57 protein-coding genes (1 of these 57 running past the window's edge) are annotated in these 57,083 nt (G+C 68.6%); 23 read left to right on the top strand and 34 right to left on the bottom strand.

All coding sequences use genetic code 11. From position 1 onward, the window contains the following. The 12 genes from ACIPJI_RS34955 to ACIPJI_RS34900 all read right to left on the bottom strand — a co-directional run. Positions 1-146, bottom strand: the 5' end (the start) of a protein-coding gene (locus ACIPJI_RS34955) for a hypothetical protein (protein WP_402250955.1). The gene continues 949 nt to the left of window position 1, outside the view; only the first 146 of its 1,095 coding nucleotides appear in the window; its start codon is at positions 144-146; its stop codon lies beyond the left edge, outside the window. 86 nt (positions 147-232) lie between these two features. Further along, complete coding sequence (locus ACIPJI_RS34950; protein ID WP_402250953.1) at positions 233-1,528, bottom strand: hypothetical protein; 1,296 nt, start codon at positions 1,526-1,528, stop codon at positions 233-235. A gap of 5 nt (positions 1,529-1,533) precedes the next feature. Continuing rightward, complete coding sequence (locus ACIPJI_RS34945) at positions 1,534-1,821, bottom strand: hypothetical protein (protein ID WP_402250951.1); 288 nt, start codon at positions 1,819-1,821, stop codon at positions 1,534-1,536. A gap of 3 nt (positions 1,822-1,824) precedes the next feature. Next, the gene (locus ACIPJI_RS34940) at positions 1,825-2,757 is read right to left on the bottom strand and encodes a bifunctional lytic transglycosylase/C40 family peptidase (RefSeq protein ID WP_356625102.1); all 933 of its coding nucleotides are present in this window, start codon (positions 2,755-2,757) and stop codon (positions 1,825-1,827) included. Between the two features lie 220 nt (positions 2,758-2,977). After that, positions 2,978-4,492, bottom strand: coding sequence for an FtsK/SpoIIIE domain-containing protein (locus ACIPJI_RS34935; RefSeq protein ID WP_402250949.1), 1,515 nt, complete (start codon positions 4,490-4,492; stop codon positions 2,978-2,980). 356 nt (positions 4,493-4,848) lie between these two features. Beyond that, the gene (locus ACIPJI_RS34930; protein WP_402250947.1) at positions 4,849-5,976 is read right to left on the bottom strand and encodes a hypothetical protein; all 1,128 of its coding nucleotides are present in this window, start codon (positions 5,974-5,976) and stop codon (positions 4,849-4,851) included. Positions 5,977-5,990: 14 nt separating this feature from the next. Further along, positions 5,991-6,179, bottom strand: a complete 189-nt coding sequence (locus ACIPJI_RS34925) for a hypothetical protein (protein ID WP_402250946.1) — start codon at positions 6,177-6,179, stop codon at positions 5,991-5,993. 4 nt (positions 6,180-6,183) lie between these two features. Beyond that, positions 6,184-6,435, bottom strand: coding sequence for a hypothetical protein (locus ACIPJI_RS34920; RefSeq protein ID WP_402250944.1), 252 nt, complete (start codon positions 6,433-6,435; stop codon positions 6,184-6,186). A 19-nt stretch (positions 6,436-6,454) separates the two neighbouring features. Beyond that, a complete protein-coding gene (locus ACIPJI_RS34915) occupies positions 6,455-6,631 on the bottom strand; it encodes a hypothetical protein (RefSeq protein ID WP_402250942.1) in 177 nt (58 codons plus the stop codon). A 128-nt stretch (positions 6,632-6,759) separates the two neighbouring features. Further along, positions 6,760-7,056 carry a hypothetical protein gene (locus ACIPJI_RS34910; protein ID WP_402250941.1) on the bottom strand — a complete coding sequence of 99 codons (297 nt, stop codon included), beginning with the start codon at positions 7,054-7,056 and terminating at the stop codon, positions 6,760-6,762. Beyond that, entirely contained in the window at positions 7,053-7,589 is a 537-nt protein-coding gene (locus ACIPJI_RS34905; protein WP_402250939.1) for a WhiB family transcriptional regulator, read from the bottom strand. Before ACIPJI_RS34905 ends, ACIPJI_RS34910 begins: the two co-directional genes overlap by 4 nt. Before the next feature lie 181 nt (positions 7,590-7,770). Continuing rightward, positions 7,771-8,628, bottom strand: coding sequence for a hypothetical protein (locus ACIPJI_RS34900; RefSeq protein WP_402250937.1), 858 nt, complete (start codon positions 8,626-8,628; stop codon positions 7,771-7,773). Between the two features lie 271 nt (positions 8,629-8,899). On the opposite strand from ACIPJI_RS34900, the gene ACIPJI_RS34895 reads away from it, so the two are divergent. The 6 genes from ACIPJI_RS34895 to ACIPJI_RS34870 all read left to right on the top strand — a co-directional run bounded on the left by ACIPJI_RS34895 (position 8,900) and on the right by ACIPJI_RS34870 (position 15,577). After that, on the top strand, positions 8,900-9,490 hold the full coding sequence (locus ACIPJI_RS34895) for a GntR family transcriptional regulator (RefSeq protein WP_356625113.1): 591 nt from the start codon (positions 8,900-8,902) through the stop codon (positions 9,488-9,490). A 26-nt stretch (positions 9,491-9,516) separates the two neighbouring features. Next, positions 9,517-10,353 (top strand): DUF5919 domain-containing protein, encoded by an 837-nt coding sequence (locus ACIPJI_RS34890; RefSeq protein WP_356625114.1) that lies wholly within the window; start codon positions 9,517-9,519, stop codon positions 10,351-10,353. After that, positions 10,350-11,153: an inositol monophosphatase family protein gene (locus ACIPJI_RS34885; protein ID WP_402250935.1), complete on the top strand. Its 804-nt coding sequence runs from the start codon at positions 10,350-10,352 to the stop codon at positions 11,151-11,153. Before ACIPJI_RS34890 ends, ACIPJI_RS34885 begins: the two co-directional genes overlap by 4 nt. A 619-nt stretch (positions 11,154-11,772) precedes the next feature. Next, positions 11,773-13,065, top strand: coding sequence for a hypothetical protein (locus ACIPJI_RS34880; RefSeq protein ID WP_402250933.1), 1,293 nt, complete (start codon positions 11,773-11,775; stop codon positions 13,063-13,065). A 72-nt stretch (positions 13,066-13,137) separates the two neighbouring features. Beyond that, positions 13,138-14,508, top strand: a complete 1,371-nt coding sequence (gene dnaB, locus ACIPJI_RS34875) for a replicative DNA helicase (protein WP_402250931.1) — start codon at positions 13,138-13,140, stop codon at positions 14,506-14,508. A gap of 322 nt (positions 14,509-14,830) precedes the next feature. After that, complete coding sequence (locus ACIPJI_RS34870; protein WP_402250929.1) at positions 14,831-15,577, top strand: DUF5131 family protein; 747 nt, start codon at positions 14,831-14,833, stop codon at positions 15,575-15,577. Between the two features lie 171 nt (positions 15,578-15,748). On the opposite strand, the gene tcmP is transcribed toward ACIPJI_RS34870, so the two are convergent. After that, a complete protein-coding gene (tcmP, locus tag ACIPJI_RS34865; protein ID WP_402250925.1) occupies positions 15,749-16,936 on the bottom strand; it encodes a three-Cys-motif partner protein TcmP in 1,188 nt (395 codons plus the stop codon). 140 nt (positions 16,937-17,076) lie between these two features. Here tcmP and ACIPJI_RS34860 point away from each other — a divergent pair, with 140 nt between their 5' ends. After that, positions 17,077-17,691: a hypothetical protein gene (locus tag ACIPJI_RS34860; RefSeq protein ID WP_402250923.1), complete on the top strand. Its 615-nt coding sequence runs from the start codon at positions 17,077-17,079 to the stop codon at positions 17,689-17,691. A 933-nt stretch (positions 17,692-18,624) separates the two neighbouring features. Here ACIPJI_RS34860 and ACIPJI_RS34855 read toward each other — a convergent pair. Next, entirely contained in the window at positions 18,625-19,431 is an 807-nt protein-coding gene (locus ACIPJI_RS34855) for a DUF6099 family protein (RefSeq protein WP_402250921.1), read from the bottom strand. Then, positions 19,424-20,272: a hypothetical protein gene (locus ACIPJI_RS34850; RefSeq protein ID WP_402250919.1), complete on the bottom strand. Its 849-nt coding sequence runs from the start codon at positions 20,270-20,272 to the stop codon at positions 19,424-19,426. The genes ACIPJI_RS34855 and ACIPJI_RS34850 overlap by 8 nt, the downstream gene beginning before the upstream one ends. Positions 20,273-20,628: 356 nt before the next feature. On the opposite strand from ACIPJI_RS34850, the gene ACIPJI_RS34845 reads away from it, so the two are divergent. The 4 genes from ACIPJI_RS34845 (at position 20,629) to ACIPJI_RS34830 (ending at position 22,028) form a co-directional block, all read left to right on the top strand. Further along, positions 20,629-20,763, top strand: a complete 135-nt coding sequence (locus ACIPJI_RS34845; RefSeq protein ID WP_402250917.1) for a hypothetical protein — start codon at positions 20,629-20,631, stop codon at positions 20,761-20,763. 84 nt (positions 20,764-20,847) lie between these two features. Continuing rightward, positions 20,848-20,970, top strand: coding sequence for a hypothetical protein (locus ACIPJI_RS34840; RefSeq protein ID WP_402250916.1), 123 nt, complete (start codon positions 20,848-20,850; stop codon positions 20,968-20,970). Between the two features lie 121 nt (positions 20,971-21,091). Next, entirely contained in the window at positions 21,092-21,775 is a 684-nt protein-coding gene (locus ACIPJI_RS34835) for an HNH endonuclease family protein (protein ID WP_402250914.1), read from the top strand. 64 nt (positions 21,776-21,839) lie between these two features. Further along, the gene (locus ACIPJI_RS34830) at positions 21,840-22,028 is read left to right on the top strand and encodes a hypothetical protein (protein ID WP_402250913.1); all 189 of its coding nucleotides are present in this window, start codon (positions 21,840-21,842) and stop codon (positions 22,026-22,028) included. Between the two features lie 1,383 nt (positions 22,029-23,411). Here the strand turns inward: ACIPJI_RS34830 and ACIPJI_RS34825 are convergent. Both ACIPJI_RS34825 and ACIPJI_RS34820 read right to left on the bottom strand, forming a co-directional pair. Further along, positions 23,412-24,773 (bottom strand): helix-turn-helix domain-containing protein, encoded by a 1,362-nt coding sequence (locus ACIPJI_RS34825; RefSeq protein ID WP_402250910.1) that lies wholly within the window; start codon positions 24,771-24,773, stop codon positions 23,412-23,414. A gap of 371 nt (positions 24,774-25,144) precedes the next feature. Beyond that, positions 25,145-25,363: a hypothetical protein gene (locus ACIPJI_RS34820; RefSeq protein WP_402250908.1), complete on the bottom strand. Its 219-nt coding sequence runs from the start codon at positions 25,361-25,363 to the stop codon at positions 25,145-25,147. A gap of 859 nt (positions 25,364-26,222) precedes the next feature. On the opposite strand from ACIPJI_RS34820, the gene ACIPJI_RS34815 reads away from it, so the two are divergent. Next, positions 26,223-28,673: a Helicase associated domain protein gene (locus ACIPJI_RS34815; protein WP_402250906.1), complete on the top strand. Its 2,451-nt coding sequence runs from the start codon at positions 26,223-26,225 to the stop codon at positions 28,671-28,673. 376 nt (positions 28,674-29,049) lie between these two features. On the opposite strand, the gene ACIPJI_RS34810 is transcribed toward ACIPJI_RS34815, so the two are convergent. From ACIPJI_RS34810 to ACIPJI_RS34785, 6 genes are all read right to left on the bottom strand, one after another. Next, positions 29,050-29,277 carry a hypothetical protein gene (locus ACIPJI_RS34810; protein WP_402250904.1) on the bottom strand — a complete coding sequence of 76 codons (228 nt, stop codon included), beginning with the start codon at positions 29,275-29,277 and terminating at the stop codon, positions 29,050-29,052. Between the two features lie 25 nt (positions 29,278-29,302). Next, positions 29,303-29,926: a hypothetical protein gene (locus tag ACIPJI_RS34805; protein WP_402250902.1), complete on the bottom strand. Its 624-nt coding sequence runs from the start codon at positions 29,924-29,926 to the stop codon at positions 29,303-29,305. Between the two features lie 50 nt (positions 29,927-29,976). Beyond that, positions 29,977-32,223 (bottom strand): hypothetical protein, encoded by a 2,247-nt coding sequence (locus tag ACIPJI_RS34800; protein WP_402250900.1) that lies wholly within the window; start codon positions 32,221-32,223, stop codon positions 29,977-29,979. 31 nt (positions 32,224-32,254) lie between these two features. Further along, entirely contained in the window at positions 32,255-33,058 is an 804-nt protein-coding gene (locus ACIPJI_RS34795) for a hypothetical protein (RefSeq protein ID WP_402250898.1), read from the bottom strand. Positions 33,059-33,160: 102 nt separating this feature from the next. Next, positions 33,161-33,799: a Crp/Fnr family transcriptional regulator gene (locus ACIPJI_RS34790; protein WP_402250896.1), complete on the bottom strand. Its 639-nt coding sequence runs from the start codon at positions 33,797-33,799 to the stop codon at positions 33,161-33,163. A 63-nt stretch (positions 33,800-33,862) separates the two neighbouring features. Beyond that, positions 33,863-34,327, bottom strand: coding sequence for a hypothetical protein (locus ACIPJI_RS34785; protein ID WP_402250895.1), 465 nt, complete (start codon positions 34,325-34,327; stop codon positions 33,863-33,865). A gap of 291 nt (positions 34,328-34,618) precedes the next feature. Here ACIPJI_RS34785 and ACIPJI_RS34780 point away from each other — a divergent pair, with 291 nt between their 5' ends. Further along, complete coding sequence (locus ACIPJI_RS34780; RefSeq protein ID WP_402250894.1) at positions 34,619-34,750, top strand: hypothetical protein; 132 nt, start codon at positions 34,619-34,621, stop codon at positions 34,748-34,750. A gap of 74 nt (positions 34,751-34,824) precedes the next feature. On the opposite strand, the gene ACIPJI_RS34775 is transcribed toward ACIPJI_RS34780, so the two are convergent. The 8 genes from ACIPJI_RS34775 to ACIPJI_RS34740 form a co-directional block, all read right to left on the bottom strand. Continuing rightward, a complete protein-coding gene (locus ACIPJI_RS34775) occupies positions 34,825-35,961 on the bottom strand; it encodes a hypothetical protein (RefSeq protein WP_402250892.1) in 1,137 nt (378 codons plus the stop codon). A 573-nt stretch (positions 35,962-36,534) separates the two neighbouring features. Next, a complete protein-coding gene (locus ACIPJI_RS34770; protein ID WP_402250890.1) occupies positions 36,535-37,764 on the bottom strand; it encodes a DivIVA domain-containing protein in 1,230 nt (409 codons plus the stop codon). Further along, positions 37,761-38,372 (bottom strand): RNA polymerase sigma factor, encoded by a 612-nt coding sequence (locus ACIPJI_RS34765; protein ID WP_402250888.1) that lies wholly within the window; start codon positions 38,370-38,372, stop codon positions 37,761-37,763. Before ACIPJI_RS34765 ends, ACIPJI_RS34770 begins: the two co-directional genes overlap by 4 nt. Next, positions 38,369-38,686: a hypothetical protein gene (locus tag ACIPJI_RS34760; RefSeq protein ID WP_402250886.1), complete on the bottom strand. Its 318-nt coding sequence runs from the start codon at positions 38,684-38,686 to the stop codon at positions 38,369-38,371. Before ACIPJI_RS34760 ends, ACIPJI_RS34765 begins: the two co-directional genes overlap by 4 nt. Positions 38,687-38,768: 82 nt before the next feature. Then, positions 38,769-39,305 carry a hypothetical protein gene (locus ACIPJI_RS34755; RefSeq protein WP_402250884.1) on the bottom strand — a complete coding sequence of 179 codons (537 nt, stop codon included), beginning with the start codon at positions 39,303-39,305 and terminating at the stop codon, positions 38,769-38,771. A gap of 543 nt (positions 39,306-39,848) precedes the next feature. Further along, a complete protein-coding gene (locus tag ACIPJI_RS34750; protein ID WP_402250883.1) occupies positions 39,849-40,139 on the bottom strand; it encodes a hypothetical protein in 291 nt (96 codons plus the stop codon). Between the two features lie 152 nt (positions 40,140-40,291). Next, positions 40,292-42,241 carry an ATP-binding protein gene (locus tag ACIPJI_RS34745; RefSeq protein WP_402250881.1) on the bottom strand — a complete coding sequence of 650 codons (1,950 nt, stop codon included), beginning with the start codon at positions 42,239-42,241 and terminating at the stop codon, positions 40,292-40,294. Between the two features lie 155 nt (positions 42,242-42,396). Beyond that, a complete protein-coding gene (locus ACIPJI_RS34740; protein ID WP_402250879.1) occupies positions 42,397-42,894 on the bottom strand; it encodes a hypothetical protein in 498 nt (165 codons plus the stop codon). 153 nt (positions 42,895-43,047) lie between these two features. Here ACIPJI_RS34740 and ACIPJI_RS34735 point away from each other — a divergent pair, with 153 nt between their 5' ends. From ACIPJI_RS34735 to ACIPJI_RS34715, 5 genes are all read left to right on the top strand, one after another. Beyond that, on the top strand, positions 43,048-43,728 hold the full coding sequence (locus ACIPJI_RS34735) for a hypothetical protein (protein ID WP_402250877.1): 681 nt from the start codon (positions 43,048-43,050) through the stop codon (positions 43,726-43,728). Between the two features lie 177 nt (positions 43,729-43,905). Continuing rightward, positions 43,906-45,186, top strand: coding sequence for a helix-turn-helix domain-containing protein (locus tag ACIPJI_RS34730; RefSeq protein ID WP_402250875.1), 1,281 nt, complete (start codon positions 43,906-43,908; stop codon positions 45,184-45,186). A 52-nt stretch (positions 45,187-45,238) separates the two neighbouring features. Then, positions 45,239-45,397, top strand: coding sequence for a hypothetical protein (locus ACIPJI_RS34725; RefSeq protein WP_402250873.1), 159 nt, complete (start codon positions 45,239-45,241; stop codon positions 45,395-45,397). Between the two features lie 20 nt (positions 45,398-45,417). Continuing rightward, complete coding sequence (locus tag ACIPJI_RS34720) at positions 45,418-45,675, top strand: hypothetical protein (RefSeq protein ID WP_402250871.1); 258 nt, start codon at positions 45,418-45,420, stop codon at positions 45,673-45,675. Then, on the top strand, positions 45,672-45,920 hold the full coding sequence (locus tag ACIPJI_RS34715) for a hypothetical protein (RefSeq protein WP_402250870.1): 249 nt from the start codon (positions 45,672-45,674) through the stop codon (positions 45,918-45,920). Before ACIPJI_RS34720 ends, ACIPJI_RS34715 begins: the two co-directional genes overlap by 4 nt. Before the next feature lie 214 nt (positions 45,921-46,134). Here ACIPJI_RS34715 and ACIPJI_RS34710 read toward each other — a convergent pair whose 3' ends face one another. From ACIPJI_RS34710 to ACIPJI_RS34700, 3 genes are all read right to left on the bottom strand, one after another. After that, entirely contained in the window at positions 46,135-48,732 is a 2,598-nt protein-coding gene (locus ACIPJI_RS34710; RefSeq protein WP_402250868.1) for a DEAD/DEAH box helicase family protein, read from the bottom strand. A gap of 150 nt (positions 48,733-48,882) precedes the next feature. Next, positions 48,883-49,413, bottom strand: coding sequence for a hypothetical protein (locus tag ACIPJI_RS34705; RefSeq protein WP_402250866.1), 531 nt, complete (start codon positions 49,411-49,413; stop codon positions 48,883-48,885). Then, complete coding sequence (locus ACIPJI_RS34700; RefSeq protein ID WP_402250864.1) at positions 49,410-51,869, bottom strand: hypothetical protein; 2,460 nt, start codon at positions 51,867-51,869, stop codon at positions 49,410-49,412. Before ACIPJI_RS34700 ends, ACIPJI_RS34705 begins: the two co-directional genes overlap by 4 nt. Before the next feature lie 542 nt (positions 51,870-52,411). Between ACIPJI_RS34700 and ACIPJI_RS34695 the strand changes: the two genes are divergently transcribed. The 5 genes from ACIPJI_RS34695 (at position 52,412) to ACIPJI_RS34675 (ending at position 56,749) form a co-directional block, all read left to right on the top strand. Continuing rightward, a complete protein-coding gene (locus ACIPJI_RS34695; protein WP_402250862.1) occupies positions 52,412-52,582 on the top strand; it encodes a hypothetical protein in 171 nt (56 codons plus the stop codon). Continuing rightward, positions 52,579-53,625: a hypothetical protein gene (locus ACIPJI_RS34690; RefSeq protein WP_402250860.1), complete on the top strand. Its 1,047-nt coding sequence runs from the start codon at positions 52,579-52,581 to the stop codon at positions 53,623-53,625. Before ACIPJI_RS34695 ends, ACIPJI_RS34690 begins: the two co-directional genes overlap by 4 nt. 376 nt (positions 53,626-54,001) lie before the next feature. Further along, complete coding sequence (locus ACIPJI_RS34685; RefSeq protein WP_402250858.1) at positions 54,002-55,750, top strand: pentapeptide repeat-containing protein; 1,749 nt, start codon at positions 54,002-54,004, stop codon at positions 55,748-55,750. A 102-nt stretch (positions 55,751-55,852) separates the two neighbouring features. Continuing rightward, complete coding sequence (locus ACIPJI_RS34680; protein WP_402250856.1) at positions 55,853-56,104, top strand: hypothetical protein; 252 nt, start codon at positions 55,853-55,855, stop codon at positions 56,102-56,104. Between the two features lie 351 nt (positions 56,105-56,455). Next, positions 56,456-56,749 (top strand): DUF2530 domain-containing protein, encoded by a 294-nt coding sequence (locus tag ACIPJI_RS34675; RefSeq protein WP_356622489.1) that lies wholly within the window; start codon positions 56,456-56,458, stop codon positions 56,747-56,749. Positions 56,750-57,083: the final 334 nt, after the last annotated feature.

The raw sequence follows: 57,083 nt of genomic DNA, 5'->3' as shown, positions 1-57,083 counted from the left end.
AACGTCCACACCGGCGGTGGGGCGAGCAGCGCGCTCGCCAGGATCGCCCCGCCGGCCCCGGCGTTCAGCTTGGTCAACAGGGTTTCGGCGGGGCTCAGTCCGCGCTGCAGAGCGGGGACGCGGTAGCCGGGCGTCAGCGAGTACATGGCAGAACCTCCGAAAGCAGTGATGGCGCGGCCCCGGCGCCCACCGGGTCTGGTGGGCGCCGGGGCCGGAAAAGGATGTGCCCCCGTTACGGGTTGCGCGGGCGGCTGGGTGCCGGCCGCTGAGGGGGAGCCGTCTGGGGCGGAACAGGCTGAGTGGTGCCGGGCTGGGGCGGTTGCGCGCTGCCCGGCCGGGTCGGCGTAGTGCCGGGCGTCCGGGGAGGCGGCGAGACTCCGGCTGCGGCTCGCGCCTCGCGGCGTGCCTGGCTGATCTGCGCGGTGCGGGCCGTGTCCCGTGTCGCCTGCGCGACAGCAGAGGGGGTGGTCAGCCGTGCTGGCCGCTCCCGCTTTTGAACGCCGTAGGCCGCGAGCAGGACTCCGCGGTCCTGGGTCATGGCCCGGCCCGGGGTGTCCACGGTGCGGGGCACCCGGGGTGCGTTCTCCTGCTCGTAGACGGTCGGCACCCCGGCGCGAACGACGGCCCGGGCGATGGGATTGGCGGTGTGGCGCTCCACCATCGTCCTGGCAGCCCCAGCGACCCGGGGGCCGATGTATGGCACGCCGTGGAAGATCATCCGCAGCATGAGCGCATCGGCCGCGACCAGGAGCACGAGGTCCATGGCCACCGACCCTGAGAACAGCGCTACGAACGGGCTGATCAGCAGGAGGGCGAAGGGTGCGAAGAGAAGGCCCAGCAGCCGCATCGCCCACTTCTTGACCGCGGTTGTGTCGCCCCCTCGTGCCAGCGATGCCAGCACCAGGGGTGCCATGCACACGAACACGAGGATGCCGAGCTGCCGGGTCATGAACACCAGCGCGGCAAAAGCGAGGGCGACCACCAGGCCGGCGACGATCAGCAGCATCGCCAGCGGATCGTTGGCTTCGGCTGCCACGTCGGTTCGGATGGCCTTGAACAACGTCGACTCGTTGCTGTCGAACGCTGCCATGAACGCCGTGCTGACGGCCTTGTTCAGCAGCATCACTGCCCCGGGGATGGCTCCCATGGCGACAACGGCCGCAAGCGTCCAGCCGGTGGAGGCGCCCATCTGCTTGAGCCGTGGTGCGCCCTGCCATGCGGTCAGGGCGCACACCACCACCACGCATACGAAGATCGCCACGGCGAGGTGCTGGCCGAGCCACAGGAACGGCTGGTAGAGCGCGCTGTCGGTCTGCGCCGGCGCCCATGCCTTATCGGGCGCCACCAGCCTCTCCAACTCCTTGATCAGGTCATTGGCGAGGCCCTTGACGCTGTCGGCGGCGCCGTCCACAAGGTCACCGCCGGGGCCGGTCCCCCCGCTCACGTCGGGGGGACCGGTGCCGTCCGAGTCGCACAGGTGGCGCTGCCGCTCCGGCAGCAGGTCGCAGGGATCGTCCTTCTCAGGCATGCGGATCAGCCCTTGGGAGTCTGGGCCGGGGCGGTCACGGTGGAGAAGAGCGTGTCGCCGTACATCGCCAGGACAACGGCGACGAACAGCGTGCCGACCGCCATCGACCCCTTCCGCAGCGCGGACTTGGGGTCACTGGACAGCTGGAGCAGCATCCGGACGGCGATGATCGCGATGACGGCGGCGATGCCCTTGGTGACCAGGCCGCCACCGGTCATGCCGATGGTCTTGAAGAAGTCGGAGAAACCGCCGGACATGTCGACGGGAGCGGCGAGGTGGGTGAGCTTGCGCATGGGTCAGATCTCCTGGCTGTTGGTGGGGACGGGGCGGGCGACCGCGTAAAGGTCGGTCATCGCGTCCATGGGCGAATAGCGGACCTGAGTGCCGGGGCGGGGAGCGTCGATCATCCAGCCATTTCCGACATAGATGCCGACGTGATGAATGGACGCGGCGCTGGAACCGTAGAAAACGAGATCTCCGGGGCGCGGCTTGTCGACGGGCTGCGATGTCGCGTATTGCTGCGCCGCTGTGCGCGGCAGGGCGATTCCGGCCTGTGCATAGGCGTACAGCGTGAGCCCGGAGCAGTCGAATCCGATGATGGATTCACCGGATCGTCCCTTGGGGGAGCAGCAGGTCCCTTTCGAGGGTCCGCCGGCGTTTCCTCCGCCCCACGAGTAGGGCTTGCCGAGCATTTCCTGTGCCGCGTTGACAGCGGTTCCGGCCTGGTCGGTGGTCGCGGGCTTTCCGCCGGATGTTTCGGCAGCGGCGGCGCTGATGGTTTTGACGTAGTGCTGCGTCTCCTTGAAGGGAGGAACGCCGCCGTATTTGCGGACGGCGCCGCTGCCTGCGTTGTAGGCGGCCAGCATGTTGTGCTGTTTGTTGCCGGGGACGTCTTTCACGTCGTAGGCAATGGTGCACAAATATTTCGCGGACGAGGGGATCGCGTCCTCGGGGTCCCACACGTCGCGTTTGCCGTCCCGGTTGCCGTCGATTCCATGGCTCTCCCACGTGGACGGCATGAACTGGGCGATGCCTTGCGCGCCGACCGGCGAGCGGGCTTTCGGGTTGAATCCGGATTCCTGGGTGAGAAGGGCGGCGAGCAGATTCGGGCTGACTTCGGGGCAGGCGTTTCCCGCCTGCTCGATCAGCTCCTGGTAGGCAGTGGGAACGGCCATACTGAGCGCCGCTCCCACCGGGTCGTCGCCGGCCGACTGGACGAGAGCGGCCACGACGACGGCTGCAGTCGCTCCCACGCCGATCGTGACGGCTGCAGAGGCTCTCAACGCACAATCCTCTCTAGAGGCCTGTCTGAGTGTTTTCGCAGGTCAGTACCGCCACCCATGACCGCCAGGCCACCGCCAGAGCACCGCCACCCCGGCGGTGCTGACCGCCACCCGGCAGGGCTGGGTGGCGGTGGGGCGGCGGTGCTCTGGCGGTGCTGGGTGGCGGTCACGAAGCGGACATCTGGGCGGCGGTGAGGTCGGCGAGGCGATAGCCCCGCACACCCTTCGCGCCCTTGTCCGCCGGGACGCCGAGCAGCTTGGTCAGCTGCTTGCCGCGCTCCACCGGCTCGGTTTCCGTGATGCCGAGTGCCGGTGCCAGCTCGGCGGTTGGCATGAATTCCATGCCGTTTTTCCGCATCAGGTCGATGGCCTGCTTGAGCGGTGATTCCGGCGCTTCAGTAAGTACCTTTTGCTGCCGGGTGAGAACGGTGTCGACTACTTCCCAGATGAATTCATCCGCGAAGTTGAATCCACGGAGCAGCGTGGACACACCGTGCGCGAACAGCACACCCTGACCCTTGACGTTCGAGTCGAGGAGTGCAGGGTTGATCGGGGCGACGGTGTCAAAATAGGTGTCACCGAGAGCGACTTTCGCGGTTCCTTCCGATGCCACGTAGAGGCACATGCGGTAGAGGAACTGGTCCCGGACCATGACCGGAATGGCGTTCTGGGCGGGACGTTGGGTCAGCATGACCGTGGCAATACCGGACTCCAGGGCCTTGGCGACCAGGGAGCGTGCCTTGTCCGCCACGCGGCGTGCCTGCTTGATTCCGGTGGGGGTTCCGTCGTCGGCGAAGAAGTCGGCTGCTTCATCGACGATGAAGAACACCGGGCGGAATTTCGGTGCGGGCTGCCGGTTCCGAATGGCTTCCTGGATCTTTCCGTACCGGCGTTCCACGCGCGCATTCAGCTCGTCGAGCATTTCTTCCATGACGGTCGGACTGTCGGACGCCTCGTAGCGAACGGCGATCTTTTCGAACCTGGTCAGCCCGCAGTGTTTTCCGTCGAGCAGGTACAGGTCGAATTCGCCGTATGCGATGAGCAGGCAGGTGATGAGCCCGTTGACCAGCGTGGTTTTGCCCATCTGTGTCATGCCGCCGACGAGGAGCGATGCCTTGTCGAACGTGGGCACGCCGGCCAGTTCGCCGGTGACGTCGTGCCCGATGGGGACGCCGTTGAATGCCTCGATCTGCTGCCGGGTCGGCGCGGTGAACGGGCTGCTGAACGGCGGCTCGTCGAGCACGAGCAGTCGGACCCGGCGCTCGCTGTCGCGGCTGCGGTCGAGCTTGAGGTGTAGGCGGGTGACGCCGAACATGCCGGCGACAGCGCCCAGTTTCCGGTCGACGTCCGCGTAGGTGCGGCCCTCGGGGACCAGGAAGTCGTAGTGCTTCCCGGTCCGTTTCGGGGTGATGGTGACCTCGTCGGCCCGGATGACCTGGTCCCTGCCGATGGCCCCGGCCGTGGTGAGCGCCGCGGTCAGCTCGGCATGCGCGGGGACGGCCTCCGCGGCTGTCTCCAGCTCGCTGGTCGCCCGGGCGGGCGTTTCCTGCCCCAGGGCCACGGACGCCTTGCTCTCGCCCGTCTTGCCTCCACTCTGGCCCGCCTGGAGCCTCGTGATGCCTGTTTGGATCTTCCAGGCGAGGAAGCCGAGTGCGACCAGCGCCCCGGTGGTGAGCAGCACGGTGGCCGGCCAGGACAGGCCGAGCTTGTCCTTGATGGCGGCGAGGACACCGAATGCGATGGCGAGTCCGCCGATCGCGCCTGCGGTCTGTGCGTACAAGTCCTCTTCCTGTGAGGCCTTCTTCTTGGCCACACCCTTTCTCCTTCGCTGGTCATGGGCACGCGTGCCCTCAGTTGTGGGGTGGTGCTCGCCGGGTCTGCTCCCCGGGTCTGCGAGCGTGTGTGGTTCTGCTCGCTCGCCGGGTCACTCGCCGGGGTCTGCACCGTCGACTGCGTGGGTGTTCCGGCAGTCGCAGCGAGGGCCAGCCCACACGGGGGTGCGGGCTGGCCCTCACTGGTGGTGCCGGACGCGCGCTATCAGGCGCCCGCCGCCTCCTCCTCGGCGTCGTCGGGCGTCTCGGATGCCTCGGTGTTCTCCTCGTTGGACATCAGTGCGCCCCACTCGCGGCGCACCCGCTCCGCGCTGCCGACGAAGCCGGCCTCGCGGAACGCGGCCACGGCCTGGCGGTAGGACATCGGCGGGTCCTCGCGGTAGCGCAGGTGGCGCAGGACGAGTCCGAGCTGGGAGTTGGTCAGCTGCTCGCCCGGCACAGGCACCGGCACACCCGACACGGCTGCGACATCCTCGAGCGTGACGGCCTGTGCCGCCCGGTGTGCCGGTTCCTCGTCCGGGTGTGCCGCCTCGCCCTGCTCACCGGCCCTGAGCTGCGTGCCGAGGGTGTGACGGCCACCGGCGTCCGTGCCGGATCCGGCACGCCCGGCCGGGCCGGGCAGCGCGAGTGTGCCGGGTGTCCACGTCTCCAGCTCGGGCAGGGCGATACCCGTGACGGACTCGGGCAGCGCCTTCTTCGCGACCGTCTTTTCGGTGGCCACGGCCTGCTTGTGCAGCCGCTTGGTCATGGACTCCTGCACTCGCAGCACGGACCGGCGGTACGTCGTCTCGGCCATGGCCACCCGCTGCTCCAGCTCCCGCGCGACCTCCAGCAGTTCGATCCGGTGGGCCGCGTCGGCCTCCATCTCCTCCAGCCGGTCGGCGACCTGCTGACGCTTGGCGTCGATCCTCTGCCGGGTCTCGGCGGAGGCGCGGCGCCCGAGCGCGGGAAGCGCGACCCACCAGGCGGTCTTCGCCATGACGATCGCGAGCGGGGTCAGCACCACGGCCAGGTCGACGCCGTGCCTGCCGTCCCGCAGGAGCAGTTCGGCGGTCGGGATGGCGGCGTTGACGGCCGTGAGGGCCAGACCGGCCCAGCGCACACGCCGGGCCCGCTGGCCGTTGTTGCCCGCCAGGACCTCGGTCGCCTGGAAGACCACCCATAGGGCGTCCAGCGCGAAGACGGTCGGCACGGCCCACATCCCGAACTTGGGCTCCAGGATCTGGTAGCTGACGGTCACCGACAGGATGGCCACCGCGAGGGTGACGAGTCCGAGGACGGCGAGCACCATCCCGCGCGGGGAGGGCTCCTTCCAGCTTTTGAACTTGCTCATACTGCTTCTCCTTGTCAGGTCCGGTTCTGCATGTGGGTGAGGTAGGCGTCTTGGAGGCGCTCGAACGTCTCGTGCAGCCGCGCGCCGGTGTCGCAGCGCGTGGTGGCGGTGTCGCGGTTGGCGAGGGTGCAGGGTTCGCAGACCCGTTCATGGCCTGTCAGGTCGCGGGCGGCCGTCTGGTAGCGCTGGTAGAGATCGCGCACCGGGTCAGAGGATGTTGGGCTCGAGCGAGAAGAAGACCGTGCTGCCGCCGGCGAGAGCGGGGTGGGTCTGGACGACGGAGTCGTAGATGGCCCGATACGCCTCGGCGCGGGTGCATCCGGCATGCGGGGTCGCTGTGCTGGAGAAGGTGTCGACCCGCAGGCCGCCCGGAGCAGGGGCCTGGAGCGTGAGGATGTAGTGGTGTGTGCCGGAAGCGGTGTTGGGGGCGTTCTCGGACGTGGTGGGCTGGATGGTCATGGAAGAGCTCCTGACGTGGTCAGAGGCGGCGAGGGCCTGAGCGAAGCGAGGGGTGAAGGTCGGGCACGCGGTGGCCGACCTCCCACGCGGCCGCGGCCGCCAAAGCGGCGGTCGTCAGCAGGGCGCGGGTGATGGGGTGGGTCAGTCCGCGTGTGGTGATGGCCCGGGCCGCCAGGTACTGGAAGGCCTGGGCCACACGTATTGGTCTGTGCACGGGTCACTTGCCGCCGCACTGGCACGGCTCGTGCCGCACCGACTGGTAGGGCCTGCCGTCCGCACCGATCAGGTTGACTACGACCACGCGCGGCGGGTGGCCGCAGGCGCTCACCGGACTGCCGCCGTACAGGTCGCCCTGGCTGGGGAAGGGACGTTGGCCGGGTACGGCTTGCAGACGCCCGTGCACGACCACCTGCCGCACAACGGGCAGGCATCGTTCATCTCAGGCCGATGCAGGACCAAAACGGGCTGGCGCTGGTAGTCGGGCATCATTTCCTGGAGCGTGCGGCGGGTGCGCCGCTCAGCCGAGATCCGGGGGTCGGCCTGGCGGGCCATGCGCGCCAGCAGCGCGCCCACTTCGCGGCCATGGTCGGTGGCCGGTGTGAGGGTGGCGCCGCTGCTCATGCGGCGGCCTCCCATCCGGCGCGGACCCGGCGAGCGGTGCGGATCTGCCGGATCCGGGCGACCAGGCTGCGCACCTCCGCGTTCTGCGCGGCCTGCGCCCTGTCCTGGGCGCGGTGGCCACCGGCCTTGTCCGGGTTCTTGACCGCGGCGCGCCGCAGTTCGACCGCCAGCTCGTCCAGCCGCCGGCCCTCGACATCGCGGTCGGCGTCGACCGCGCCCGCCACGCGCCGGCCCTGGTCGGCGCGGACAGCGGCGAGTTCGGGGCCGGTCAGTCCGCCGCGGACCATGTCGTCGACGTCGGGGCGGCCGTCGCCGTCGCGGAGCGCGAGCTCCTCACACGCGGCACGGACCGGGCAGGCGGAGCACAGGCGCTGCGCGTAGCTGCGGCGGGCCTGCCAGGTGATCTGCGGCTCGCGGTCGCCGCGGAAGAACAGGTCGGGGTCGGCGCCCGTGCACACGGCGGCGGTGTCGACCGCGGTTTGGAGCACGGCCCGGCGTGCCAGCCGGGCCTGGGTGGGTGTCATGCTGTGCATGCGTAGGTCTCCTTGCATTCAGGGTGGGTTGACCTGCGAAGACGAACCCCCGGGGGCGCAATCCCTGGGGGTTCGTCGCGTGCGGAGCCCTGATGGGCTCTGGCTGCTGTCGAGCAGCCACAGCCGCCCCCGACCGGAGTGCGGTCGGGGGCGGCTGTGGTCGTTCGTCGCGGGGTGCGGGTCAGGCGGCGGAAGCGGCCGGGTTCCTCTGCCCGTACCGCTTGCCCAGTTGGGCCTGGCGCCGTTCGTGCGCCTCCACGTCCTGCGGTGCCAGCGGGAGCCGGGGGCCGCGGAACTCGGAGACAGAGTCGGCCGTGTGGATCCGGCAGGCGTTGTTGGCCTCTTCGACCGTCGTGCCGCTGCGCTTGGCTGTCGCCTTCTTCGCGTCAACCGTGGCTTCGCCGCGCCTCGCCCATTCGATTGCGGTGTTCTTCGCGGCCGCGGCAGCGAAGCGGCGCTTCAGTCTGGCTTGCATTCTGGTGAGCTCCTTGCGGGCCCGGTCGCGGCGCGGTTGAGTGCGCAGCAGCTGCTCGTACAGGCTGGCGAGCCGAGCACCGGCGCCGCAGCGGTAACTGCCGTGGCAGCGACCGGCTCCTGCACTAGCGCGGCAGGCCTTGAGGTGGTCGCGGTAGGCGGTGAGCGCGTCGGCAGCGTTCACCGGCGCCGGGCGCATCTGTGCAACCGGCTTGGCCGGGGCCGGGGTGGGCTTGGAGTGCTGGCGGGCGGAACGCCGTCCGGTCGCCGTGCTGTCGGCGGCGAGTAGTCGCTCGGCCCACTGCTCCATGCTGATGTCGATGGTGATGCGCTGTGCGCTGCCGGGGCAGCGACGGCCGCCGCACGGCTTGTCGCCGAAGTAGCGGCGAGGACCGTCGCCCGCGGCGGCTTCGACGGCGCGGTGAGGCATGATCATGGACCGTGCGAGGCGGTGCCAGGACAGGCAGTCAGGGCAGACCGCCATGCGGCGCTCGCCGTCGCGGAGATTGAGGTGCTCGGGCCGCATCTTGCTGGCCTTCAGCGGGGCACGTCCGTTGTGACGCATCTGATGTCGTCTCCCTTGCTGTTGCGGTCTCCGCCGGTCAGGAATAGACAAGGCCGTGCTCCTGGTCGACGGGCAGCGCAACGGCTGCGGGTGGCGCAACTGGCTGCTTCCCTCGGAGGACCGCGTCGTACTCGTCACCCCGGGCCGGCATGTAAGCCGAACAGCCAGACGTATGAAGTTGCGGCACTTCGCAGACCCTTATGTGGAACCAGCGCGAGCCTTGCACACAATGTGCAGCCATGTGTATAAGGTTGTCAAGGAGGTGCAGCCGATGAGCGACTCGAATGTCCTGGTGGTACTCAGGGAGCTGGTGTGCTCCACTAGGTGCAGCTTGCACAACCTGGTACACAAGGGAGGCCCACCGTTGGGCGACCAAATCGGGCAGCCGGAGTACCGCCGCCTCATGCAGGATTTGCGCCGTCAGATCGCAGAAGGACGACTCGCCATTGGGGAGCCGATCCCCTCGACCGTGAGCCTTGGTCAGCAGTATGGCGTCTCCAGCACCGTCGTTCGACGGGCAGTGAGCGAACTTCGGGCCGAGGGCCTTCTGTACGGACACCCCGGCAAGGGAGTGTTTGTGAAGGCTAGACCTGAGGAGGTCGCGACCGAGAAGCAGGTACTCGAACACCTCGCCTCCGGGCTCGCTGACGTCCAGTCCAAGGTCGAGGGTCTTCAGACAGCCGACGCTGAGACGCTCGAGGCATTCCGCCGGGAGCTAGCCGACCTGCGTCGCGTCGTCGCCGTCTTGCAGACCCAGTTGATTGACCTCTACGGAAGGATGGGGCAGCCGTATCCGCGGGACTCTGCACCTCTCAGGGACAGCTCAAGCGGGACGGAGCAACGTCGGGCCACTAATGCCTGACTTCATGACGCGAGGGGGAGTTCAGAATGTCTGGCGCCGAAGTCGTATCCCTTCACGGCCGAACGTCTTATCGGCCGGATCTGGGACAATTGGCCCGGAATCAGCTGGCAGCGGCCCGGGCTGCGAAGGGTTTGCCGAGCGACGAGTTCGCCGCCCTGCTCGCCACCATGCTGGGATGGCCGGTTGGGGCAGAACAGGTTGACGCGTGGGAAACCAGCGCAGTACCTCCGGGGGACGTTCTCGTAGCCGCAGAACTGCTGGTACGTCAGGCTTCGCCTGCTTTCACTGACGGCACTGATGCCCTAACCCAGATCGTCGGTGACCGTTTCTCGGACCTCATCGGTGTCTACGCGAGCCGATCAGAGTTCCAGGCGAAGGTGCCTCCCACCGAACTTCTCGACAGCGCCCAAGACATCCGGGTCGCTGGCCTTTCATTGAACCTGCTGTGCCAGACATACTCGGAAGCTCGCCTGCGCGACATCATCGAGGCTGGCGCAAGCGTGACCTGCCTGTTCCTCAAGCCCTACGGTCGTTTTATCGCTCAGCGCGAGAGCGAGGAAGGCTACCCGGAGGGCCGGCTGTCCGCCCTTACTGCCATGAACCTCACGATCATGGAGGAGCGGGTGGCTGGTCGCCTTTCGCCTGAAGCCGCTGAGCGCCTGCGGATCGGCGTATATGACGAGCCGATCCGTTTCAACATCCTGCTCGTCGACTCCCAGCTGTGCGTGGCTCAGCCGTACTTGCCCGAGGTCCGCGGCGTCGACTCACCGACGCTCCTGATTCGGAAGCGTCGCGCTGCTGGCGGCCTGTACAGCACCTTCGATCAAATCTTTTCGACTCTATGGGAAAGGCGCGAGGGTTGACCCTTGACATGCAGGCGCTCCTGGCCATCGGCTCCTCGGCTGTCGACCAGGCTGTCGCCGTTGTAAGAGAGACGACGGTCGGTCAGGTCACTGACAAGGGAGACCGCGACATGGTGTCTGCCCTCGATCTGGCCGTAGAGGACAGGGTGCGTAGCTTCCTGAAGAAGGAGACGCCCGAGATCGGGTTCCTCGGAGAGGAACGTGGCGGAGAAAACATCGCCGGCGCCGACCTGACGTGGGCACTCGATCCGGTGGACGGCACAGCCAATCTCGTTCACGGGCTTCCGCTATGCGGGGTGTCTCTTGGCTTGGTGCAAGGAGATCGCTCCGTCTTGGGCATCATCGACCTCCCGTTTCTTCAGCGCCGTTTCCACGCCGCTGAAGGAAACGGCGCCTACTGCGGGAACAGCCGTCTGAAGACAAGCGACACCAGGGCGCTCGAATCCGCCATCGTTTCGATCGGCGACTATGCAGTTGGTGGTGCAGCGAGAGAGCGGAACAGAAGCCGGCTCGCAGTAACAAGTCTGCTCGCTGAACGAGCCCTCCGTGTCCGAATGTTCGGGTCCGCCGCTATCGATCTGGTTTGGGCAGCTTCCGGCAAAGTCGATGCCACGATTGCTATGAGCAACCACCCCTGGGACATGGCGGCCGGCGTCTGCATCGCCCGCGAGGCCGGCTGCGCGGTGATGGATGCGGATGGAATGGCCCACACCGTGAACTCCACGGAAACCATCACAGCCGCGCCAGGCCTACGCAATGCAGTGCTGAAGCTGCTCAAGGACAGCAGGAGCCTGACGTGAAGGCGACACGCCGGTTCACGGACGCTCACTGGTTGACGCAGCAGGAAGTAGCTGAGGGCATCGGCGTGCATCGGATCCAGGTAGTGGGGTGGGAGAGCGGCCAGGCAGAACCGCGCAATCCTCGCCGCCGCGCTTATGCTCACCTGCTCGCAGGCTTCGCTGCACAGCACTCCGAGGTGCCGTGGACCACGAAACGTGCGGAGCTCTGCTAGTGACTGCCTCTTCTGCTCAGCCACCGTAGAAATGGCGGAGCCGCCTTGTCCTGGCAGGGACTCAGCGGCTCCTTAGCAATCGACTCGCACGCCCACTACAGCTCCGAGTCGTGTCCGGTGAGGTGACCTCGCCGGGGGTGATGCCCGTGGACCCGGTGGGTCCACGTGGTCACTTGTACCCAGAATAGGCGTCCCGCCTCGCGGGATGCCACCACCTGGGTCCCTTGTCAGGTCACATCGTCTGGTCGCGACTCCCCTACAAAGGGGAGAAAACCACCCATGCACCGCCAGCTCCGCCGTCGCTGGCCGTTTGCCGCGGCGCCTGGCTCACACACCCCGCCGGTGACTACGAACGCTCGCTCCGGCATGCCCACCATCGTTTCGCCGGCCGCCGGGGTGGTGGCCTGATGACCGCTCCCGGAAGGGACGAGGCTGCCGAGGAACTGGAGTTCGTCGGCGATGTCACCGACTACTGGTCTTACACCCAGGTCCGCGACTGGGTCCTGCTCAGGCCCGGCATGACGCGGACCGCGCTCCACCTTTACCTGTTGCTGCGCGCGATGGTCTCTGAGACGGCGAGGCGGACCGGCGGCGGCCTGCGCAGGATGTCTCTGGACCAGCTGTGCTACCTGCTGCCCGGCGTCAACGACAAGTCCGCCAGCCTGACCATGGTCAAGGACGCGCTGCGTCTGCTCGACGAACACGGCCTGGTGGTGAATCCCGAGGGTGGCCGCCTGGTCACCTCGACGGGCAAGGGCGGCATCCAGAACAGCTTCCGCAAGTACCAGGTCAATGATCTGCCCCCAGACGAGTACGTGGGCTGGCGCAACGTGTGGGACAAGCTCGACGCCTACACCCCCGACTGGAGAGACAACCCTGCCGTACCTCCCGCACACACCCGCACCGGGGACGGCGTCCACCAGCACCCTGGTCGGAAATCCGACTCTCGAACCGACCAGGTGCGCAGCGGTGAAACCGCAGGTCGCTTCGACGGTCGGAAATCCGACGAGTCTGGACGGAAATCCGACCGGACTGGACGGAAAATAGACGCGTGCAAGCCTGTGACCAGTGAAAACGCGGTCCCCAAAGAAACCCCCCAAAGAAGTTCTTCTCTCTCTTCTGCACCTGCCGTCACAGCGGCGCCCGCCGCTCGAGCGGAGACCGAGACGGAGAAACGAGGAGAGAGCTCGGCTGCGCCGGAAACCACCACCGCCGCCGCCCCGGTGGCTGGTGCCTCGGCCTGCACCCCGGTGGTGGAGGCATGGACAAACGGCATGAGGGCCGGCGGCCGTCCGTTCCTGCCGAAACGCGCGGCCGCCATCAGCGCCGAGGCAACCGAGCTTCTGGCCGCCGGTGCCGATCTTGACCACCTGTGCCGGGTGGCCGAGTGGATGGGTCGGATGAAGCCGACCTGGAAGGTCCTCGAGGACGCGATGACGTGGCCCGAGGCACCGCAGCCGAGGACCCGCGTCTCACGCGGTGGACGCAGCAGTATTCGGGCGCAGGATGTTGCGGCGTGTCAGGTGTGCGACACCTACGGGCAGATCGAGCGGGACGGCCGGGTCCGGATGTGCCGGCACGACGGCGAGATTGTGCAGGAGCCGACCGCGTTGCCGCAGCAGTCCGCGGCCCCGGCACCGGCCCCGTCGCAGGGGAACCTCGGGGACCTGCTGCGCTCGATGCGCCAGCCCGCGATCTGACCCGCACGCAAGAGCGGCGCCCGGATTCCTTGGCCGGGCCGGACGCCGCACGACCTCACGGAGAGATCACTCATGACTCTAGTCCCGCATCAGCACACCCCGACCAGCGACAGCAACGACGAGGGCCTCTTGCGGATGCCACCGCAGGCACTGGAAGCCGAGAGGTCGGTCCTGGGCAGCATGATGCTGTCCAAGCAGGCCGCGATCGACTGCCAGGACACCCTCGAACCCGAGGACTACTACCGGCCCGCCCACGAGCTCATCCACCGGGCGATCCTCGACCTGCATGCCAAGGGCGAGCCGTGTGACCCGATCCAGCTCACCGCCGAGCTCACCCGATCCGGCGACCTCGCCCGCGTCGGCGGCGCCCCCTACATCCACGACCTGGTCCAGGCCGTCGACACCCCCGCCAACGGCGAATACCACGCCGTCATCGTGCGGGAGAAGGCCATCCTGCGGCGCCTGGTCGAAGCCGGCGTGGCCATCACCCAGTCCGGCTACGACGGCCAGGGCGACGTCGACGACCTCGTCGCCGCCGCGGCCACGCACATCGCCCACGTGGTCGAAGGCACCGGAAAGGACGACGACTTCGTCACCCCCAACCAGACCATGGAAGGCACCCTCGACCTGATCGACCGGGGCAAGAACGGCGGCATGACCGGCCTGTCGACCGGCTTCATCGACCTCGACTCCCTCACCAGCGGACTCCAACCCGGCCAGATGATCGTCGTCGCAGGCCGACCCGGCATGGGCAAGTCCACCTTCGCCATGGACGTCGTCCGCGCCTGCGCCATCAAGCAGAACGTCCCCGCCGCCTTCATCTCCCTGGAAATGGGCATCGACGAGCTCAACATGCGCCTGCTGTCCGCCGAATCCCGCGTCGCCCTGCACCACCTGCGCTCCGGAACCACCACCGACGACGACTGGGCCCGCATGGCCCGCACCCTGCCCCGGATCACCGCAGCCCCGCTCTACATCAACGAGTCCGCCAACAACTTCGGCACCATCCAGGCCAAGCTGCGCCGCCTGAAGTCCCGCTGCCCCGCCCTCGGCCTCGTCGTCATCGACTACCTGCAACTGATCACCCTCGGCGGCCGCCGACCCGAATCCCGCGAACGCGAGGTCTCCGAAATCAGCACCGGCATCAAACGCCTCGCCAAGGAGCTCCAACTGCCCATCATCGCCCTGGCCCAGCTCAACCGCGGCCCCGAGATGCGGGCCGACAAACGCCCCACCAAAGCCGACCTGCGCGAGTCCGGCTCCCTCGAACAGGACGCGGACATCGTGGCGCTGCTCTACCGCGACGACGCCTACGAACCCGAATCCCCGCGCGCCGGCGAGGTCGACCTCATCATCGACAAGCACCGGAACGGCCCCACCGCCACGATCACCGTGGCGGCTCAGCTGCACTACAGCCGCTTCGTGGACATGGCCCAGACCTGAACACGAGTGGAAACGGCACGACAAGGCGCCTGAGCGCCCCTCTGGCTGGCGATCACCCGCCCTCGGGGCCCCTTGCGTTCGGGTCGGGTGATCGGCTCTCAGTGGCCCGTACAGGCGATCTTCAGTACGGAGCCAATCGACTCCACCGGCCGCAACTACTAGGTTTCCAAACGGAGGTTCGAATTTTGAAGTTACGAGAAGCGATCGGAACCCGGCGAATACCGGGCTGTGCTCCCCGGTGCCCTGGAGATGTGGGCATCGTTAGGCAGCACACGCCGGCCCCGGGCGGCGTGACCACGTGCATGGCAGCAGGAGGAGACCGGTGAGCGACCGCAGCGCCATCGAATGGACCGAGGCGACCTGGAACCCGACCACAGGCTGCGACCGCGTCTCCTCTGGCTGCGACAACTGCTACGCCCTCACGCTCGCGAGACGGCTGAAGGCGATGGGCGCGGCGAAGTACCAGAACGACGGCGACTCGCGTACCTCCGGTCCGGGCTTCGACGTCACGCTGCACCCTGACGCACTGGATGTGCCGTATGGCTGGAAGAGCCCGCGGGTGGTGTTCGTGAACTCCATGTCCGACCTGTTCCATGCCCGCGTGCCGCTCGACTTCGTCCGCCAGGTCTTCCAGGTCATGGCCGACACACCGCAGCACACCTATCAGGTCCTGACCAAGCGGGCCCGGCGCCTGCGGCAGGTCGCCCCGAAGCTCGAGTGGCCCGCCAATCTCTGGATGGGCGTCTCCGTGGAAACGGAGAACGAGCTCGGGCGGGTCGACGACCTGCGCGACGTCCCGGCGGCCGTGCGGTTCCTGTCATGCGAACCGTTGCTCGGCCCGCTGACCGGCCTGAACCTGGAGGGCATCCATTGGGTCATCGCCGGCGGCGAGTCGGGCCCACGTCACCGTCCCCTGGACGAGGCCTGGGTCACCGAGATCCGCGACGCTTGCCAGGACGCCGGCGTCGCCTTCTTCTTCAAGCAATGGGGCGGCCGCACGCCGAAGGCAGGCGGCCGCACCCTCGACGGCCGTACGTGGGACCAGATGCCGTTGCCGACAGCAGCGTGAGCCGGTGCTGCAAAAAGCAGAGCAGGGGTGCCCCCGCGCAAGCCGGGGGCACCCCTGCCAACGGGCCGATCAGTACCGTCGCCAGGAAAGCCACGGCCGCTACGTCACCGCTTCCTGACCACCGGGCTGTTCCCCGCGACCGAGAGCCGCGGGGAACAGCCCGCAGCTCGTTCAGGCCGCCGCCTGACCGACTGGGTAAACCACGATCTCGCGTATCCTGCGCACCCCTACACCGTTGCTTGGCGTCTTGCCCTCCTCGTGAAGAAGCTGCACCGCTCGGCGTACCACAGGCTCGGTGACCTGCCCGTAGTAGCGGCCGAAGATCTCCAGGGTGTGGTCGACCAGCTTGACCGGACGCCGGGTGCGCAACAGCAACTCCTCCAGGTTGGCTGCGATCTCCGGCACGGCCTTCTTCTCGATCTCTTTCGGGTCCGGACGCATCACCGACGCGAGCGAGAACAGCATGTCGTCGCTCTCCTCACGCAGTTCCAGCGTCTGCCACCACTCGTCCCGAGCGCGGGCGACACTGTCACCGAACACCCAAAGCCCATACGGACTGCGCGTGGCAAACACCAGCCGGTAGACCGCCCGCTTACGCGGCGAGTGCGACACAGGCACCGACTGGACGAACATGCCCGTACGCCGCTCGAGGCGCCGGGCGTACTCGGCTGCCACCGCCTCGATCGCGTCCTCCGCCGCGCCGTCCTTCCCGCGCGCGGCAGACGCATCCGCGAAGTACTCGCGCCACCAGGTGCCCCCACACACCTCGTCGAACCGCTGCAGCGACTTCTCGTTCCCCTTCGGAGAACGGACATGACCGCCCAGCCGCCACACGGCCATCATGCTGAAGTTCATCAACAGCTCGGTCGCCGGCCGCCTCTGCGGCCGGCGCCGCGCCAGCACGTCCACGAGCCGATCCTGCGCCAGGCACAAACCGCATGGATCCAGGAAGAGGAATAACGGCCCCCGCACCGCACGCTCGACCACGTCATCGAGAACGCCATCGACCTCACCGTGATGCGCGTGCGCCTGCACGCCGCCTGCCCGGTACGTCTGCACGACCTCCTGTAACCGTGCGAACGACTTCGCCTGCTGCTCCGCGAAGAAGCACTCCAGGTTCAGACCGTGCTTGGCCCGGTGGTGGGAGGCGACACGCAGAGCGATCTCTGCCGACGCCGGCTCTCCGTTCTCGTACCGACCCTCCCCTGCGTACCCATCGAGGTAGACCACACGCTTGTCACGCGACTGCGTGCCCGTCATCCCGCCGAACTGCGGCAGATACCGCTTGAGCAGCTGATGCTTGAACACACTCGGCAGCGCCTTGTCCGCCCAGTAGTCCCCGCCTGTTCCCGACGACATAGCCCCCACCCCACAGTCATGTCGGTACACGTCTCGTTACAGATGGTGAAGCGCTGTGGAAAGGCCAGGCAAGACCGCCCTTCCCGCAGGTAGGCTGCCTCTCACCGGACCGCAGGGGCGGGCCGCCACGGGGAGGGCGCGTGGACGGGGAACTGATCACCGCGAGCGCGGCGGTCGCCGTCAGTGTGGTCGGCGCCGGGTATGCCGGCTGGCAGGCACACATCGCTAGTAGGGCAGCCCGATCAGCGGAAGCGCAGGCACGGTCGGCAGAAGCCCAGGCACGGTCGGCGGAGGAGCAGGCGCGGGCAGCCGAAGAACAGGTCGCCCTGATGCGCCGGCAACTCGAAGCCGACGAGGCAGCGCGGCACGAGGCCGGCGGGCCGAACTTCTCCCTGTCTTTCGACCGGAGCAGGCACAATCCAACGCTGCAGCAAAGAGTGGCCGTGCTCAAGCTGAAGCAGGAGGACGGGCCAGCACTGGAGTTCGTGCGCATCAGCGTGAGTGGGACCGGTGTCGCCGGGCTCCTCATCACGCTGGGTAGGATCGGTGAGCCCGATGCCGAACAGGACCTGGGGCCGATGGCGCAAGGAGCCGTCAAGGACGTCCATGTCGTGCTCGAACACTCCGCCCCGGACGACGGGGCCACCGCCCGGCTCAGCATTCGCTGCGACGCTGGGACCGGTGCGCCCTGGCGCCGCGACTACTCGTGCGACATCTACAGGCGGCGCTCGTTCGGCGGCGCCTACGGCCTCTAGGGCTATGCCCCAGCGCGAGCTTCAGATGTCAGGTGTGGGGGAGAGTAGACGTCGTTTACGGTGCTGCCCGGCTGTGTCGTTCGAGCCACGCCAACAGTGCATCCCGCCCCTCGGAGAAGGTCACGTCCCACGCATCCATCAGATGTTGAACGCCTGCTAGCCAGCGGGCCCTACCTGTGGCGTCACGCTGCCCTGCCTGCTCGAAGCGGAGCATGGCCGACGCCAGAGCCACTGCCTCGGGATAGACCACCAAGGGGACGACCCGCGCCGTGCGCTCACTCAGCCCCGCACGCCGGGCTTGCTGCATCCGGCGCGGTGTCTCGGGCATGCGGCTCCACCACGCCATCGTGACCTGGACAGCATCAGCGATGAGTTCCTCACCGGCTGAGCCGAAGCGCCGCTCGAGCCGCAGCCAGTCACGGTGAGCCTGCGCGCACTCCGGCAGCTGGACCAGGCGGATGAATTCGGGTTCGGCAGACCGGGAATCGTCCGTCCAACGCAGATGCCGCAGTCACACCTGCCAACTGTTCATCGACATCAGCTACACCGGCTCGCCGGTGCGGCGCGCGTACCCGCATAGGGCGCACCGGCGCAGGAGATGCCCCTCCTCCGGCTCCGGAGTCGGCCAGTGTTGTCCTGCCGTTGCTCTGCGCGAGCCAGCTGACGAACGATCCTGTCCGCCTCACCGGCGACCACGGGCAAGTCGGCAGCAGCGTCACTGTCACCCACATCGGGCTGCCCACCGGCTTCAGCGCGCATCAACTGCCAGAGAACCCCCGGGCCACCGCGATCGAGCGGTCCCTGATACTAGTCGTCATGGTCGTGGTGGGGGCACTCTCCCCAGACGCAGGCCCACAGCACTACTTCGACGTTTCCTTCTGAGAAGCTGCTGCGGGCAGCTCCTGGCGGGACCGCTCCGAGCTGAGACGGGATCTACTGCCCCGTGACCCCAGCCCGGTTCGGGGTACTGAGGCTTCGTACAGCGTCGCGAACGCGATCGTTCACTTCGTCGGCCCTGTCGATCACTTCGATGCACTGCCAGTACAGCTCTTCGGAGTCCGTTTCACAGGCGACGCCGACCAGCGCGATTCCTACCTCGCCCAGCAGGCCTGCCAACTCATTCAGGGACTTGCCAACATCGGAGACCTCGGTGAGTCGTGCTGCTCGCACCGGTTCGGTAGGTGGCTGTCCGTCGGTCGGCCGGTCGGCACGCATGAGCCTGCGGGCCGCGATCCTGAGGTCCTCTGGGCCGTGCGCAGCAAGGCGGTCCCCGATCGCGTGCGCCAGAGCCAGTGCCTCCAGGGCCTCTGCCATGGTTTCCAGCGGTGTACGGCACTGCGTCAAGGCATGACGACTGACGCGGATGAGCGACAGTGCATCAGCACCCTTGGGCCTGTGCGGCTCGTTCTGGGGACTGGCAGGAGAGGTGCCCTTTGTCTCCGCCGACTGCGGTGCGGCTGGGGTCGGCGGCTCTGAGGCCTGCAGCATGTACAGGACCAGCTCGTCGGGGATCTCGTCCCGCCACGGGTAGCCGCGCTCCGTGAGCAGGTCCACCAGCTCACGGGCTGCGGCGATGCCCGCTCGGCTGGGCCCGTGTTCTGCAATCAAGGCGCGCAGATGCACAAGACGGGCCACCGTGGTCGTGTCCTCGGCAGACGTGCGCCCCCGGATGCGACGGGCTACCCCGGAGCCGAGTGAGGACTGGCGCATCAGCTGCTGGAACCCTCTGTTCTCAGTCACGCCCTGCCCTCCTCTCCCTGAGGGCTTCTGCCTGCGCCTTCTTCCGCCATCGGTGCAACGCACCCTCGACGGCCCGCTCCGACACCGAACCGACGAGTTCCCTGATCTCGTCCTGGGTGTAACCGTCGAGCGTGAGGGCAACGATTGCGCGCGTCCGCAGGTCTTTGACCCCCTGCAGCTCGTCGAGTACGTGCTGCCGTCCCACCACTTCGTGTTCTACTCCGTCGGTGAGCTCTTCATCGAGGTACGGCAGGCGCTGCGCCTTGCGCTGACGGGCCTCGGCGTCACGGTGGGCACGGAATTCATTAGGAAAGTCGTACAAGGTGGCGCCCATGAAGTAGGTGGTGATGCCGGCTCCTCCCTCAACGGTCCAGCCACCCTGGACGAAGGCTCGCTCCCGGAAACGGGGCAGTGTCTTTGCGATGGTCATGGTCGCCAGCTCGCCGCGCAGGTCACTGTCGGTCCGCAGCCTTTCCAGGTCGAGTTCGTGAGGATTGAGGCCGAAGCCACGCTCGGAGACCAACGAGAAGATGTAGCCGGAGTACATCCAGGCCCGCAGCACGGACATTCCGTACCGGGCGAGGTCGTTGGCGAACATGTCGTACCGCGGCCCTTTGAAGCCGTTCCGGGCTAACAGCTGCAGGAGCTGCTGGTCGGCCATCCGACGGTCCAGAGTAGCCTGGAGCTCCCGGGCCTCCCGCCGTTCCTTCTTCGATCTCATGCCGGCGAAGCTCACGGACACCGGCACGTCCAGCGCGCACTCGTCGACGGACGGTACGGAAGGTTGTAGCTCCCGGGCGTGCGCGGCGGCGGACTCCCCGTCCGCCTGGTCGCCTCGCATGCCCTTCCCCCTTCCCTGTCCTCTGGGCCGTCGTCCGCCCGCCATGGATGCGTGGGGCCGACCCCGTCCCCGCTCGCTCAGCCCACTCGCAAGCTCCCGCGCTTCGCGACCGGCGACGACCCCTTGTAAGTGACTCCCCGCGAGGTACCCCACGGACTTTTCCAAGATTCTTTAGGAGGCTTGGGCGGCAAGAAAATCCGTGGGGCTATTGCACTTCAAGCACCTAAGAGCGGCATCAACAACCCTTACACCACCTAGGAGTTCGCGTGACCGCCGCTGTCCCCCCTCCCACCCGGCAGGGACCTGCCAACCCGGAACCGCCGCTGCTGACGGCACACGCTGCCATCGTCCTCCTCATGGCCGCCTTCTTCGGCGAGATCGCTGGATTCCTCACCTTTGTCGGCACTGCCAACATCGCTACCGCGGTCCTGGCCGGTCTGTCGGCCGCCGGGATCAGCGCGCCGGTGCTGAACAGAGCGATCGGCCGCTGACACGGCAGCGACCAACCGGGGAGCAATCGGTGGCGCATACGCCCGGGCCGGATTGGTGTTTGACGACCGCCCGATAGAGCGGAGTTGCTGCCCAAGCAGCCGTCCCTCCATGACTTCTCCGGCCTGGTCGCCGCGATCGGCGGGCACCGCATGAACACGCCGCAGATTGGTGCGGTCGTCGACAACGCCTGCGCGCGGCCGCCCTGATGCACACCGTCATCCGCCTTCGGCCGCTGCCTGCCCGCAACGCTCTGTTCGGCGCGGGCCTGGTCGTCGCCTACATGACGGCCGCCGGTGAAGGCCTCGACGCCCTACGGTGCGCTGGTCGATGGAGCCGCGGCTCCGCGCCCCGTTCCGCAAACTGCTGCGCGGCCTGTTACCGCTCGCCCTCGCCGCCACCCCGATCTTCACGCCCGCACCGGCCCTCGTCGCCGCTCCCGTCCTGTTGCCCGATGCCTTTGTCCGCCCTGCCGTCGCCGCCGAGAGCCGCACCGGCTACACCCGCACGACCTTCAAGCACTGGAACGCCGGCACCGACTCCACCGACGGCTGCAACACCCGCCAGGAAGTGCTCATCGCCGAGGCGATCGAGGCGCCGACGGTCGGCTCCGGCTGCTCGATCACCGGCGGGAAATGGCTGTCCTACTACGACGGCCAGACGGTCACCGCCGCGAGCGCGCTCGACATCGACCACATGGTCCCCCTCGCAGAGGCCTGGGACTCCGGGGCCTCCGCCTGGACCGCTGCCAAGCGCGAGGCGTACGCCAACGACCAGGGCGCCGCTACTTCCTTGGTCGCGGTCACGGCCCGGACGAACCGGTCCAAGGCCGACCAGGACCCGGCCGACTGGCTCCCGCCCGCGTCCGACCAGTACTGCCGCTACATCGGCGAGTGGATCGGCACCAAGCTCCGCTGGGGCCTGGCCGTCGACAAGGTCGAGCTCGATGCGCTCAAGATCTTCGCCGACGGCCCCTGCGAGGAAACCGTCATCGACCACCAGCCGGCCCAGTAGCGCTCCAGCACCACCAGGTCGTGCAGCGGCGGTGACCCGGGCCTCTCCAGGGCGTTGATCAACCGTGACGACGTACACGCTGGGGATCGAGGGCGGCCCGCTGGACGGCGGAGCGGCGACAGTGGATGCTGACGACGACGGCCGGCCGCCCTACTGGCAGTGCTGGAACGGCGCCGTGTACGTACGCGAGCCGTTCGGACTCGCCCCGCACGACCCTCACTGGCACTACTGCCACCGCGGCTCGAGCACCTAACGTGAGGCGGGATGTCCGAACTATCTGCGGAAGGCAGTGAGCCCCAGCGTCAGGAGCACCGCGAAGGGCGCGGGGCTCCTGTTCATTCCCCTCGCAACGTTCGTTCTCGCAGCCACCCTCGCCGCGGCGTTCACACGGAGCCTGCACCATTTGGGGCGGGTGTTCGTGATGTTCGGGCGGGGAAGCAGCGACGGTGGGGGCGGGCCGCTGTAGTTGCCTGGCTCTCATAGCCCCTGGCGGCATCCGCCCGTGTTCACGGCGCTTCGCCGGTGGCGCCGCCGCCGGGACGGACGCCCGCGAGCTTGTCCGCCATGCCCAGGAGGTGGGCCCAGCGATACCGGCTCGCTCCCGTGCCAGTAGCGCGATGGCTTGCCCGATGATCTGGGTCTGTGGGTCCTGCACCCTACGGTTGCCCAGGAAGACCCAGCCCGCGCCGCACGGGGTCGTGACCTGTGTACCGCTGCCCTCGGTCCTTGGTCGAAGCGGCCACTTGGGTACGTGTGTACCTGTGTACCGGTCCGTCCAGGTGACGTGCGCCGTGTCGGCGGGTCGGCGGTGCGAGGGGCAGTGGGACGGTGGCTGCGTTAACTCCAAGCGCCTCTTTGGGGTTGCTGAGCGAGAGCCCCCGTAGTGGCCGTCACGTTCCGCCGCGGGGGCTCTGGCTTGTCTGCGGTGCTTTCACCGGAGCTCTGCCGGTCTTCCGTCGCTCCGCATTGCGCCCGTGACTGCCGGAATGACCGATCGGTGCGGCTACCAGCCGGAGCAGGGCGGCGAGCACGCGCGCCGCGAACTCGAGCGCGAACGCAGCACCGAGGAGGCGGCCGGGCTGGCAGGCGGCCTCATGGTCCGCCTGCGCACGCGCCGCCGAACGCTAGGCCGCGCGTGCGGCATTGTGCTGCCAGCGGTTTCGCCGAGTGCACTCCTGAGAAACCGAGGGACCCCGTCCCGGTGCTGATGGCTCTCCCGCTCGCGGCCGGGAGTTGGACGTGGATGGTTTTGACCATGCCGGGGCTGCGTGTGAGGGCCAGGTGGCTGGTGAGGTGGCGGATCATGTGCCGGCCGAAACCGCCGCCGCTGCCGGCTACGCAAGCGCCCGACCCGGCGGCCAACTGCGCGCTGCGCGGACCGGACCCGTTCTGACCGGTGCGCTCGCCTGCGGCCTACGACCTGCCGTCCGTCACCCGCTATCGAGTTCTCGATGCAGAGCAGGCTCCACTCCAGCCTGCCACCCGGCCCCTTCACCGGCGTTCCGGCCAGCGGGTCGCCCGCGGCATCAAACGGCTGTGGCCGCGCCTGTCGGTGACCGCGCGAGGGTGACGGAGCTGGGACGCCTCCTGCTTCCGCGTGCGTGGTGAGGGACCCGATAGCGAGGCTGGGCCGTGGTCATGATCCGGCCCGTAGGGAAGTGATGAGCGGGGATGGGGCCAGGGCCCGGTTCCGTAATGCTTCGGCGATGGCTGTGAGAGAGCGGGGCCGGCCGCTGTCTGTCGGGCGGGTGGGCGTGACCTGTTGTTCGGCGTGCTTGTGCAGGAGCCGGGCACGGCCGTCTTCGACGGTCTGGTCCTCGGTGAGGACCTTGCTGAACGTCTTCATGACGGCGTCTGCGCCTGCGGGATGGGCGGTGTGGGGGTGCGGGGCCGACTGAAGGGTGCTGCTCTGTTCGGGGAGGGCGAAGAGTGCTGAGGGGCGCGGTTCCTGGCTGAGGGCGGGCTGAGGGTCTGCTGCTTTGCGGGCTTCCGCGCGGGCGTTGTCCAGGAGCAGGCGGAAGTGGGCGACGTCGCCGCCGAGGAGGCCTACGAACGTCTGCAGGATGTCGTGGTGCGGCAGGACGGTGGCTTCGAGGACGGAGGCGACGGCATTGGTGCTCAGCACCCAGCGGCTTGCGACCGCTATGTCGTGGGGTGCGGGACGTCCCGCGCGCAGGTGCAGGGTCTGCAGGGCGATGCGGAGCCGTTCGGCGGCGGTCATGGGGGCGTCGTCCGGCTCCGGGGCCACTTTGCGGCTCTTCTGGCTGAGCTTCTCGGACTCCCAGACGGTTCGCAGGACTTCGGGGTCGGCCCCGCACACCTGGGCGAACTTCCGTGTCAGCTCCCAGGTGGGCACCCGCTCGCCGGACAGGATCCGCGACAGGTAGGAGGAAGAGCACCCGATCCTGCCGCTCACCTCCTTGTTGGTGAGCTGGGAGGTGCGGATCAGCATGGAAAGGATCGGTGCGAGGCGGTTGTACGCCGCTCCCGATGGTTCGACGGGGGCGACCTGATCGGGTCCCTCACCGCGTTGACTGCCGGGATCACAGGCCCCGTCTGCTGCGCCGCCGCCGCCGCCGTCGTCGGCGGCGGCGGGGTCGTCCGGGGGGTTGGCTGTCGGCGGGACCGTGCTGCTGAAGGTGCCGGCGAGAGAGGTGAGTGTCGCTTCGGAGCGGTTGAAGCGGGTGAGCTGGCGCAGGATGTACCGCTCGGTGTAGCGGTGGCGTGCGGTGTCGTCGCTGATGCGCAGGATCGAGCTGATGGCGGCCCAGGTGACGCGCCGGTAGCGGGCCCGTCCGACGGCGGCCGCCGTCAGGCCGTCGAGCTGCTCGTGCAGCTGGGCGATTCGCCGCAGGGGTTCTTCTCCGTCAAGGGACGGCAGAAGCCGTGCGAAGTCGCGTGCGCTGTCCTGGATGTCCCTGGCGATCTCGATGAGGAGTTCGTCTCCGACGGAGGGGCCGTGTGCGGGCGTCCGGGGTACCGGGGCGGGCCGGGGCACGGGCCGCGGTTCTGCCGTGGGCGCCGACGGAGGGGGGTGCGGCGTGGTGGGCCGGGCTGTGGCGAAACCGTTCAGGCGGCGCCTGTGAGCGGCCTGGCGGCAGGGGTCGCCGCAGTACTTCCGTGGCCGTCCCTTGCCTGGTCCTCCGGTGAGAGGGGAGCCGCAGTTCTCGCATGTGTCGCTCAAGGTTCTTCCATCCCGTAACGAAAAGGGTTCAGAGGGGGTTGGGCGGCGTTGCTACAGCCGAATTTCCCCGGGTTTCGTCACACGCCGCGGGCTCGGGCGGTCTGGTCCCGGCTGTCGTCGGGCGCAGACCGCCCGGAGCGGGCGGTGGGGGATTGATGGTTTGTGCCCCCACCGCCCTGTGGGTGTCAGTGCCGGTGGCGGCGGAGACGGAAGATCTTGAACGCGGCGCCGGACAGCACAGCGCCAAGGGCGTAGACAGCCTCCGGGGAGACCGTCACTTGGACGGGCGGCCGGAAAATCAGCACGTACCCGATGAACAATGTGCCGATGAACGCGCCGATTACGCGCGTGCCAAACCGGTTCACGTAACGAAAGTTTTCGTTACGGCCGTTACGCTCACTCACAGCGAAGTGGCCAGATGGCTGTTTGGCACGGCGGCGCCGGCGGGTAGATCGCCCCATGGGGCACTCACTCCTTCGTGTGTTGCCGTACGCGTGCGGGACTTCGGACAGAGTTTGGTAGACGCAGTGCGAGGTCCCGCACGCACCTGAGGGTGACGCTACCGACACACAGTGCGAGAGGCGAGTCACCCATTTGCCGCACTAGGGGTCATATCTCGGGTAACCCCAGGACGGATGACTTTCGTTTCGATCACAACGGAAAACTTCCTAACTTCCGTAGCTCCGCGTGTCAGCCACGGCCTGTTCTCGCCGGTGAAACTTTTCTGTCATTTCTCGCCAGAGGGCGGCGAGAATGATCCCAGGAGCTAACGAAGTTGACACAGATCGAAGCTCTAGAGTCAGAAATGGCGGCCACATAGTCATTTGGCGCGAGGTAACACACGCCGCAGCGTGAAATTGCAGGTCACATGTGCGCACACGGCATCGCCGCCCAGCCGGGCCCGGCGAGCTGCACAACCGACCGCCCGCCTCGCCGTCCGCCCACCCGCCGACCTCCTCACCGCCCAGGAGCCCACCCCGGCGACCAAGGCGTGACCTTGTCCACCGATCTGTCGCGGTGGCCCCGCGCGCGCCCTGAGCACGACTCGCGCACGGCGGAACCCCGCGCACAAGGAGCTGGCGTCGCGTGCCGCTCCGCGCCGATCCGTCCCACCGCCACCCTCACCTGCAAGAGCCTCGAACGCCGCCTTCCACCGATCGGCCGCCGCTCTGTGGCTCGCAACCTCCCTGTGAGCCGAGCTCGCCTCCTGTTCGGCGCGGCCCTGGTGACTGCCTGCCGGGTTCGGCCGTAGGGCTGTTGCAGGTGGGTGATGATGGGCCGGTGAGTACCGCCACCGTCGATGCCGTTGTGTCCCATGAGCCCGTTCGGTCTTTGTTTCCCGATCAGGTCCAGGGGCGGGACAGTGCGGTGCGGCATCTGCGACGCGTGGGTTCCCGAGGGCTGTATGTGTCGGCAACGGGGACGGGCAAGACGCTGGTCGCGATCCGTGTCGGGCTCGCGCTCGGCGCACGGTTGACGCTGGTGGTCGTGCCGACGCTGGACCTGGCGGCCCAGACCGCGCTGGCGTGGCGAGCGGACGGCTACACCCGTCACATGATCATCGTCTCGTCGATGGACACCGCCGGCCACGACCAGCTTGCGGCCGCGCAGGTCGGCTCAACCAGCAGCCCCGCCGCCCTCGCCGCCCTGCTGTCGGTAGTGGGGGAGGGGCCGGGTCAGATCCCGTTCTTGACCGTGGTGTGCACCTACGACTCCCTGGACAAGATTCGCGATGCCCAGCACACCGGCCGTCAAGTCCCGGCGTTCGACCTGGCGGTGATGGACGAGGCGCACCGGATCGCCGGCCGGGCGGACAAGAAATGGGCGATCGTCAACGACGCCGCGGCCATCCGCGCGGACCGTCGCCTCTACATGACCGCCACCCCGCGCAACTTCGCCGCCCCCGAAATCTCGGAGTCCGCCAGCCTGGTCCGCCCGCGCGGCTACCGCACCGCCGGCGAGACGGCCGAGGGGTCCGCCAACTCGATGGACAATGAGGCCGTCTACGGCAAGCTCGTCCACGATTACCCTCTCGCGACAGCGATCGCCGACGGCCGGGCGGCGGACTACCGGATCGTGGTCCCCACGGTCAGCGACGCCGACCTGCGCGCCCTGCTCAACCTCACCGCCCCCGGCACCACCCCCCACGACGACAGCGGCGGCGACAGCGGCGGGGTGGGGAAGGGAGCGTTGCGCGCGACCGCGCTGCACCTGGCCGTCCTCAAGGCCATGGCCCAGCACGGCTTGAAGCGGGTGTTGGTGTACTTCCACCTGGTCGAGGACGCCACGCGCTTCACCCGCGAACTCGGCCACACCGTGCGCCTGCTCCAACGCACCGCCCCCCACCTGTGCCCGGACACCAACCCGCAGCTGTTCTTCGTCCACGGCGAGCACACCCCCGCCGAACGCGCTGACGCCTTCACGGGGTTCGCCGCGGCCCGCTGCGCGATCCTGACGAACGCCAAGGTGATCGCCGAGGGCGTCGACATCCCCAGCGTCGACGCGGTCGTCTTCGCCGACCCCACCCGCAGCATCGTCCGCTGCGTCCAGGCCCTGGGCCGCGCCCTGCGCCTCGACGTCTCCGGCAAGACCGCCTCCCTGCTCGTCCCCGTCTACCTCCCGCCCGGCGCCGACCCCGAGAACATCCTCGGAACCGCCTACGAGCCCGTCTGGGCCATCACCACCGCCCTGGCCAGCCACGACCACCGCATCTTGGAACGCCTGCCGAGCAAGGCCAACCGCCTGCCCCGGGAGACCAGCGCGCTGGTGATGAAACGCTGGCACTTCGACTTCACCCTCCACCCCGAACGCATCGCCCGCGCCATGGACCTGATCGCGTTCAACCCCCGCGGCCCCCTCTCACGCACCCGCCGCGACGGCCTCGCCTCCGCCCAGGCGTTCCACGACACCTACGGACACCTCGACGTCCCCGCCCACCACGTCGATCCCGTCGGCTTCGAACTGGGCCGCTTCATCACTTCGATGCGCGACGCGCACACCGCCGGCCGCCTCGAGCCGGAGTGGACCGCCGAACTCGACACGCTCGGCATGATCTGGGACAAACACCAGGCCGCCTGGCGCGCCCGCCTCAGCACCGTGGCCGACTACCACCAGGTGCACGGCCACCTTGCCGCACCCGCCACCACCCCCGTCGGCGCATGGCTCGCCGAGCAGCGCTCTCTCGCCGCCCACCACCGCCTCGACGAAGCCCGGGCCGCCGACCTAGAGAACATCGACCCCTGCTGGCGCCTGCCCTACGGCCCGGACTGGCACCGCAAATACCACCTCCTGCGCCGTCACCTTCAGACCGGCCGCCGCCTCACCCACGACACAAGCGTCGGCAGCGTCAACCTCGGCAGCTGGACCACCCGCCAGCTCACCCGCTGGACCACCCTCGAGGCTGGCCAACGCACGCTTCTCGAAGCCCTCGACCTCACCCCTGCCACCACCGACCTCACCCCCTGCCCCACAGCCCGGCGCACCTTCGCGCAGACCGTCCAGCTCCTCGAACTCTTCCTGCACCGCGAACGCCGCGCGCCCACGGCCCGCGAGACGATCACCGTCGACGGCGACACCGTCAAGATCGGCCCCTGGTTCGCCAAGATGCGCACCAAGCACCGCGCCGGCCGGCTCGACGCCGAGCACGAGCGCCTCGTCGCCGCCCTCTTCGACGGCGACTGGACCGCCGAGGACCCCGTCCCCGCCTTCGCCTGACCGGCCGCGATGCCGGATTACGTAAAAGCAAGTCCTGGCTGAGTGGCGTTCGCAGGGTGTCCTGTTCTTGAACGGGACAGCGCTACGACGGCTGGACGGAGACGGTGTCGTTCAGCTCTGCCACGGCCGGGCTCTTGGCAAGGAATCCTCGCTCTCCGTGTGCTGATGAAGCCGGCTCTTGAGTGCCCGGTCGCCACCGTCAGTTGTAGATGGAGGCGAGGCGGCTCGGGGCCGGCACCGGCTGCGCCCGTGACACCGCAGGGCTTCCGGGACCCGCCCAGCCGTGCACTAGCGCTGCCTGTAGCCGAACCGAGTCGCCCATGCCTCTGGAGAGCACCTGGTTCAGCTGATGGGAGAGGACCCCCCAGGGCTGTGCTCACGGTAGGTGGTGCGTGTTCGTCTCCGATCGAGTGGTGCCGTCCTCCCCATCGAGGGGGAACTGGTGGCCGTGCAGCCGGTAGACCATCTCATCCGGCGCTGTGAGCATGCGTGCCTGGCGCCAAGCCGCGTCGAACGACAGACCGCTGCCCGCCTTCTGCTGCAGGTGACGCGCACGGCAGCAGGTGAGAGGGCTGAGCAGGAGCCGCCACAGAGTCAGTCTCACGCCGCTGGCCCTTCCACATCGCCCTTCACGGGGACAGTCCGTTCCTCGCAGATGGAGAACGATCTGGTGGGGCTTCGCCGTTCAGCCTCCTGAGCGCATCGTGAAGCGCGAGCATGGCCCGGTTCTGCAGCTCGATATCGTTGAAGCCCTGGCCGACCATCTCCCACTGCTCGAGCACTGGCTGCCACCACTGGCCGGACGCGGCGATCGACCGGGCCAGACGCTGCCAGTCCGCCACCTGCCGGGGATCAAGAAATCCGGCTTGCTGTTCGATCCGGTCAAGGACGAACAGATCAGGATGCTCGTACAGGTGGGTTCGCAGGAACCGCAGGCGTCGCACTCGTGCTTCGTCCGCCCGCTGCTGCGCCATGTGCTCACGCGCGGCTGCTGACAGTGCCAGGTCCACATGAGCGGCCAGGCACCGGTACCCAGCGGCGCGTGTGTGGTGCGGGGTGCCGAGCTCCGCGTTGATGGTGTCCTGAGCGGTGCGCACCTCGACAGCCTCGAATCGCTGCGCGACCTCGCCGGCGCGCGACACGGTCTGGCTGAGTACGAGATCTTCAAGGTTGAGCCGTGTCCGCAGAGCGGGGCGCCATTCGATTGTGAACGTGGCCTCGAAATAGACGCCAGGGGTTGTGCAGCGCAGCATCCGTGGCTGGGTGCAGCGGATGGTGCGGGCCGGACGCTGCCAGGGCCACCTCATTCCGAAGTCCTGTCGAGGGGGAATACCGACTGCACACGTTTGTCGATGAGGCGGTCCCAGAAGTCCTCCGCCGCGTTCGTGCCCTCTTCGAGGGGGACGTCGGCCAGTGCCTGCATCAGGGCCATGGATGCCTTGAACATCTTCTGGCCACGCAGTGCCGGGATCAGCCGGTCGCGGATTCGGGTGTAGGTGTCAGGGTCGGCGGCCGCCACCTTGATCCAGCCGGTGAGGCGGTCGATGGCGTCCGGAGCCGTGGCGATGTCTCCGAGCAGGGTCTGCAGGGCGCGCTCGACGTTCACCTCGGACGGAGCTTCGTCCGACAGCAGCCATGGGGTGGTGCCGCCCGGTACCGACATCAGAGCCAGGAATGCCGTGGGACCTGCTCTGCCTGATCGATCGGACTGTTGCCAGGCGTGTACTTCGGTAACCAGCCGGGCCACACCTTCGGGCCGCTGTGCCAGTTTCTCGAAGGCATCGAGGACCTCTGTGCGGGTTGATTCGTCACGAGTGGTGTTGGCGACACGACGCAGCCGGACCATGGCCATCCTGGCCTGGGAGGCGGTGACGCCCGCAGTGTTCAGGATGCGTCGGCAGGTGGCCACCACGGTGGCTGCGTGCTCCTGAGCTGATGCCCAGCTGTACAGAGTGCCCCAGGCGTGTCGGCCGGCGTGCTCGTCCTGCACGGCCTGCACCATCACTGCGCTGAGCAGTTCTTTTTTGGCGGTGCGGGCGAGAGAGCCGAGCTGGTTGAAGTGATGTGCACTTCCGTGCCGCAAGGTCAGAGCGGCGACAGCGTCCACGACGCGCTCGGTCGCCTCGACGCTGTCGTCCCCGGACACCAGCCATTTCAGCAAGGGCTCGCGCATGACTTCGTAGTTGTCCCAGACGTACGTCAGGACGGCTCTGCCGTAGCCGGGCTGGTCGAACACGACCGCGTCGTGGTTGTCGACCTCCGCGCCGGCATCGACGATGCGGCGGCGTAATCCGCGGCCCGCGAACACCGCACCCGCTGTTGAGGCGAAGCCGTTCTTGCCTGCGTGGTCGGCGCTGATGATGTTCTGCAGGCTTCGTGCGGCTTTGGCCACCTCGGGCATGGGGGCCGACTGACGCACGGCGAGCGCCAGCAGGAGACAGCGGTCCTCCAACGGAAGGGAGGTGTCCTTGCCGTTGTGCGCGAGGGCCGTTTCTCCGAACAGGACGTCAAGCTTGTCCCGCCAGTCGGACAGAGCGGCAGTGATCCGTGCCGCGAGTTCGACGTCGACCGCCGTCCACGACGGGCCTTCCACAGGCAACGAGGAACCGGTCCGCCGTACGTGTTCCTGCCACGCCAGCACCATGGAGTCGGCCGCGCGGACCGCCTCGACGGCATCCAGACCGCTCAGCGAAATTTTGGTCCTATCGATGGCGTGAAGGTAGGGAACCAGACCGGCAGCGTCACGGGCCCGCAGACGGGCTTCCACGACATCCTGCGCCGGCGGCGGCTCGAGGAGGTGGACGACGTGGAAGCGGGCCCGGGCCGGTGCGTAGTGGTCGTTCCAGAGGTCCTTGGCGACGGTCAGGACGAGGTAGGAGCCGCGGCTTTCCAGAAGTTCGGCATGCTGCTCGAGCCCTCTGAGGAAGTCAGACGAGACCCGGTCGGTGTCGGGGTCCTTCAGGTCGAGCTGGTAGGCGTGATGCTCCTCGACCGGAAGCCGGCCTACCTTGGGGGCGCTCCAGTCCGCATCCAGTTTCACGATGTCGGTGCGGTCGTCCGTGTGCTGGGCGAGAAGATGCAGGGCCAGAGTGGTTGACCCGAACGAGCGCGGAGCCACGATGATCAGCACGCGCTGCCGCAGGTGTACTCCGTCCGGATCCAGTGCCTGCTGCCACGCCTCGGCCCATTGGCCTTTGCGGACCATCCGGTCCTGCACGATCTGGTGACGTGAAAGGGGCGATCCTTCGAGGATGTCCCGCTTCCTGATCTCAAGAGTGAGGCTCTGGATGGTGCCGGCGACCAGGTCCGGGTTGTGCACTGTGATCGGCGGCGGAGCAGCACCCGGCACAGGGGGCAGGACAAACGCCGTAGGGCTCGCCTGCCCGCCGATTGTGGCAGCCGCTTCTCTGGTGAGGGGTGCGGGCGGGCCTGACGGCCACGATGTGCCGATGCCCTGTCCCGTCTCATGCGCAGAGGGAAACGCTTGGGCAGGGCGAGGCGGAGGAAGGGGATGGTCATCAGACATGCGCGTTCTGGTTCCTTTCCACACAGCGCAGGGGTACGTGGTTAGAAGCGGGAGGTCAGATTCGGCGCCGGTCGACGCGCATCTTCTTGACCTCACCGATGACGGTGGTGTCGGTCATATCGCCGTTGAAGTGGAAGACCGCGGGCGAGTTCCCGGGGGCCGGTGACGGCGTGGCCGCAGGTGGCGTTCCGACCCCACCACCGGGTGCCTCCGGGCTGATGAACGGGGCGAGGCCTTGCGGTGTCATCCGCGGGGTGTACAGCCAGCACGGCTCCTCGAACGCCTTGCCCTCCACCCGCGCCGTTGCCTGGAGAAAGTGCTCTTCGTCGAGGTCGGGCGTGCGTCCCGCGCGAACAGTGCGGCGGAATGCAGGCTCCGACACGACGGCAGCCAGAAGACCGCCCCGGTGTTCGCGAGCCGCAGTGAGGGCTGTGCGCACGACCTGACTGTCGAGAAGCCTGCACACCTCATTGATGGCGTCACCACGGTGGTCGGGCAGGGACAACGGGCCGACATGCACGGCGGCACGCAACCTGATCGACGGAGCGCTGGCGAGGCGTTCGCGGTCGTAGCGGACGAGAGCTGCGTGCAGGTGCTCCAGCAGCGGATCGATCAGCCGCGCGATGTCCTTGGCCGGCAATACGAAGATGGCGCCATCACCGGTGTCCTTGTACGCGCCGGGCCGATCGCGCGGGTCGTGCAGCCCGCTGTGGGCCAACACGTTGGTGAGAACGTCGTCCAGATCCGAACGAACCGGAGCCATCCTGGCCTCCGGGATCTGACTGTAGCCCTGCATGTCGACAGCAAGGAGCGCCTGCTCCGGGGGGACATCGAGCGAAGAGGGCAGGGGAGAGGGCATGGTGCCACCAGCCTTTCGGTCACGACGGAACTGGGTGCACCATGCTCATCGGCCTGAGCGCGCGGTGGTGCCCACTACTGGGCACCACCCGGGTGTGACCGGTCACTTCGTGCTGCGAGCGTGGGCCTCGATCGACGTGATGTCGTGAATCAGCAGCCCTCCGCCCGCATCGGTCTCCAGCCATCCGTGCTCTCGCCACGGCTTGATCGCCGCGCCGACAGCGTTGCGGGAAGCGCCGATCATCTGGGAGAGCTCCGTCTGCGTCAGGCGAACACTGATCCCCAGGCGGTGCGTCGATGCCGCACGAACGAGCCGGCTCAGCGCACCTGCGAGGCGTACGGGGACAGGAGCGGTGGCGAGCTCGAGCCTGACGGTCTCCGATTCCCTGACCCGCGCGATCGCATGCCGAAGCAACGAGGTGAGCAGGCCGTTCCCCTCGACGAAGGCGAGGAAGTCGGAAGCCGGAATGAGGTGAACGCGGCAGGCCTCTGCGGCGATCACAGAAGCCGAACGCGGTTTCGCGTCCAGGACGGCCAACTCCCCGAGCAGTTCCCCGGGACCGCGTACAGAGAGCAGTGCCCGCTCTCCGTTGGGGCCCGTCAGTGTCACGAGGGTTGACCCCGACGACAGCAGGATCACGTGGGTGCCGGGGTCCCCCTGCCGCAGTAGAAGGCTGCGTGCCGGGCGGACCCGCACGGGAGCAAGGTCACGCAGCTTCGACCACAACTGCTCGCCGATCACTGCGATGTGCGGCTGATACATATCCCCCCAAACATTCGGACCAGGTCACATGGGGTGATGGTTTCAGGACATGAGAAAGGCGAGCAACAGGCCCAATCCGGCCACACCGAGCGCGGCCACGGTCAGATCGACCGACCCCCTGATCGCCCTGAATTTCCTGCGCGCAAGGGCAGTCAGCAAGGCAAGTCTCTCGGCCTCACACGGCAGTCCCTCCGCGGAGCTCACCCTGCAGAGCACGAAGGCAGTCGGCGCATGTACGCATCCGCCTCCCTGGCGGAGAAACGACCCCTGCCACACGAGCCTGTCATCCTTCGGGAAAACGGGACGCAAAGCCCTCAGCGCCGAGACCAGAGCCGCCCCAAGCAGTGCTCCCACCAGCGCCAGAGCTGCCCCGAGCATCCAGGAGGAGCCGACCGGTGTTGACAGAGCCGTCCCCGCGGCAACCGCGAGCAGACCACCGGTCACCCCGCACAAGGCCGTCGCCTTTGTATCTGCACGTTGCACTTCGACAAACATGGCGTCGGCCATGCCCTGCAGCGCAACAGCCCTCACCGCACCAGACGCCGAGAGGCCCTGTGGCCAGGATCCTTCCACCGTACGCTCCTGTTCGTCGTCCGACCGTGAACCTCCACTCTGGACGACGCCACCGCTCTGCAGTTGCCCACCGGATGGCACCGAACACGATTGCTTGATCACAGCCGGGTGCAGCCGTCCATCTGGGGGACCTCACCTGCTGACGATCACCAACCTCCTGCCCATCCCGGGTGAACCCCGTTAGCAGGGGAACAGACTTACCGCTATAAGAGCTCTGAGCGCACCGTGAGCGAGGTCCTCGACGAGACGACCGACCTGCACGAGCGCGAAACCGCGACCGTGCTCGCCGCCACACATGCTTTCGCGATCGTGGCCGCCAGCTCCGGCCACCGCCGCACCGCCACCGCCTTCCGCTGACACCACCTGGCTCGACACATCCTGGCAGGACGCCCGCGCCCGGATGCCCCAGTTCCGAGGGCGCAGAAGCCGACCTACAGGGTCGGCTTTTGGTGCCGCGTGAGGAGTTCGGTGAAGAAGTTCTCCAGGAGATGTTCCCCGTTCGGTTCGGTGAGTTCCCAGCCGCCGAAGCGGTAGATCTCGTATCCGGCGAGTCTGAGCCGGCGGTCTTCGGCGACCATCTCCGAGTACAGCCGCGGCACGGCGGTCCAGGTGACCCGGCCCTTCTCGTCGGGCGGGTTCGGCCGGCCGTAGTGCTGCACCCCGTCGACCTCGAGGACGATGCGGGAGCGGTCCGGCGCCAGGAGCAGGAAGTCCATCCGCTGCCGGTGAAGCGCCCCCGACTGCTTGCCGCTCTGGCGCGTGTAGGGGTCGTAGTGGAGGTAGACCTGCGGTATCAGCGCGGGCAGCTCGAAGCCGCCTTTCTCGGCGTAGCGGGCGCAGTAGGTGCGCATCACCAACTGCTCCGGCACAGAGTCCAGCGACCGGTACAGACGCCGGTACAAGGTGCTGGCGGCGGTCCTCTCGTCGGCGTCGGCCTCGTGGTTCTTCGTCCACCAGGCGACCATCTGGCGCCAGGTGAGCCCGTGCGGCGGCAGCGGATCGGTGAACACCAGGCAGGTGTCCGCGTGGCGGACAATCTCGACGTCGTTGTTCACCGCGTCGCGCAGCACGATCTGCGGCTTCGCCCCGTCGGCGGCGAAGATCAGGTTCTTGAAGCTGCCCGAGGGCCCTTTGGTGAACCTGCGCTCGTACTCCAGCTCCTGCAGGTCCTCCAGCGCGTCCCTCGTGGGGCCGAGGATCTGCTCGATGCAGTCCCGGCGGGCCTTCCAGCTGCCGCTCATGCCGTTGTCGCGCCAATACGTACCGAACCCCCGCGGCCCGTCGAACGTCCTAAACGGCCAGCTGGCGGGCTCCAGGGCGAGGCGCTCCAGGACGGCGCGGTGGGCCTTCATGACGACGGGCACGTTCTCGTCGTCAAGGTGCCTTCCCTGACCGTTTGTTCCATGCGCTACGAAGTCGTCGTACAGCAGCCGGGTCAGCGCGATCGCCACGTCCAGGTCAGTGCGTCCGGCCGGAGGGCCGAACCGCAGCGACTCGACCAGCCCGACATCGAGCACCCACGGCCCGCTCCATCCGTCCCCGCTGCTGAAGAACGCCTCAACGTCCACGCACCCCACCCCCTGCGATCCGTAGAGCATCCTCGGCCCTACAACAGCGAGCTCACCAGATGCCGCTGACAAGCCTCCCCTCCGGAGGCGGTGCGCCGACCAGCCCGCACCCTTGCGCGCTCTGGCAGCCAGACCGATGGAGCGGCAGGCCAACACCGATTCCGTAGCGTCGGCTGCTGTCGAGAGACGCGTACCGGTTCGGCGTAGGCGGTGAAGAACCGGTCGTCGATGAGCTTGTGGTGAGCGAGCTGTTCGCCGACGGCCAGCAGCGGTCAGGGCTGCTGGCGAGCGCGGCCGCGTACTGCCTCACGGCCATCAGCTCTCGAACCTGGGCGGGGTGACCACGTGCATGTCCGCGGCGGGGTGGTCGCTGTGCCTGGCGGAACTGCCCACCCCCGACGGGATCGCTCAGGGCAGGCCCGCGGCCTGGTTGCCGATCCCGGCCGCCGCGCGTCCCACGCAGGCTGCGCGACCACACGGACCGTGCCTGGCCGGCCTGGATGACTTCGCTGCCACTGGAGCAACGATGGCAAAGGGCTACTATCGCCCGCCGAATACGGCCCTGCCTTCCCCTTACTCGTCACAGTCAGCGTTCACCAAGGAGATCCTCACAACGTGTTCGGCTGTTTGCGGCCAAGCAGCACACGTCCCATGGCCAAGCGCCCCGTGCTCTAGCTGGACCGTGAAGCTCACCACGTTCTCTTCCAGGTTCCCCGTATGAAGAGCAAGCGCCGGGACGGCCTGAAGGGATGCCCAAGTGCCTGTGTCCGGCTGCGGGTCCCGCAACTTCACCGCCACAGCGTCATCGAAGGCAACCAGCATCACAGCTGCAGTATCCGCTCGTGTGCCAGGTGCCGTCGCGGGCCGCCGGAGCGGCCGTAGCCCTTCGCACACGTCGGGGGTGTAGCGCTCCGGCAGATGGTCCGCAGTCGTGCTGCAGGACTCAGGGGGGTCATAGAGCAGGCCCTGCCAGTTCCAGGTGTGGGCCGGATCCAGGCGAGCAGCCAGCATGCGCGCCGACCAAAGGATCCGGTTCGCCGCAAAGTCGTGACCTGGACCGGTATCGGGCTGAGAGGACCGCGCCCGAGCGTCGTCGATGATCGACTGGGCTTGCTGCTCGGCCTCCCTCAACAGGACTTCGGCTTCATGGTGGGCATCCTCACGGACCTGCCTGGCTGTCGACTGCACCTGCTCGGCCTCGCCGAGGAGCTTTGCGACCGTACGGTGGGACTGCTCCATGCGGCGCTGGAAAACTGCCCATTCCCGCTGCATTTGTCTGCGTGCGGTGCTCAGGAGTTCGTCAGCTTCACGGTCGGCCCGTTCCGTGATCTGCTGCGCCTTCGCCTGGGCGGCCGCCGTCACGCCGTCCACGGCCAGGTGCCCCAGGGTCGAGGCCCAGATGTCGTAACTGTCGAGCATGACGGGATACGACGGGGCCGTCGGGCAGGGGGCAGTGTCTGGCGGCACGGTGACCGTTGCCCGGCCGGCCAGGTCGTCGACCGACTGCCTCACGTCGATCTCTTCCAGGGCCTGCTCGGCGCCGGGGACGCTGCGGTCGGCAGCCACGCGCAACCACCGCCTGGCGGCGATGTAATTGCCGCGCTCGAGGTACTCGTGGCCCAACGCGTACGCCTCGTGGCCCAGGACCGCGGCATCGGCCTGCGCCCGCAGCCGGTCCCGCTCCTCCGCGCTGCGGCTGTCTAGACGCTGCATGATCGCGGCGAAGCCGTACGTCTTCCCGGAGCCCGTGCTCATCGTGATGTGCGCGTCCTGCACACCGTCGTGGTGCTGTTCGGGATTCACCGGTGCGCCTCCTTCGCTGTCCGGGCGGTGCCGTAACCGTCCAGGCGGGGTGACTGCCGCAGTTTCTGCAACGCTGTCTTCAGGGCCTTCTTCATGGTGTCGATGCCGACCTCCAGGACTTCGGCGCAGTCCTTCACCGGCAGATCCGCGACGTACCGCACCGCCAGGGCCTGCCGCTCGCGCTCGGTCAACTCGGCCAGCGCAGCGCCGAGATCGGTGCGCCGCACGACGTCCGCGAGGTCGTCGCGGTTGCTTCCGCTGGCCGCGGCCTCTGCGAGGTCCTCAGCCTCGACGGTCAGGACCCGTCCGGTACGGCGGAAATGGTCGTTCAGGCGGCAGCGGGCGATCTGATACAGCGTCGCCACCGGCTTGGGATGTTCGGGATTCTCCGGCCACCACGCGAAGAACTGCTCGAAGACCTGACTGAACAGCTCCGCACCGTCATCCCGGCCGGCCTTCCCGGCCAGAAACCTGAGCAGCCCGTCCTTCTGTGCTTCGAAGAAGGCCTCGAGCATCGCCTCATCGACCACCTGGCTCACGGTGATCGGCCCGCACGGCTCGGCCGCATCGCGACCGAGCCCCGCATGGGAATGGTCCTGCAGGGTCACCGGCGCCGCCGCGCCGCGATCGAACGCCCGTCCACGGTCGCCCCACGCTCAGCGGACGCTTCCCGGTGCAGCGCACCGGCGGGCATGGTGCCCGTCAACGACCACGTGCCGGCCACACCACCGTGGTGCACTTGGACCTCCCGCTTACCGCCGGCGACGTCGGCCACCATCTCCGCCAGCAGCTCCTGCTCGCGCTCGCGGCGCTTCTCACGGGCCAGCTGCACCCGCCTCCACTCACGCGCCCCGATGGCGACCATCACGGCCAGGACGGCGATCACCCCCTCGGGCATCAGCAACTCCTGCACCTTCTCCACCGCCCCGTTCCTCGGCCCACTTGCCTGTCACCGTGTTCATCGCGCGAGCAGCCCCCGACGGGTACCGAAAGTCCAAGATCTTTTAGGCAGGCGCCTCAGCGGCCCCGTGTGCCTGCCCGCGCCTTCCGCTCTCGGCCCTCGTCTGCTCGCGCAGCGTGCGGATCCAGGTCTCGCCCAAGCCGACGACGCCGGTCTCGTCGCCGGGGATGCGGAAGATGGCCGGGTCGGTTGCGAGCTGCTCCATGAGCGCCTCGTACAGCTCGTCCAGGATCGGACTGAGACAGGCCATGAGGCTCTCGACGAACTGCCGGGGCGTGGGGCTCACCGAGATGACGTGATCGAGGTAGGGGCCCAGGCCGCGTTCGTCGATCCGCGCCCGCAGCGCGGCCAGCCCCGGTGTGTCCGGCAGGAGGATCCCGTGCAGCATGTACAGCCCGTAGAACCACCGAAGTCCGATCAGCACCGTCCGCGCCCGTATTAGCGCCGCGTCACTCGCCCGCTGAACCGGCCCCAGCACGTCCGCGTGCCGCTGGAGCAGCCCCCAGTCCACCGGCGGCCCCTCGCCCCGCTCGGCAGCCCCCAGCATCTGTACCCAGTCCTCGGCCGTCAGCCCGAACATGCCGCAGGCAGCGAACGCCTCGGCCAGCGCGTCCGCCCCGACCTCCTCCGCCCCAGCCCGATCGCGGCGACCAAGTGCACTATCCCCGCGAAGTCCGCCCCCTGAGGCAGCTCCTCATCGGCCAGGAGCGCCGCGCGCACCGCCTCCGGGTGCGCCGACCCGCGGTACGGCCTGGCCGCCAGCAGCCGGCCGGCCGACGCATACAGCGCATCCGCTCCTTCCTCACCCGCCCCGCCGCTCCCCGCGCAGCCTCCAACAGCCTGATTGCTGTCCCGGCTGTCCCGCGCGTATGCCGACAGGCCAGGAAGTCTTCGTCCCGCGCCCGAATGGACACTGCCGCACCGACTCGCTTCCCGCCCCGCGGGGCGCACCCCCGGCCGCGCCTGCGGCCCGGATGTGAAGCCGGGCCCCGGCCGTCCGCCGTGCGCATCCGTGAAACGATCCGATGCTGGGGGTTGGGCCGGTGCGAGGGCGCCGCGCGATCCCGGCAGGCACCCCGACCCGGGTGGGGCATCGTGCTGCCGGCCAGGGGCCGGGGGTGGGTCAGGCGCCGCGCAGGCGTAGGGACTTGCGGGCGATGTCGTTCGCCATGGTCGCGATGGACAGCGCGATGAAGGAGTACACGTAGACAGGTTCGGTGGGCGCGTGCCCGGAGGCGATAGCACCGGCCAGCGCGCTGCTGCCGGTGACCGCAGTGGCGCCGGTGAGGCTGACGCGGTGGGGGACCGGCACGGACAGGCTGATCCGCCGCTGGGTGGGCCCGGTGCCGTCGGGCTGCTCGCCGGGCGTGGTTTTCTTGCGGGCGGGCTTCTTGTGCGGGTCCTGCGACGGCATGGTGCTGCTCCTCGGCGAGGGGTTGGGTGCGCCGACCGGCGGGGTGCGTTACACCTCCTTCCGATCCCCGGCGTGCCGGTGGTCCCCACCGTCACGCGGTATGCGGCAGGATCCGCATACCGCCACCCTGGGAAAGTGCCAGTTCAATGGGCTCAGGCGCTGTCGTCTTCACGACCAGCCAGGAGAGGAACCACGTCGGCGTCCGCGTGAATACGTTGGGTGTAGTCAATGCTGTGTGCTTGGTCGGAGGCGTAAGCAAGCCGTTCCCGCTGAATGCGCAACCGCTCCTCGCACGCGTCCATGATCGCTCCCCACGTGATGATGCGGATAGTGACCCGGCCATCGTTCTTGAGGTATCCGTCGGGGTACTGCCATTGCACTACGTCGGCGATGGAGTTGCCGACCAGCCAGAACTCCCACCGCGTGTCTTCGTCATGGCGGTATCGCTCGTCCTGGGTGACGGCGTAGGCGTAGCTGTTGATCTGCGCGACTTCCGCCTCGGACAGCACGGTGCGTGGTCGCTTGAGTTCCACGACCAAGTGCTGCTTCGTACGGCCGGCGCCGGACACACAGGACAGCAGAAGATCCAGTCGTCCGCTCGTTCCGTTGTGGAGCTGCACCCTCTGCTGCGGCACGGTCCTGCCCTCCAGACGGGGAAGGTGCCGGTTAAGGGCGTTGGTCAGCCCGATCTCGGACACGGCCTGACTGTACTCATCCCCGAAGATCCACCACTCCTTCTCCAGCATGCGGTGCAACTGGTCCTTCTCCCGCAGGGTGTATCGGGATTCGAACTCGAACAGCAGCTCACGTAGCGCACTCAAGGCGTCAATGCGATCGACCGTCTCCGCGTTGGCGGCGATCAGGTTTGCCAGCGGAGTGCGATCCACCAAATCCTCCAGCCGCTCCTTCTGCGCCCCGGACAGGGTGAACAGCTCATCGAGGACCTTCGGCATCGCGGTGGGCTGACGCCGCAGCGCTTCGCGGAGCAGCACCATCTGCGTACGGCGCGCCGACTTCGGCCCTTTCAGCTGGCGGCTGACCAGGCACGCCACCTCGTTGAACGTGTCCCGCTCGGCCACCTCGACCGGGCCGCTCGGTTCTCCGCTGTAGGGGTAGATGCCTTCCTCGATCCACTGTTGCACCAGCTTGCGGGTGCGCTCGCGTTCCTGCTCGCGGAAGTAAGCCCGCAGTTGGGTGCGCGCGGCCTTCACCGTGCTGCCCAGCAGGGAGTCGGTGTGCTCGAACTCCCCTTCCAACAGGTCGTGATCGGTCAGGTTCGCGAACCCGTCCCACAGCACGTAGGCGGTGAAGTAGAAGTCGGGTGCCTGGATCTGGGCCAGCAGTGTCATACGGTGCACACCGACGGCGTCGCAGATGAGCAGCTCCCGCCGCGGAGGCTTCGTCTTCCACTCGACGATGCGCAAAAGCGGCCCCGGTCCGCCGCCGACGTCGATACCGATGTCCAGCTCTTCCTCGAAGGGCTCGCCCAGGATCGCTTCACTGGGATCGAGAGCGGTGCCGCACCACCACACAGTCGCAGTGGGGTACTTGCTCAGGTACATCGCCAGCCGACTGGTCAGCTCTTCCCGAGCCTTGTCGGCAGTAAGACGCTGCTTGCGCTGAGCCTCGCCGGTCACCCGCACGAAGGTGCCGGCCTTCGCAGAGGGCGCTGGCGCGCGCTCCTCGACATCAAAGTCGCTGTCCCCGTCTTGAAAGCGAATGACCACCTCGCTCATGCCGCCGGGAACGGCCGATACCGAAGTCCAGGTCGCGGTGGAGCCCAGTGCAAGCACGCGGAACCGCCCGTAGCCGTGACGGCCATGCAGCTGACGCCCGCTCTCCGTACCCGGCGCCGTGCGCTTCCACGAGCCGCCCATTCCCTTGAACGCGGACTCCACCGTCGCTGCCGGAATGCCGTGCCCGTTGTCGCTCACGACAACCGCTTGGACGCCGCCGAAGTCATCGAGCTCCAGCTCGACATGGACCTCGGTGGCGTCAGCGTCCAGGCTGTTCCAGACCAGTTCTTCTACGGCTCCCAGCGGGTCTGTTCGGCGGGCAACCTTCTCGATGAAGTCAGGACGCACTTCGACAGGAATCCGCATGGGTGAAGCATGTCACCGACTGTGTCCAGTCATCTACCAGACGGCCTAACCCTTGGGCCCTGATCAGGCACTGGACGCGCGGCTGTTCGCGTCCGGCCACCCCGAAAGGCGCCTTGCACGTCATTCACCTGGCGCTACGCCGTGCGCCCCGACGGCTACCTGAGCTGCTTGTCGGTCAGAAGCAGGAAGTCGACGGGGCAGCTGATGCGTTGGCAGAGATCACTGAGGGTGTACGGGGAGCGCAGGTTCAACGCAGGGAGGTCTTGCTGGTCATACAGGCCGTACTGGACACAGCGATGATGGGCGCCGATCCCTTGGAAGATCAGCGGCGCCATCTTGACCATTCTTACGTCTGTCAACCCGGCCGTGACGAAACAGCCGTCCGGGACGGGAAAGAAGCGGTCGAACGCTTCGAGAGCCGTAGGAATCTCCTCGACAGGGATGCCGGAGTACCGCGACATCCACTCGAACTCCTGGTCCTCCCGGTCGTCGAGGTAGAACCCTTCCCAGCCCCAAAGAAGCTGCTGCCAGAAGGTCGCGCAGAGCCGGAAGTGCGGCTGCGCACGCAGTGGCACCGATTTCACCGATGAGTGTCGCGACGGCGTCGAGCGCGTCGGCCGGCTTGCCTTGTCGCCGTGGATGCAGGCCAGCACGTCCTTGCCCTCGCAAAAACCTGGTGCCGTGGCAGGGGATGACGACGGTGCCGAAACAGGACTGTCAGACGTCACGGGTAGTCTCGGCCAACCTTGAGCACGAGCGCACAGGCACCGCAGGTGCGAGGCGGCCGCAGGATGACCGGGGGAAACGTGACCTTGATCGATCTCGGGCTGGTCGGGCCCGCGCAGAGCGACGATCTGTTCCACTTCACCGGACGCAACGGGGGCCGCCCGGACGACATCCCCGTAGAGATCAGCACGATGACGCCGGAGCAGCGGCTGGACGCAATCCTCGGCACACGGGTCCTGCGGGGCTTCCGGCCCTTCGGGGCGACGCAGAAGTGCGTCTGCTTCTCAGAAAGCCCGCCCGAGCACCTCGCCCATCTGATCGGCGCACGCGGCTTCTCGCCCTGGGGCGTCGTGGTCTCCCGCGCTGCGGTCTTCGCCCTCGGAGGCGGTGGCGTGGCCTACGTGCCCGACGCGGTACACACCCGCTTCAGGGCCAGCGGTCTGGAGCACTGGGCGGTGCGCACCGGGACGGACTCGGTCTGGCTGCACGAGCGCGAATGGCGACTTCCGGTACTGCGCGGTGAGGTCAGACTGGGCGGCGTCCGTGCGGTCTTGGTCGGCAACCCGCACTGGCGGCCGTCCCTGGTGGAGACCGAGGACTGGGTCAACGCTGAGACGGGGGAGCGGTCGCAAGGGCCGGACGGCAACCCGCACACCCGGCCCGTGGAGGATCTGCCCCCGCTGTGGCAGGAGTCGGAAATCTGGGTGTGGGACGCCACGGCGAACGCGGTGGTCAAACACCCTCCCGGAACCCTGCGTTGACGACCGGAACTGGCATACCAGGCCCCTTGGAGCGCCACTCCGACACTGTTGCCGCGCGCCTCGCAGGGGCCGCGTCGGCGAACAGAACTGGCGAACCCCTCACGTCACGACCGCGCGCAGTACGGCAGCCCCTCGTCCGCGGGACCGCTGTCAGTGCCGCCCTTTACGCTGCCCGGCATGGCCCGTTCCTGGACACGACTGCACGAGCACCTCGGTACTCCTCCCGGCCCGCTCTCCTTCGACATGGTCCAAAGGGCCACCGCCGAACGGCTGCAGGAGTCGGACGATCTGGACTGGAAGGAGCAGCTGCCGCAACGGCCCCAGGACGGGCGGTGGAACGAGTTCGCCAAGGACGTCGCCGCGATGGCGAACACCCGCGGCGGACTGCTCGTCTTCGGCGTGCGCGACCAGACCATCGAGCTGGTCGGCATCGACCTGGAGCAGGTCAACACGCAGCAGTACGCCCAGTGGGTCCGCAACCACGTCCAGCCCTACCTCCCGGACCTCGACTTCATACCGCTGACCTCACCCGAGGGCATCAGCGTGCTGGTGGTCGACGTGCCGGCCAGCACCATGGCACCCCACCACGTCTACGGCACCGCCGCCAAGGACAAGGACCAGCAGGCCGCTGTTGTCCCGTACCGGGACAAGGACCACACCGCCTGGATGGCCGAGCACCAGATCGAACGCGCCTACCGCGACCGCTTCACCCGCGCCCAGCGCACCGAGGAAGAAGTCCAGCGCCTCCTCGACTACGCCCAGGACACCGTCTCCGCCCGGCAGAACGACCCGTCCGCCTGGTTTCTCGCCGTCGCACGCCCCGAACGCCCCCTGCCCCGCACCGCACCACGCCCGGCCCGTGAGGACGCCACCACCGTCATCAACAGCGCCCGCGCCCGCTCCCGCACCCTCACCACCAACGATCTGACCCCCGGCCCCCTGGCAGGCCTGCAGATCGTCACCTCCAACCCCCGCCCCGGCCTGCGCCGCTGGGTACTGAACACGCTGACCCTGGGAGGTGGGCGGGAGATCTACGCCGAGCTGCACCACGACGGCAGCGTCGTGCTCGCGGCCAACCTCTCCTGGAAGGCCATCCGGGAAGACTTCCTCGGGGAAGCGGCCCCCGAATGGGAGGCCCTGGTCCACCAGGCCTTCCTCGGAGCCTGCTGCCGGGACTTGGCGGCCACCGCTCAGGAACTCGGGCGCCGACTGCGGGTGGACGGTGTCCTGCACCTGACAGCGACCATCGCCAGGTCCGGACCAGGGTCCGGTCTCGCGCCGGTCGTCATCGAGTACGGGGGCTTCACGGACATTCCCGCCTACGCCCGCCGCCCCCACCTCATCCAGCCCGTAGTCGGCACTCTCATCCCCACCGGCGGGGACGATGCCCTGCGCGAGACCGCGCAAGACCTCTTCACCGACCTGATGACCCAGTTCGGCCTCGACCCCCAGATGTAGGCCCCGCCCAGAACGCCGCAGGCCGGATGGCCCTCAGAAGGAAGGACGAACCGTGTCTCAGGAAACCCCCATCTACAGCCGGCTCGTCGTCGAACGCGGCGACATCCCAGCTCAGGTCCGCAAGGACGCTGAACGAATCCACCGGGACATGGCACGAGTGATCGCCCCTGAACCTCCGGCCACCGGCAGCAGTTCGCCCACCGTCGCGTAGCAGATCGCTAGGATTCCGCTATGGCTACGACTCAGTTGAACGCACGTGTTCCCGAGGAGCTGGCAGAACAGGTTAGGGCCGCCGCCGCACGCGCCGGCATGAGCATCGGCGACTACGTCAGCGACGTGCTCGCCGCCGACCAGGCCGCGGCGTCCGGAAGCCCCGCTCTCAGGGAGGCCCGCGCGCAGATGCACGCCCTCGCGGCCTACAAGAAGTGGAAGGCCACCGGCCAGTCCGAGGAAGACGCAATGGACATGAGCGAGGTCTTCGGCGCGTGACGGCCATCCCCGCCCGCTTCGCCCAGAACGTCGGCGAGACGATCAAACACCTGCCCATCCCGGACAGGGAAGAGCTCCACCACGCCGTGCTGCGCGCCTGCTCCGACCCATGGTCCTGGCCGCAGGCCGACAAGTACGAGATGGACGAGAGCGTGCGCGTCATCACGACCAGCGCCGCCATCGTCCACTACGTGAGCCTCCCGGGCCCCAACCCGCACCTGTGGGTCTTCGCCATCACCGTCTGACCGTCGACGTCCAGGACGCCGAGGGTCCTCCAGGTGGCCTTCCTGCTACTCGGGCCCCACCAGCCCTGCCCGAGGTGCCAGTCCCACACCCGGCCGCGCTGTGGGCCGGTCACGACCAACGTCCGCACACCCGCTCCCCTGTTCCGGTGCACTGGTGGGTGTCCTGCCAAAGCCTCATGGCAGGACACCCACTGGTCCGCGGCGCCTGCGGCGACTAAGGCGTGCGCACGGGTTCGGCGTAGGTGGTGAAGAACCGGTCGCCGGTGAGCTTGTGGTGCGCGAGCTGCTCCCGGACGGCCTGCTCGTTCGCCCACCGGTCCGGCGCGGCGGCGAGCGCAACCGCGTAACTCGTCACGGCCTCCTTCACCTTGGCGAACAGGTCCGGCGTGACGACGCGCATGCCTGGCACCGTGTTGGCCTTGGCGTCGCTGACCCGGCTGGGGTGCACCATGACCGGGAGAGCCTTCACCTCCGGGGTGTGGTCGTTGAGCCAGCGGATGCTGCCGCCGAGCTGGTTCATGTCCGTCTTCGCGATCGTTTCGGTGGTGCAGCCCGTCTTCAGCTCAGTGACGGCCTGCTGCTCGGCCGAGAGCGCCCACAGGTTGTCCGGGCCCGTGCCGTACAGCTTCTCCGGGCGCGTGCTGGCGAATCCGAGGTGCAGTCCGAGCTGCTGCCAGGCCCGCTCGGCGTCATCGGAGCGCTCCTCCTCGCCCCACACCACGTCCTCGAACAATGCCTGCACGCCGAGCCGGAGGCTGACGCCGTCGTGGTACTGGGCGGCCAGGAACTCGGCGGCGGCGCGTGACTGCACTGCGGCCGCCTTAAGCCGCACGGGGGCGGCGCCGTGCACGGACCGCAGAACGAACGTGTTGTCGGCCATTGCCCCGGCCAGGGCCTGCTGGGCGGCCACAGGGTCGGTCAGGTGCAGGTAGGCGGCCTTCTGCTCCCGCAGCCAGCCCCGCAGCGCCTTGTCACCCTCGCCGAGGTCGTTGACCGCCTTCTGCACCCGCTCGGCCGCAGCCGAGTGGCGGCCGGTGGCCGCGAAATCGAACGCCTCCCGTAGGGCGACGGCCTCCGGCCGCACCGTCCCGTGCTCGGCATAGCGCACCTCCGCCAGCGCCCGCCGGCTGCGCTCCCGCCACTGCGGCACCCGCCCCAGGCAGGCCCGCAGCGCCTGGCGCACATCGTTCAGCCCTTCACCCTTGATCTGGCCCGCGATGTCCCGGCTCAGCCTCAACTGCGCCTGCGTCGCAGGGGAGAACAGAGCCAGGTGGCGGGGATCGTGAATGGCGGTGGCGAGCTTGGCGCCCAGCAGCAGGACCGCGCAGTAATCCTCGCCGTCCCGCACGCCGCGTCCCATGCCCTGCTCGATCCGCTGGACCTCGCGGGCCAGGCGGACGGTGCTGTCGGCCAGTGCGACAGCTTCGCGTCGCTCCACCGAGTCCAGGGGCCGGGGAATCCCGTCGAGAATGAGCAGACGGCAGGCGTCGGCCGGGAGATTGACGCCGTCGTACTTGTTGACCAGCACCACCAGGCCTACGTGACCGGCCTGCAGCCTCTTCACACCCGCCTCGAGGTCACCGACCCGCCAGATGTGGTCGGCGTAGCGCGCCCAGGCCGCGGCGGCCCGTTCGCTGGGCACGAGCACGACGACGTTGACCGGCTTCGTCTCGGCAACGCTGTCGCCGTCCTGGTCCCCGTCGGCGAACTGGCGGGCCAGTACACGTACGGCTTCCTCGTCCAAGTCCGGGTTGAGCGCCACCGGCGCAAGGATCATCCGCTCCCCAAGGTCGGCGGCGCTGCCCGGCGTGACGGGTTTCGCGACCAGCTTGGGGTCGGCGCCGAAGTCGGTGACCAGGGTGCTGTCGTCGGCAAGTGTCGCAGTCAGGTAGACCCGGCGGCGGGCGCGCACGAACGAGGTGATGCGGTCGATCGGCGGGCACGAGGGCCTGACCTCGATCGCCGCCGACGTCGCCGTCGCGGTGCACAGGCGCAACACCTCGGCGAGCAGCGGCCACACGAACTCGAAGACCCGCTCCGTCCGGTGCGGGCGCAAGATCTTCAGCACCTCGTCGTGCTTGTCGGCCCACGCCCAGAACGGGATCGGCGCCAAAGCAGTGGGATCCTTGTCCTCCAGTCCCGCCCAGGCATTCGCCGACTGATGGCGCAGATCATGCGCGAACAGCTCCAGCAGCTTGCCGTACGCCTCGTGCGAGGCGGGCACCCCCAGCCGAAACTGGTCCTCGGTCCGCGCCAGCGCTGCGTGCGCATCATCGACGATGACGATGCCCAGCTCGTGCGGCTCCTTACCGTCGCCGACGACCCCGAACACCGACCTGCCGTTGATCAGCTTCTGGTAGTTCGTCACCAGCACGGCCTGAGCCGTGAGGAACACCGGGTCGTACGGATCGTCCGTGGTGGCGATACTGAGCCTGGCGGCCTCCTCGCGGACCTGCTTGGCCAGGTAGTTGTCCGGCGTCAGGTACACGGCCTTGCCGATGCCCTCGTTCAGCGTGCTCTGCGCGATCAGCAGGCCGACAGCCGTCTTGCCCCCGCCGGTGTTCTGCTTGATCACCACATCCTGCTGCTCACGTCGATCGAACCACTTGTCCAGCACCTCGCCCTGCTCATGCCGCAGATACGGCCACGGCCGACTTGCCAGCCCCGCGTAGATGTCCCGGGGCCGCAGCAGCGCCTCGCTGTCCCCCGTGCCGATCAGGTCCCAATTCAGCGCCATCTCGCTGTCCTCCCTCACCCGACCAGGCGGCCCTGCGCCGCCTGCACTTTTTCGTTCTTCAGGGCCGCCGCACACCTGGCGACGGCCTCGCGCCGCACCGACGTCCCCAGGCCTCGGTGCGGCCCTGCCGCGGTCTGACTCCCGCGCCCACCGGCGGGGTGCCTTCCCGGCACGCCTGGAAGCGGCGGCCGGGAAGGCACCCGTTCACGGACCGGGTCGGGTCCGTCAGGCCGGTGCCGCCGACCGGTCACCGGTGTCGTCCCCGGCAGGCCGGGGACGGACGATCCGCGACGTGGGCCGGGAGGTGACGAGGGCGAGCCACTGCTCCTGAGTGACCACTGGCCACGTACGCGGGCCCATGCGGCCGCGCAGCCCGATCAGATCGGCGGCCCGGCCCTCGGCGGCCTTGACCGCCTGCGGCGGGCTGAACGGATCGGCCTCCACGACGAACACTCCCGCGTAGACACGGGCGCGCTCGGGATGACGCAAGTGGTCCCGCAGCCGGGCACCGACTCCGCCGCCGCGGTGCGCCTTGCCCAGCCACCGCAGCCGCCCGTCGGCGTCGACCGCCAGGTACAGCCCCGCGAGCACCTCGTCCAGGACCGCGAGCGTCTGCACCCGCTGATCGGACTCCAAGCTGTACGGGGCAGGCCAGCCGCCGCGCACGAGGCGGCCCAGCGCCGTCCACGTGTGACGCAGCACCCTCGTGTCAACCACCGGTCCGGCGACCGGCTCCGCGCAGCAGTCGAGGCTCACAGCGACGTCACCTCCACAGTGGCCGAGTCCAGCTGCTCGATGATCTCCCCGCACTGCTTCTTGATCTCGCGCAGCTCTTTCACGTACGACTTCTGCACCTCGGCCGGCTCTTCCTCGGCGCCGGCCTCCTCGCGGGCCCGCACGGCGTCCTCGACGTTCGCCAGCAGCAGGCCGATCTGCTCGGCAGCGGTGGCGACGGCGTCCGCGCTGCTGCCCACCATGGAGGTAAGCGCCGAACGCAGGCGCGTCATCCGGGTGGCCGGGTCCTCGAGGATCTCCTCCTCGAGTTCCTCGGTCGGCGTGCCGCTCTCCTCGCCCTTGTTGCTGTCGTCGTCGACGGAGTCCTTGGCCGGCTTGCGCTTCCTGGAGGACGCGATCTTGGGGAAGGTCGTGTCGTACCAGCCCTTGTCGGCGAGCGTGCCCTCGCGCGGGTTGCCGTGCGCGTCGGGCGCCCAGAACGTGCCCGGCACGAGGCTGGCCCCGCCCGCGGACTCCGGGGCGCGCAGGACCGCGTCGGCGAACGCGATGAGCAGCTCGCGGGTCACACCCTCCGGCGGGACGGTGTAGGCGTTCACCAGCGCCTGGACCGCGTTGGCGGGCGTACGCCGCACGCCCTTGCGGTCCTCGCCCTTCTCGGAGCCCTGCCCGGCGGTGACGAACGGCTCGGGCGCGTTGATCAGCCCGGGCACCAGGTGCCGTCGCACCAGGACCTCCCAGGCCTCGGCATCCCCCTGGTGGCAGGCGGTCAGCAGCGAGAGAAGGCTGCGCGCGTCCGGCCGCGCCCCGTACTGCACGTCGCGCGCGCTGAACAGGCCCCGGGCGGCGAGTGGGTTGCCGCGGTGGGAGAAATGCTGGGCGACCACGGCCGCCCACATATCCGTCCGGCGATCGGTGCGGGCCGTGCTCGACTGGGCCCAGGACGCCTCCTGCAGGGCGGTGCGCACCACCGGCCAGTACTGGCCGGTGGGCATGTGCGCCCGCGGCGGCAGGTTCTCCGGGCGCGGCGGAACCGGCGGGAAGACCATCACCGTCGCGCAGCGAACCGCGACATCGCGCAGGGTCAGAGCGCTCACCTCATCGCCCGGAGGCAGCAGCACGGCGAGTTCGTCCAGGGCCCGGGCCCCGACCAGGGCGTCGGCGATCGCGTCCTCGTCCAGGTCCCCAGCCTGGATGCGGCCCTGGGCGACCTCCTTGGCGAGCAGCTCGCCCAGCACACCCTTGGCCTGGTAGGCCTTGACCAGGGTCGACCACAGCCCCAGGCTGCGGTCCATCTCGCCGTAGTTCAGCTGGCCGCGCAGATGGTCGTGCACGTTCAGCTGGCGCAGCGACTCCTCCAGCCGCTCCGGAGTCCTGGCACCGACCACAATACGGGCGGGCACCTGCGCGATCCGCAGCGCCCGCTCCGCACGCCCCTCCGGGTCACGGTCGGGGTCGGCGTACTCGGTGTTGAGCAGGGTGCTGATCCGGCGAAGGATCTCGCCCAGACCCAGCAGGACCAGCCGCCGGTTCTCCTCCTCCCCCTCCAGCCTCAGCAGGTACTGCGGCATCCCGGTCAGCAGCTGCTGCGCCACCACCTCGAGGACCTGCAGCCGGGCATCCCCGCGGTTGTTGCCGGTGACCTGGCGTCCCCGCCAGATGTGCCGCCGGACCCCGTCCCGGCCGACCACCGGTGTCCGCTGCAGCACCACCACGGTGGGCTCCCGCTGGCCTTCCTGCACCAGGGACTCCACCAGATCGTAGGAACGCAGCCGCGCCCGCCGCTGCAGCATCTCCACGGCGTAGCGCTGCACCTCGCCGGCCACCTCCGCACGGACCTCCTCCGTGGTGAGCGCGGCCAGCGGCAGCCCGTCCTCCACGACGGCCCGCACCACCGGCAGCGGACGCCGGCCCCCCAGCGCCTGCTCTCGCGCCTGAAGCTCCCGCTGCGCACGGGCCAGTTCGTCCTCGGCGTTCTTCACCGCGGACACCGCCGCGTCCTTCTCCGCCCGCGGCGCGGTCGGGGCCAGAGCCCGCTGGGCCGTCTTCGCCCGCTCCCGGGCCATGGTCCACTCGGCCACCACCCGCTGCTGGTCGACGAGCTCCTCCATGCGGGCCAGGTTCTCGGGCGAGGGGTGCAGCCACTCGCTGCGCGTGCGGTCGTTGTTGGCCCAGGGCAGCGTCGCCGCCCCGTGCAGGGCCACATTCAGCAGCAGCAGCGCCCCGTCGGTGCCGCGCTGCTCGACGTGGTAGGCGGTCGCGCGCAGGAAGCGGCCGGCGTTGCGGCGGCTTTCGGTGACGCGCTTGGCCTCGCCCTGACCGAGCGCCGGGGCGAGCGCCTCGAGCACGGCCTGCCGGGGAACGGGCGCGAAGCCCTCGGCCGCGCACGTGTTGGTGATGGCCTCGTAGAGGTGCTCCGCCCACTCAGGAGTGGTCGGGTACGGGAAGGGCCCCTCGGGGGCGGTCTTACGGGTAGACATGGAAACAGACGGTCCTTCTCCCGGAAGCCCTCATGACCCCGGGTGCGAACGAACGCATCCGGCGGTCCTGCCGGGTGCGACACGCACCCGAGACGCAGGAACTCCCTTCCGGGGAGCACCCGCACGGGCCGCCGTCACCGTCATGCACGCTGAGCGCGCACCGGCGAAGACCGTCTGCCTCTTCGAGTCCACCACCGGAGACTGGGCGCGCTACCGGAGCCTCCCAGGAACGGAGGCATTCCGCAGCGCACGGCTCACGCCCTCTCCGCCGACGGCGGCACAGGGCTGGCAGGTCGTTGAGACCACTGACGTGTCCTAAAAGTCTGTCAGATGCATGGTTAGTCGGACAAGTCACATAGAGGACGCGCGTAGAACGACAAGATCATACGAATGGGAAGACGCCTCACGCGCGGATCTGACCGCCCGCCCCCACCCCCTGCACAGGCTGCCCCGCGAGGTTTTTCCCTTCCCCGCGCGGCCGGTGTGACCAGATAGAAGCGCCGCCCCCACCCCGGGGAGCCGACGTGAAAGGGAGCGCGACCGTGAACAGGACACGACGGCCCGGACCGGATACCGCCCGCCGGACCCTGCTGTGGCTGATGGTGACTTCCGCCGCGGTGCTGGCGACCCGGAGCCAGCAGTGGACCAGCGCCCTCACCACAGCGACCGCCGTCTACGCGGCCGTTGGCCCGGACCGCAGGAGCCGACTATGACCCGCACCCCGCCCACCGCCGCGGAACTCGCCCTGGCCGCCGAGGTCAGCCGCCTCGGACTGACCATCACCCCCCACCAGCTCGAACGCTGGCGCGCCAAGCACTGGCTGGCCCCGGCAGACCAGTGGACCGACCCCGCAACCAGCGCGCTGCGCCCCGACATCGTCCACCGAACCGCATGGCTCGCCGCCCTCTCCAGATCAGGCCGCGGCATTAGCTGGATCGGCTGGACATTCTGGGCAATCGACGACACCGAACAGACCGCCGCCCTACTGCGCCAGGCCCTGATCCAGACCATCCAACTGCCCTTGCGCCAGGCCGGCATCACCCTGGATCAGATCCCTCAGGGTGACAGCGACACCGCCTTCGAGGCCCGCCAGGGCCTCGCCGAGCGGCTACGACGGGGGCGGCGCGCCATCGGACGGGACCTGGGCGGCCTCCTGCGCGACCACGCCGCCACTGCAGGCATCGTCCTGCCCGAGCCCCGCACGGTGTCCAACCTCTTCGACGCCACGCTGATCCGCATCGGTGCCCGGCTGCTGACCGGCGGCATGGCCGATATCAGCCCCGAAGAACTCACCGATACCTGGCGCAGCGCGTGGACCGGCCCACCCGAGCGGCTCGACCGGATCACCGCCGCCCACATCACCGCCGACGAAACAGGAACCGACCTGCGCGCCCTCTCCCCGCTGGCTCACGGACTGCCCGGCCTGGTCCGCGTCTTCGAGCAAGCAGACGCACATCTGCTGTGCGAGGCGGTCCGCGCATGCACCAAGGCCTCCTCCACGCTGATGAAGCTGCTCCTGGAGCGCGCCGACGCCGAGATGCTGACCGCGCTGATGAACGACGCGATGTGGGAGCAATGGGTCCGTGCCGGAGGCATCGCCCCCGTCAGTCGGCTGGGGGAGGCCGCGATCACCCTGAGCACGGTGCAGTATCTCCTCATCCCTGACTGGGCTGAAGACCTTTACCGCTACCAGGACCGCATGGACCGCCTGCTGGCCGCCCCCACTGCGCCGACACCGGACGGTGGCCCAGTGTGACGCCTTCCGCCTTCACCTCCCGGTCGCTGGCGCGGGCGGGCAGGGCCTCTCAGTCGATGAGCAAGGTGTGCCTTCGCTACTGCCGGAGAGGAGGGCCGGCTCGACCACCGCGATGGCGACGGTGTGGCTGGAGGGCTGCGGGCGGGTGCTCCCGGCTTCGTGTGTACCGCCGCAGTCCTCACCGGCCGTCCGGCCGCCTGAACCGCGCCGTGCCGGGTACAGGGCAACACCCGCCTTCCCCCGCAGGCCCACCATCGGCTTTCGCCGGTGATCTCGCGTTGGCGGCCAACCTGTTGCGGGCCCCGGGCCTGAACCGGCACCGGTCCTCTGAGCGTCCATACCGGCACCTGCCACACGCCCTTGGAGCCGCCGCACCATGAGTACCTCTCTACTGCTGTCCCCGCAGCCCTGCGGGCACGGCGCGGATCCGGCCGGCGACTCGGTCGGCTGCCGCGGCTCTCACGTCCCCGGCCACACCGTATGCCTGGCCCACCTCACCGACACAGCCCGCACCGACTACCTGACCGGCCTGGCCCCCGGCGCCGTCATAGACCACCGCGGCACTCCCTTCACTCAAGATCTGCTGGAGGACCTTCTCCACGCTCTCCACGACCCCTCCACCGGCAAAGCCCGCCTCGGCCGCGCCCTGTTCATCGGGGCGCAGTTCTTCGGCGAGGCCAATTTCATCGGTGTGCAGTTCTCCGGCAACGCCCAGTTCGACGGAGCCCAGTTCTTCGGCGACGCCCGGTTCAGCAGGGCGCAGTTCTCCGGCGAGGCCAGCTTCGTCGAGGCGCAGTTCTCCCGCCGCGCCAGCTTCGTCGAGGCGCAGTTCTCCAACGACGCCCGGTTCACCGGGACGCGGTTCTCCGCCAGCGCCGTGTTCGTCGAGGCGCAGTTCTCCCGCGACGCGTGGTTCGTCGGGACGAATTTCTCCTGGGAGGCGAGGTTCGACAGGGCGCACTTTGAGGGTGTGTCGGATTTCGGGCCGTTGGTGTGTGCGGGGCAAGTGGTGTTGTCCGGGGCGGTGTTTGTGCTGCCGGTGACGTTGGAGATAGCCGCAACGGCGGTGGTGTGTGAGCGGACGCGGTGGGAGTCGACAGCCACTGTGCGGGTGCGGTACGCGACTGTGGACCTCAGCCACGCGGTCCTGACCGCCCCCTCAGCCGTCATCACCCACACCACTCCCTTCACCAGCGTCGGCAGGACAATAGGGGAGGACCTGCTGACAGGCCCCGGCACGCCGCCTTGCAACTCCGACCGGGCACGGGTCGTCTCGGTGCAGGGCGTGGACGCCGCGCACCTGGTGCTGATCGACACCGACCTCACCGACTGCCTGTTCTCCGGGGCCTTCCACCTTGACCAGATCCGTCTGGAAGGCCGTACCACCTTCGCCCCCGCCCCAACCGGCTGGCACCGCCGCGGCATGCGGCCGGTGGGCTTCACCCGACGTCGCGTCCTCGCTGAGGAACACCACTGGCGCGCCTACACCGCCGGCCAGCCCGCCCTTTCCGCGGGCGAAGACCCCAGGCCCCACCTGTGGCGTCCCGGACCGCACCACACCGGCCCCGCCCGCACCCCCGGCCCGGAAGAGGTCGCGGCACTGTACCGGCAGCTGCGCAAGGCGTTCGAGGACGGCAAGAACGAGCCCGGCGCTGCCGACTTCTACTACGGCGAATGCGAGATGCGCCGCCACGACCCGACCGGCACCACGAAGGGAGAACGCCGCCTGCTGTGGTGGTACTGGCTGCTGTCCGGCTACGGCCTGCGCGCCTGGCGGGCCTTCTCCTGTCTGCTCGCAGCCATGTCCCTGACCGTGCTGTTCCTGATGAGCTTTGGCCTGCCCACTAACGCCCCCGACTCCGCCACCACCGGAACCCTCAACGGCAGCAAGATCAGCCTCAACACCAGCACCCCCGCCCCTGCTCTGGACGGGGAATGGCTGCAGCGCATGACGTGGGCCCGCGCGGAGAAAGCCACCCGAGTCGCCGTCAACTCGGTGGTCTTCCGCTCCAGCGGGCAGAACCTCACCACCGTCGGCACCTACATCGAGATGATCTCCCGCCTCCTCGAACCCACCCTTCTTGCCCTCGGGGTCCTCGCCATCCGCTCACGCATCAAACGCTGACCCCCGGCCTGGGTGCGGCAAACCGAACACCCAACGGCCACCCGGCGCCGCCGCAGACTCGCCTCGGGCCCGCTCAGGGAACCTCGACGTGCCCAGCACGGCATGCACCGCCTGACCGACACCGGCGGCGTACCGCTCGTCCTCCCGAGCCCCCGCCGCCGATGCCGCGGCAACACCCCCGCCCGCCGCCAGCTCTCCAACTGGCTGGCCGTCACCACCACCACACTCGCGGCAAGTTCGCGAATCACCCGCAGATCAGCCGGACTCGGCGCTCCTCGTGCCATAACTGGAGCCGTCCGCCACATCGGCGCCCTCCTGGCCGGCCTCGCAGTGACCTGGTGGCAGCACGACTGACACCCGCCCGAGCGCGAAGAGGAACCAAATTCTGCGCAGCCGACCCCAACTGACATCACCTCACCCACCCGGACACACCACACCCGCCTCCGCAACCTTCAGCCCAAGGAGGCACATACCCTGAAACCGGATTCACCAAAAATTCTAGAACGAAGGAAACAGCTGGCTAAGCACCCCGGCCCCACCCCGCCGCACAACACAGATCCCCCCATCCTCGTAGCCGGCCCAGTCCGCGCCAGCAGCCGTTCTGGAAACGCAGCCGGAAGGACCGTCCGGCCGGCGCAGTTGGGCAGGCGGGAGAAGTAGGCGAACCGCCCGATCAATAGCGCGAATCCGGGTACACGGGCCGGCATGGCACCGAAGACTGAACACCTCATGTCCCTGCGGGCCGTACGGCAGCTGCGCCGAGTCCGCACCTTCTACACAGCAGGCGTCCTGCTGTGGGCGGCCGCCGCGGCCTGGACGGGATGGACTCATCCCGGAAGCCGGCAGATGTGGGTCTCCCTACTCCTCCTTGCGGTTTTCCTCGGCCTGCTCGGCACCGCCTCCCTGTGGCTGCAGCGCCTCCAGGCCGCCCAAGGACACAAGCCGGCGCATCACGCCGCACCCCGACGAGCCATCGCCACACGCCACGCAAACGCCTGAACCCCACAAGCCCGGAGAACCCCCACCCTGTAGCCAGCCTGGCCCGCGTCAGCGGGCCACAGGACTGAAGGCGAAGCCGAAAGTCCCGTCCGGGCGGGGGAGCGCAGCGGACCCGCCACGGCCGGTCTGGAGCGAAGCGGAAGACCAGCCGTGGGACGAAGTCCCGCAGCTCCGGGAGCGCAGCGAACGGAGCGTCAACCCGGCTGCGAAGCAGCCGGGTTGAGTGGGGCGCGCCGCGCCCCACAGCGCTCCCGCGGAGCGGGAGCGCAACACCCGCGCGCAGCGCGGGTGTTCGCTTGCACATCGCGCAGCGATGTGGTACCCGCTCCGCGGG

The organism is Streptomyces sp. NPDC086835 (assembly GCF_044745705.1).
Classification (GTDB): domain Bacteria; phylum Actinomycetota; class Actinomycetes; order Streptomycetales; family Streptomycetaceae; genus Streptomyces.
This window is presented reverse-complemented; position numbering and strand designations above follow the sequence as displayed.

What these genes read in the sequence shown, in the direction of transcription:
- ACIPJI_RS34895 (WP_356625113.1), top strand. Translation starts at nt 8,900, where the DNA reads ATGAGCGACTCGAATGTCCTGGTGGTACTCAGGGAGCTGGTGTGCTCC.
- ACIPJI_RS34945 (WP_402250951.1), bottom strand. Translation starts at nt 1,821, where the DNA reads ATGCGCAAGCTCACCCACCTCGCCGCTCCCGTCGACATGTCCGGCGGT.
- ACIPJI_RS34680 (WP_402250856.1), top strand. Translation starts at nt 55,853, where the DNA reads ATGCACCGCCTGACCGACACCGGCGGCGTACCGCTCGTCCTCCCGAGC.
- ACIPJI_RS34880 (WP_402250933.1), top strand. Translation starts at nt 11,773, where the DNA reads ATGACCGCTCCCGGAAGGGACGAGGCTGCCGAGGAACTGGAGTTCGTC.
- ACIPJI_RS34950 (WP_402250953.1), bottom strand. Translation starts at nt 1,528, where the DNA reads ATGCCTGAGAAGGACGATCCCTGCGACCTGCTGCCGGAGCGGCAGCGC.
- ACIPJI_RS34835 (WP_402250914.1), top strand. Translation starts at nt 21,092, where the DNA reads ATGGAGCCGCGGCTCCGCGCCCCGTTCCGCAAACTGCTGCGCGGCCTG.
- ACIPJI_RS34700 (WP_402250864.1), bottom strand. Translation starts at nt 51,869, where the DNA reads ATGTCTACCCGTAAGACCGCCCCCGAGGGGCCCTTCCCGTACCCGACC.
- ACIPJI_RS34905 (WP_402250939.1), bottom strand. Translation starts at nt 7,589, where the DNA reads ATGCACAGCATGACACCCACCCAGGCCCGGCTGGCACGCCGGGCCGTG.
- ACIPJI_RS34900 (WP_402250937.1), bottom strand. Translation starts at nt 8,628, where the DNA reads ATGCGTCACAACGGACGTGCCCCGCTGAAGGCCAGCAAGATGCGGCCC.
- ACIPJI_RS34720 (WP_402250871.1), top strand. Translation starts at nt 45,418, where the DNA reads ATGGCTACGACTCAGTTGAACGCACGTGTTCCCGAGGAGCTGGCAGAA.
- ACIPJI_RS34755 (WP_402250884.1), bottom strand. Translation starts at nt 39,305, where the DNA reads ATGTTCGGGCTGACGGCCGAGGACTGGGTACAGATGCTGGGGGCTGCC.
- ACIPJI_RS34750 (WP_402250883.1), bottom strand. Translation starts at nt 40,139, where the DNA reads ATGCCGTCGCAGGACCCGCACAAGAAGCCCGCCCGCAAGAAAACCACG.
- tcmP (WP_402250925.1), bottom strand. Translation starts at nt 16,936, where the DNA reads ATGTCGTCGGGAACAGGCGGGGACTACTGGGCGGACAAGGCGCTGCCG.
- ACIPJI_RS34850 (WP_402250919.1), bottom strand. Translation starts at nt 20,272, where the DNA reads ATGCGAGGCGACCAGGCGGACGGGGAGTCCGCCGCCGCGCACGCCCGG.
- ACIPJI_RS34685 (WP_402250858.1), top strand. Translation starts at nt 54,002, where the DNA reads ATGAGTACCTCTCTACTGCTGTCCCCGCAGCCCTGCGGGCACGGCGCG.
- ACIPJI_RS34795 (WP_402250898.1), bottom strand. Translation starts at nt 33,058, where the DNA reads ATGCCCTCTCCCCTGCCCTCTTCGCTCGATGTCCCCCCGGAGCAGGCG.
- ACIPJI_RS34910 (WP_402250941.1), bottom strand. Translation starts at nt 7,056, where the DNA reads ATGAGCAGCGGCGCCACCCTCACACCGGCCACCGACCATGGCCGCGAA.
- ACIPJI_RS34805 (WP_402250902.1), bottom strand. Translation starts at nt 29,926, where the DNA reads ATGCTGCGCTGCACAACCCCTGGCGTCTATTTCGAGGCCACGTTCACA.
- ACIPJI_RS34920 (WP_402250944.1), bottom strand. Translation starts at nt 6,435, where the DNA reads ATGACCATCCAGCCCACCACGTCCGAGAACGCCCCCAACACCGCTTCC.
- ACIPJI_RS34675 (WP_356622489.1), top strand. Translation starts at nt 56,456, where the DNA reads ATGGCACCGAAGACTGAACACCTCATGTCCCTGCGGGCCGTACGGCAG.
- ACIPJI_RS34690 (WP_402250860.1), top strand. Translation starts at nt 52,579, where the DNA reads ATGACCCGCACCCCGCCCACCGCCGCGGAACTCGCCCTGGCCGCCGAG.
- ACIPJI_RS34730 (WP_402250875.1), top strand. Translation starts at nt 43,906, where the DNA reads ATGGCCCGTTCCTGGACACGACTGCACGAGCACCTCGGTACTCCTCCC.
- ACIPJI_RS34890 (WP_356625114.1), top strand. Translation starts at nt 9,517, where the DNA reads ATGTCTGGCGCCGAAGTCGTATCCCTTCACGGCCGAACGTCTTATCGG.
- ACIPJI_RS34845 (WP_402250917.1), top strand. Translation starts at nt 20,629, where the DNA reads ATGGCCGCCTTCTTCGGCGAGATCGCTGGATTCCTCACCTTTGTCGGC.
- ACIPJI_RS34930 (WP_402250947.1), bottom strand. Translation starts at nt 5,976, where the DNA reads ATGAGCAAGTTCAAAAGCTGGAAGGAGCCCTCCCCGCGCGGGATGGTG.
- ACIPJI_RS34745 (WP_402250881.1), bottom strand. Translation starts at nt 42,241, where the DNA reads ATGCGGATTCCTGTCGAAGTGCGTCCTGACTTCATCGAGAAGGTTGCC.
- ACIPJI_RS34785 (WP_402250895.1), bottom strand. Translation starts at nt 34,327, where the DNA reads ATGGCCGACGCCATGTTTGTCGAAGTGCAACGTGCAGATACAAAGGCG.
- dnaB (WP_402250931.1), top strand. Translation starts at nt 13,138, where the DNA reads ATGACTCTAGTCCCGCATCAGCACACCCCGACCAGCGACAGCAACGAC.